Genomic DNA, 54,224 nt, shown 5'->3' on the forward strand with positions numbered 1-54,224 from the left:
GGCGAGGCTGTGAACAGCCTCGCCGGCGTTTGAGGCGACGGGCGCGCCGCGCCCGGGACGGGGTCAGGGGCGGCGCCCCTGGGAACGGGCGAAGGGTGGGCAGGGGACTCGGGCCGCGCAGCGGTTGCCGGCCCCGGGGGGTCAGAGGGTCAGGAGGAGCTTGCCCATGTGGGTGCTGGCCTCCAGGACCCGGTGGGCTTCCGCGGCCTGCGCGACGGGGTAGGCCGCGTGGACCACCGGCTGGACCCGGCCGGCCGCGATCAGCGGCCAGACGTGTTCCCGGACGGCCGCCACGATGGCCGCCTTCTCCTCCAGCGGCCGGGCGCGCAGCGACGTCGCCGTGATGGCCGCCCGCTTGGCCAGCAGTGTGCGCAGGTCCAGTTCCGCCTTCACCCCGCCCTGGAGGCCGATCACCGCGAGCCGGCCGTTCATGGCCAGCGCATCCAGGTTCCGCGCGAGGTACTTCGCGCCCATGATGTCCAGGATCACGTCCGCCCCGGCCCCGCCCGTCGCGGACCGCACCTCCTCGACGAAGTCCTGCTCGCGGTAGTCGATCAGGACGTCCGCGCCCAGCTCCGCGCAGCGAGCCAGCTTCTCCTTGCCGCCCGCGGTCACCGCCACCCGCGCCCCGACGGCCTTGCCCAGCTGGATCGCCATGGTGCCGATGCCGCTGGAGCCGCCGTGCACCAGGAGGGTCTCGGCCGGGCGCAGGCCCGCCACCATGAACACGTTCGACCACACCGTCGCGACGACCTCGGGCAGCGCGGCCGCGGTCACCAGGTCCACGCCCTTCGGGACCGGCAGCAGCTGCCCCGCCGGTACGGCGACCCGCTGCGCGTACCCGCCGCCGGACAGCAGGGCGCACACCTCGTCGCCCACCGCCCAGCCGGACACGCCCGGTCCGAGCGCGACGATGCGGCCGGAGCACTCCAGGCCGGGGTAGGGGGAGGCGCCCGGCGGCGGGTCGTAGAAGCCCTGGCGCTGCAGGACGTCGGCGCGGTTCACGGCGCTCGCCGCGACCTCGACGAGCACCTCCCCCTCGCCCGCCACCGGATCGGGTACTTCGGCCCAGACCAGGGCCTCGGGGCCGCCGGGCTGCTCGATCGTGATCGCATGCATGGCCCGGAATCTACCCGTGCTAGTCGGCCGGGCCCAGGGTGACCTGGGGGCCGGTCGGCGGGACCGCCCGGACGATGGTGATCAGGCGGTCCGTCAGCTGGAGTGGGCTCGCGTGCGGGTCGTCGTACGGGAGGAGCCGGTGCCCGCGCAGGACGCTGACGACGAGGTCGCCGGTGTCGCGCACGCTGCGGCCCACTTCCGACTTGTTGACGGGCCGTTCGATCAGGTCCAGGCCGCTGCCCTGCTGGATCAGGTCCTCCATCACGGTGCCCGCGCTGGGGCTGAGCACCGACAGGCCCAGCAGCCGGCCCGCCGCGCTCGCGCTCGTGATGACCGCGTCCGCGCCGGACTGCTTCAGCAGCGGTGCGTTCTCCTCCTCGCGGACGGCCGTCACGATCTTCGCGCCGCGGTTGAGCTGCCGTGCCGTCAGCGTGACGAGTACGGCCGTGTCGTCGCGCTGGGTGGCGATGATGATCTGACGGGCCTTCTGGAGCTCGGCCCGCAGCAGCACTTCGGAACGGGTGGCGTCGCCGACGACCCCGGTGAACCCCTCCGCGTTGGCGATGTCGATCACCTTGGCACTGGGGTCGACGATGACGACCTGCTCCCTCGGGAGGCCGGTCGCCAACAGCGTCTGCAGGGCGGAGCGGCCCTTGGTGCCGAAGCCGACGACGACCGTGTGCTCACGCAAGTTGTTCCTCCAGCGGTTGAGCCGCCACTCTTCGCGGGTGCGTTCGGTCAGCACCTCCAGGGTGGTGCCGACCAGGATGATCAGGAACAGCACGCGCAGCGGGGTGATCAGCAGGATGTTCATCAGCCGCGCGCTGTCGCTGTAGGGGACGATGTCGCCGTAGCCCGTGGTCGACAGCGTCACGGTGGCGTAGTAGACGCAGTCGAGGAAGTCGACCTTCTCGTTGGCGTTGTCGTGGTAGCCGTCGCGGTCGAGCCAGACGATCAGCACCGTCAGGCACAGCACGAAGAGGGCCATCAGCAGGCGCCGGGTGACCTGCCGCAGCGGCTTCTCGACCACCCGCTTGGGCAGTTTGACGCGTCGTGAGACGAGTTTCTCGTCGGCGCCGCGCGCCATGGCGTCCTGGCCGTGAAGTTTCACGTGAAACATCCCCCCGAAGCCCAGGGCAGGTCCAGGATCTCCAGCTCCTGCCCCGAACGCGCCCCGTGCGGCGGTACGACGGCCAGCGCGTCGGCGCCCGCCACGCCGCGAAGCATCGCCGGACCGTTGTACCGCAGCGGTACGGCGTGTTCGTCGGTCAGCAGTACCGGCACGAGCCGGGTGTCGTACGGGTGGCCGGGCACGTCGCCCTCCACCGGGACCGTGTAGCGGGGCCGCTGGCGGCGGCCGGCGAGGGCGCGCAGCAGCGGCTCGGCGAGGGTCAGCAGCCCGGACACGGCGGCGAGCGGGTTGCCGGGCAGGCCCACCACGTGGCGGGCCCCCTCCCGGTCGCCGATGCGGGCCAGCAGCATCGGGTGCCCGGGGCGCACGGCGACCCCGTCCACGAGCAGCTCGGCCCCGGCGCGCTCCAGCACGGGGTGGACGTGGTCGACGGGGCCGGAGGCGGTGCCGCCGGTGGTGACGACGACGTCGGCGGTGGAGGAGGTGACGGCCTTCAGCAGGGCCTCGGCCCCGGCCGGGTCGTCGCCGAGCCGGCGCGTGCCGATGACCTCGGCGCCGAGCCGGGTGATCCAGGGGCCGAGCATGGGGCTGAGGGCGTCCCGGATCAGGCCGTCGTGCGGGCGGCCCTCGGTGAGCAGCTCGTCCCCGAGGACCAGGATCTCCACGCGGGGCCGGGGCCGGGTGACCAGCTCGTCGTACCCGGCGGCCGCGGCGAGGCCGAGCACGGCCGGGGTGACGAGGGAGCCCACGGGCAGCAGCAGGTCGCCCGAGCGGCACTCCTGGCCGCGGGGGCGGATGTCCTGGCCGGTGTTCACGGGCCGGTCGGAGTGCAGCTGGCTGCTGGACGCGCGGGCGTGCTCGCTGCGGATCACGGCGGTGGTGTCGGCGGGGACGCGGGCGCCGGTGGCGATCCGGACGGCCTCGCCGTCGGCGAGCGGCGCGGGCGGCTCGTCCCCGGCGAGGACCCCGTCCCCGGGGCGGACGCGCCAGGGGCCCGGACCGGCGACGGCCCAGCCGTCCATGGCCGAGGTGTCGAAGGACGGCAGGTCGCTGAGGGCTTCGAGGGGTGCGGTCAGCACCTCGCCGAGGGCGTCCGCGAACGGCACCCGGTGGGTGCGGGCCGGCACGGAGGTGCCGGCTCTGGCCGCGGTCTCGCGGGCGCGCAGCCAGGGGGCGGCACGGTGGCCGCCGGCGCCGCCGGTGTCGGGGGTGCGGCTGACCAGGGCGAGGGCCTCGTCCAGGGCGCCGTCGGCGTCGGTACGGGTCATCCGGAGCCGGTCTCCTCGGGGTGTGGGGGCTGGGCTTCGGCGGCCCAGCGCAGCGCCAGGTCGGCGGCCTTGCGGGAGGCCTCGGCGACGGCCAGGGCGGGATCCGCGCCGGTGGCCTCGGCGCGGGCGGCCGCGTAGCCGACGAGGAACGTCGTCAGCGGCGCCGCGGGCCGGGCCACACCGTGGGCGGCGTCACGGGCGAGGTCGAGCAGGGTCGCGACGTCGACGGGGACATCGTCGATCCCGAGTTCGGTTTTGGCGGCGGTGATCCAATGCTCCAGCACGTTCCCATGCTCCCTGATCCGGGCGCGGGCCGCCGCCAGGTCCTCCCAGGTGTCGCAGTCGAAGGAGGCGAGTGGCTCAGCGGCGCCGATCCTGGCCAGATCCAGCTCCCCGGTGAGGGCGCGCAGGGGGAGGCCGTGCAGGGTGCCGTGCTCGGTGGCGAGCAGGGCGATCTCGCGGCGGAGCGGCTCCGCGCGGTAGGCCGCGACGAGGGGCTGGTCGCGGCCGTCGGCGTCGCGGAGCAGGGCGCCGTCGGGGCCCGTCGCGGCTGCGGTGAGCAGGGTGTGGACGGTGTCCCGGTCGAGGAAGGGCAGGTCGGCGGAGAGCACGAGGACCAGCGGGGCGGTGGTCCGGCGGATCCCGGCGTCCAGTGCGGCCACCGGGCCGCCGCCGGGCGGGTCCTCCCGGGTCCACCGGACGGGGCGGGCGGTTGCCCTGCGGGTGCCGACCACGACGGTCTCGGCGGCGTCGGGGCAGGCCGCCAGGACCCTGTCGAGGAGGGTGCGGCCGCCGACGTGCAGGGTGGGCTTGTCGGCTCCGCCGAGGCGCCGGGCGGCGCCGCCGGCCAGGACGATGGCGTCGTAGCTCATGCCCTTGAGTATGCGCGGGTCATCTCCGCTGCGCGGTCGCCGACTTACTCCGGGCTTATGCCGGGCCGTGCCGTGCCGGGCCGGGGCGTGCGCGGTGCCGACGGGGCGGAGCGGGTCTGGCCGGGGCTGCCGCTGCGCGGGGCGAGGTCCCCTACCCTCCCTTCGCCCGTTCCTCCCCCAGCTACCGCTGGGAGGTGCCCCCAGGGCTGCGCCCGGACCCCCTTCTGGGGGCTCCGCCCCCAGACCCCCGCGCCTCAAACGCCGGCGGGGCTGGATACATCCAGCCCCGCCGCAGTTTGAGCGGACCGGGCGCGGAGCGCCCGGTCCCCCAGCCCGTGAGGAATCAGAGGTACGGGCCCGAGCGGACCGCGCCGTGGGGGCCGTCTTCGTCGTCGTCGTGGGCGCCGCCCGGCGGAAGGGCTCGGCGCATCTGTTCCAGCTGGGCCCGCGCCGCCATCTGCTGCGCGAACAGGGCCGTCTGGATGCCGTGGAAGAGGCCCTCCAGCCACCCCACCAACTGCGCCTGCGCGATCCGCAGTTCGGCCTCGGACGGGACCGCTTCCTCCGTGAAGGGGAGGGAGAGGCGCTCCAGTTCCTCCACCAGCTCCGGCGCGAGGCCGTCTTCGAGTTCCTTCACCGACGCCGCGTGGATGTCCTTCAGACGGACCCGGCTGGCCTCGTCCAGAGGAGCTGCGCGGACTTCTTCCAGAAGTTGCTTGATCATGCTGCCGATGCGCATGACCTTGGCGGGCTGTTCGACCATCTCCGTCACCGGGACCTCGCGCGACTCGTCATCGGTGCCGCCGACCGCCGTCCCGTCCTGGCCCACGATCAGCACGTGCGGGGGGCTGTCCTGCGACCGTTCACTCCTCGGCATCTCCATGCCGTCATTCTCTCGCACACCTGCGTTCTCACACGGTGTGCCCCCGCACGGGCGTGATCCACCCTGTGCGGGGGCGGCAACGTCATCCGGCTGCCCGGCGGGCCATCGCGCCGCTCGACCTGGTGACCAGCGCGGCCAGCAGAGCCGCGCCCAGCGGGACGAGGACCAGCAGGCCGGCCAGCGTGTCCCACGGCACCGCGATCGGGACGTACAGCTCGGCGTCGCGTCCCGTGGCGTAGCCCCTTTCCAGGGCGTACTCGATGAGCCGCCGCTGTTCCCGTTCCTGGGTGAGGCGGAGTCCGACCGCCGGCAGGATGCCCGCCGCCGAGCCGAGGACCACGCCCATCAGGGCCACCACCCCGCACTGGAAGCCGCTGAGGGTGCGCCGTACGCGCGGGGCCGCGCCGACCGCCGCCAGGGTCTTCAGGTCGGCCTCGGAGTCCGCCTGGGCCAGGCCCGTCGCGATGCCGGCGGCGCCGATGGTGACGAGTCCCGCGAAGACGCTCAGGGCGAGCAGGCCCAGGGTGTGCTGCTCCTGGTAGCCCTCCTCGATCTTGACCTGGGCGCCGGCGCCCATCCGGTCGATCTCGCCGTCCAGCCGCTGCCGCTCCGCGGTGCCGGCCTTCCGGTCGAGGCTGAAGTAGGCGCCGGCCGGGGCCGTGGCGATGCCGGCGGCCCGGGCGGCGGCGGGCGGCAGGACCAGGTCGACGCCCCAGGCGGTGCCGGGTGCCTGGTGGACGGCGAGCACCTTGTCCTGGCCGGGCGGGTCGGCGCGCCGCTCGGCGGCCTTGTCGGCGGCGGCCTGGTCGGTGATGACCCGCAGGGTGACCTTGCCGTCCTTGACCTGGTTGCGGTTGAAGGAGACGGACCTGCCCTCCTTCAGCGCGGCGGCCGAGCCCGGGTCGGAGACGGCCAGCACCTGGAGCAGCTTCTCGTCGGCGACGACGACGTCGAGGGGGGTGCCCCAGTGCTTCATGACGCAGCGCGGGTCCTGGCGCAGTGCGCGGGCCTGGTCCGGCGGGAAGGAGGAGGCCCCGTGCTCGGCCTCGAAGAGCGGGCAGCGCTGCTCCTTCGGCACGATGACCTCGACCCGCCCGCAGCCCGGGGCCGAAGAACGCGGTGAGCAGTTCGGGTTGCCGACGACGAGGCGGTCCACATCGGCCCGTACCGACACCGGGAGGTTCTTCGAGAGGGTGTCGCGCAGGGCGGGCACCTCCTTGTGGCCGGCGTTGTCCGTACTCGTCAGGAAGCCCGTGTTGTCGGGGAGTACGGCCTCGTACGCGTGGCGGGACTGGACCTCCTGGCTGTGCTGGTACGTGGAGACCGCCACCGTCCCGGCGACGGCCGCCAGGACGGCGGCCACGGCCGGGGCCGTGCGCCCCCGGTTGCGGACGGCGTCGCGCAGCGCGAGCCGCGGCGACAGCGGGAGCCACCGTCCGAGCCGTCCGAACAGGCCGACCAGCAGCGGGGTGAGGGCGACGACGCCCAGCTCGGCGAGGGCGCTGCCGCCCATCACGAAGGTGGTGTTGACGCGGTAGCGGCTTCCGTAGATGACGATCGCGGCGCCGGCCGCGACGGCGAGGACGCCGATGACGGGCAGCACCCGGTTGGCGCGGCGGACCCCGCGCCGGCCGGTGAGGGAGGACAGCACGCTCTGCCGGGACGAGGTGACGGCGGGGGCGACCGCGGCCAGCAGGCCGGTCGCCACCGCGACCAGGGCGATGCCCAGCAGCTCCAGCGGGCGGACCTCGAAGCCGCCGAAGCGGGCGCCGAGCTGCTCCTCCAGCACGGGCCGCAGCCCGACGGTGAGGGCCATGCCGATCGCCGTGCCGAGGACCGCGGCCGCGGCGCCGAGCACGATGCCGCCGGAGAGGACGACGGCGCGGATGTGCCGCCGGTCGCCGCCGTTGGCGCCGACCAGGCCCAGCTGGCGGCGCGAGCGCCGGGCGCCGACCGCGAAGGCGGGTCCGGCGAGCAGGCAGATCTCCAGCATCGCCAGGCCGATGACGGTGACGAGGATGGCCCGCCGGGTCGCCATGGTGCCGTCCTGCGTGGCGAACTCGTCCTTCGGCTGCTGCTTGAACAGGGGGACGTCGGAGTCGGCCGGCGGGTGCAGGGCGACGGCCCGGGAGAGCACGAGCGCGCCGTGCTTGTTGACCTCCTTGACCATGTTCCACGTGAAACCATCGCCGCCCACGGCGACGAGGTAGTTGGGCCGGGGGTTGAGCCCGGGTGCTCCGGTGGCCCTCAGCGCCTGGTCGAGGGGGTCGAGCACGGCGCCCGGCAGGGCGAGCAGTTCAGTCCGCCCCAGCTGACCGGGCATCTCGTACGCGCCCACGATCCGGTACGAGGCCGCGGCGCCGCGCGGTCTCGCGGAGGAGCCCACGTACAGGCCGGAGGCCTTCAGGAAGGCGGTGGTGGCGACGACCTCGTCCGGTGCCTGGGGCATGCGGCCGCGGTCGAGCGTGAGCAGGCCCTTGGTCAGCGGGTCGCGCACGTCGAGCTCGCGCAGGTCCGTCCCCAGCAGCCCGTGCGCGGTGTGGACCTTGGCGAAGCCGCGGCGGTCCTCGACGGACCGGATCCCGGGCGGCAGCGCGGACTTCAGCGGCCGGCGGTCCTCCTCGGGGCCGGGCCGGTACTTGTCGTAGCCGCCGACCGGCGCGTACTGCTCGCCGTTGGGGTGCTGGTAGATCGGCGCGTCCAGGCCGGCCGGGCTGATCCGGGCGTCCGCCGCGCCGAGTTCGCGCGTCATCCGCTGGCCGGTGGACAGGTCGGCGCTGCGGTAGGTGAGGTCGATGGCGCTCATCCCGATGATGGGCAGGGCGAGCATCGCGAGTACGAGGGCGCTGCGGCCCTTGGCGCGCCACGCGTCGCGGCGGGCGATGCGCAGGGCGGCGATCCAGGAGTGGTACCAGGCGGTGAGCGGGGAGGTCACAGGCCGGCCGCCCGCCCGTGGAGCAGCGAGTCGGCCTGGCTGCGCAGGGTCTCGTCGACGACGCTGCCGTCGCGCAGGAAGACGACCCGGTCCGCCCAGGCGGCGAAGCGGGGTTCGTGCGTGACGAGGACGCCCGCGGCGCCGGCGTCGCAGCGGGCGCGCAGCAGCGCCAGCACGGACTCGCCGGTCTCGGAGTCGAGGGCGCCGGTGGGCTCGTCGGCCAGGACCAGGCGGCGTTCGCCGACCAGCGCGCGGGCGATGGCCACGCGCTGCTGCTGGCCGCCGGACATCTCGTCGGGGAAGCGGTCGGCGAGCTGCGGCAGGCGTATCTCCTCCAGCGCGGCCAGGGCGGCGCGGCGGGCCCTGCGGGCCGAGGTCCCGTCGAGTTCGAGGGGCAGGGCCACGTTCTCGGCGGCGGTGAGGGCCGGGATCAGGTTGTAGTCCTGGAAGACGTAGCCGATGCTGCGCCGGCGCAGCGCGGCCAGCTGCCGGCGGGAGGCGGTGGTGATGTCGACGCCCTCGACCAGGACGCTGCCGCTGGTGGGGGTGTCGAGGCCGCCCGCGAGGGTGAGCAGTGTGGACTTGCCGGAGCCGGACGGGCCCATGACGGCGACGAGTTCGCCGGGGTGGACGCTGAGGTCGACCCCGCGCAGGGCGTGCACTTCGGTGGCGCCGCTGCCGTGGGTGCGGACGAGGCGGTCCAGCCGGAGTACGGGGTTCGTGCGGTGCTGGTCGGGCATGAGGGATCCCCCTGGGGCGTTCGTTCAGCCGCGCCGCGTGCGGGCGGCGGGCCTGTTGGTGCCGGTGGCGGGCGCCGCGTCCGGGCCCGGTGCGTCCGGCGGAGCGGGTGGGTCCGCCGGGCCGAGCGCGGCCAGCCTGACGAGCCGGGACTCGGAGTGGTCGAGCCAGCGGGCCTCGGCCTCGGTCTGGAAGATCAGCTGTTCCAGGACCAGCAGCCAGGCCAGGTCGTCGCGTTCGCGGGACCGGCCGCTCTCGATGGCGGCGAGGGCCCCGGCCTTGAGCCGGGTGTAGTCCTGCATCGCCTTGAGCGTGGCGTGCCGCTGGGCCTGGATGACGGCGCGGATGTCCACGCCGGGCGCGCCCACGGCCATGGCGAGCTTGATGGACAGCTCGTCGCGGGGCGGGCTGGTGCGGTCGACGGGCCGCTCGTACCAGTCGCGCAGTTCGGTGCGGCCGTCGTCGGTGATGGCGTAGAGGGTGTGGCCGGCGTGGTCCTCGCCGCCGGGGGCGACGAGCCCGTCGCGCTCCAGGCGGGCCAGCGTGGTGTACACCTGCCCGACGTTGAGGGGCCAGGTGGAGCCGGTGCGGGATTCGAACTCGGTGCGCAGCTGGGAGCCGTAGCGGGGGCCCCGTTCCAGCAGTGCGAGAAGGCCGTGACGGATCGACATACTCAGTATGTATACCGAGTATGCTCGTCTCCGCAAACACCCCGCCCCCGTCGGCGGGTCCCTACCGGCCCCGGCGCAGCCGCATGCCCATGTAGCCGATGCCCAGCCCCATCAGGGCCAGTCCGGTGCCCAGCGGGAGCAGGTCCGCGGCCAGGTCGGCGGCCCGTTCGTTGGGTGCGGTGCCCAGCGCGGTGACGGGTGCGGTGGCGGGTGCGGTGACGGACGGTGCCGCGCCCGGCGGCGTGCTCGGTACGCCCTCCGGCTGCGGCCGGGCGGGCTCCGGCCGTTCCTGCGCCGGCTGGAGCGGGCGCGCCGGGCGGACCGGGCGCACCGGGCGGGAGGCGGCGGCGAAGGCGGGGTCGGGGAGTGCGTCGGCCGGCCGTCCGGGGTGCTCCCGCGCGACGCCCGCGGCACTGCCGGCGAGCTCCTGGTAAGCCTCTTGTGGCACTTCGGCCGCCCGGCCGGGGAGCGCGGGCGCGGCGACGGCCGGGGCGCGGGCGGGGGTCGCGCTCGCCGGCGCGGCGGCCAGCAGCGCGGCGGCGGCCAGCGCGGCCCCGGCGGTCCGGTGTGGCGGGCGGAGGCGTCGAGTCACGGGGTGCCCCTCCCCTTCCGTGCGGCCCGGGCGTCCGAAGTCGGAGCACCGCACTCAGGTTCACATGATGGGGCAAAGCGGGCATCTCGGGCGGTCCGTCAGGGTGTCGGGCACGCCAGTGCCACCGGTCCGGCCGTACGACGGGCACGGTCACGTCGTCCGGCGGCCGTGACCGCGTCGTTCGGCGGCCGTGACCGCGTCCTCCGGCGGCCGTGACCGCGTCGTCCGGCAACGCGATCCCGCCCTAAGGCGCCCCCGACACGAGCGCCCCCGGCCGGACGGAGCCGGGCCGGGGGCGGATGCCTGCGCGGGCGCCTCCACGGCCGCCCGCGCGGATGCCTACTGGGGGTCGCCGGTGGAGACGACCAGCGTGAACTGCGTGCCCTCCTTGGCCACGTCCGTCCCGGACGCCGGCAGCTGCTCCAGGACGGTGTCCTGGCCGTAGACGGCCTCGTCGCGGTTCTGGATCTCGAACCTCCAGCCCGCGGCCTGGATGCACTCCTTCACCGAGCGCAGGTTCTTGTACCGGAAGTCCGGGGCCACCACCTTGGTGGCGTCCTTGTAGGACTTCGTCGGGCTCTTGCACTTCTCCACGTCGATCGTGCGCGACGGGTCCGGACCCTTGTGGCCGGCCTTCGCCGACCCGGACGCGGACGCGGACGCCGAGGACGAGGTGGCCGGGGAGGCCGTGTCGTCCTTCTTGTCGTCGTCCATGTTCAGGACCGCGATCAGACCGCCGATGGCCAGCAGGGCCACCGCGATGGCGCCGACCACGACCGGGGTGTTCCGCTTCCCGCCGCCCGAGGAGGCCGCGGAGGAGGCCGCCGGGGCGGGCGAGATGGTGAACGGCGGCGGGGTCTGCGGCGCGTACTGCTGCTGCGGCACCGGCGCCGGGGTGTGCGGGTACGCGTAACCGCCCTGCTGGGTCTGCTGCTGCGGCTGCTGGTGCGTCTGCGGCGCGTACGGGGACGGCGGCGGCGTCTGGGCCTGGTACGGCTGCTGGAGCGACTGCGGCGGCGGCGCCTGGAAGCCGGAGTCCACCGGCGGGAAGACGGCCGAGCCCACGCCCGCCCCGCTGCCGCCGGTCGCGGCGCCCGGGACGATGACCGGGGCACCGGTCTGGCCGGCCGACATCACGCGCATGATCTCGTCCCGCATGGCCGCGGCCGTGGGGAAGCGCTCGTTCGGGTTCTTCTTCAGCGCCCGCGCCACGAGCGCGTCCATCGCCGGGGTGATCGACCGGTTGACGGTCGACGGGGCCACCGGCTCCTCCTGGACGTGCGCGTACGCGATGGCCAGCGGGGAGTCCGCGTCGAAGGGGATCCGGCCCGTCAGCAGCTGGAACAGCATGATGCCGACGGAGTACAGGTCGGAACGGGCGTCCACGCCGCGCCCCAGTGCCTGCTCCGGCGACAGGTACTGCGGGGTGCCGACGACCATGCCGGTCTGCGTCATCGAGGTGACCCCCGACTGCATGGCGCGGGCGATGCCGAAGTCCATCACCTTGACCACGCCGCGCTTGGTCATCATCACGTTGCCGGGCTTGATGTCGCGGTGGACCAGGCCCATCTCGTGGCTGGTCTCCAGCGCGGCCAGCACGTCGGCCGTCACCTTCAGCGCCTTGTCCGCCGGCATGGCGCCGTACTGGCGCACGTCCGCGTCGAGCACCGAGCCGAGCGGCTGGCCCTCCACATATTCCATGACGATGTACGGCATGACCGCTTCGTCCCCGCCGCCGGAACCGAAGGTGACGGTTCCCTCGCCGGTGTCGAAGACCGAGACGATGTTGGTGTGCGACAGTTTCGCAACAGCCTGCGCCTCACGCCGGAAGCGCTCGCGGAAGGACGCCTCGCGCCCGAGTTCGCTGTGCAGGGTCTTGATCGCGACCTGGCGGTCGAGCGCGGAGTCGTACGCGAGGTAGACCGAGGCCATGCCCCCCTCGCCCAGCAAATCCCTTAGCTGGTAACGGCCACCGGCCAGGGAGCCGCCTGCGTACCGGCCCTGCGTGCCGTCCTGGCTCATGACTGTTGCTTCCCCTCGGGCTGTTTCCCTACGCGTCTGGCTGAGCGCATGTCGCGCCCAGTCTGCCGGAGGGCAAGCACACGTCAAGCCGGTGCCCGCTGCGTGACCGGGGGCCTACGGGGCGTCTGTAGCCGAACGGTGACGGGTTCCGAGGCTGTAGCGTTCATCGGAGCACCCGATGAGGACCCACCGCTAGAGCGGACGAGAGAGACGACGGCGAGGACTGATGGCACCCGAACCCGAGGGAAACGGCGCCGGGATGGCCGACGGTCCTGAGCACTGGGGCGCCGGCGGCCTCGTGGGGGACGGCCGCTACCGGCTGACGCACCGCCTGGGCCGCGGCGGCATGGCCGAGGTGTTCGCGGCCGAGGACGTCCGGCTGGGCCGCACCGTGGCCGTGAAGCTGCTCCGGGCCGACCTGGCCGAGGACCCGGTGTCCAAGGCCCGCTTCACCCGTGAGGCACAGTCGGTCGCCGGCCTCAACCACCACGCCGTCGTCGCCGTGTACGACTCCGGCGAGGACCGGGTCGGTCCGAACGTGGTCCCGTACATCGTGATGGAGCTGGTCGAGGGCCGCACCATCCGCGAGCTCCTCATCAGCGCCGAGGCCCCGGGGCCCGAGCAGGCGCTCATCATCGTGTCGGGCGTGCTCGAAGCGCTCGCCTACTCGCACCAGCACGGCATCGTGCACCGCGACATCAAGCCCGCCAACGTCATCATCACCAACACCGGCGCGGTGAAGGTGATGGACTTCGGCATCGCCCGCGCCCTGCACGGCGCCCAGTCGACGATGACCCAGACCGGCATGGTCATGGGCACCCCCCAGTACCTGTCGCCCGAGCAGGCCCTCGGCAAGGCCGTGGACCACCGCTCCGACCTGTACGCCACCGGCTGCCTGCTCTACGAACTCCTCGCGCTGCGGCCCCCCTTCACCGGCGAGACCCCGCTGTCGGTGGTCTACCAGCACGTTCAGGACGCGCCGGTGCCGCCCTCGCAGCTGCCCGAGGGCGGCTCCATCCCGCAGGAGCTCGACGGGCTGGTCATGCGCTCCCTCGCCAAGGACCCGGACGACCGGTTCCAGAGCGCCGAGGAGATGCGCGGACTCGTCCAGTACGCGCTCCAGATGCTCCAGGACCAGGGCCCGAACACCGGCACCTGGAACACCGGCCCCGTCACCATGGCGCTCCCGCACGGCCAGCCGGGCGGCGCGCCCACCACGTCGATGGCGCCCGCCCAGAACGGCGGCCCGCGCCCGCAGTACCCCTCGCACGCCACGACCTCGCAGTTCCAGCAGCCGATGGTGCCCCCGCTGAACCCGGACGACGGCACGGCCTTCCCGGGCGGCGGCAACCACGGCGGCGGCCAGGGCGGTCACGGCGGCTACGACCACTACGACCCGTACGACAACGGGCGCCGCCGCGGCGGTGCGTGGAAGGCGTGGCTCTTCGCGGTCCTCGCGGTCCTCGCGATCGCCGGCGGTGCCGCGTACGCCATCAAGTCCGGCAATCTCGGCGGGGGCGGCGGCAACAAGCCGAAGACCAGCACGAGCACGCCCGCTCCCTCGCAGAGCAGCGGCAACACCCCGGAGACCCCGGCGACCGCGCCGAGCACCGAGGGCGGCTCGCACACCGACGAGACGTACCGGCCGACTCCGACCCGCAGCAAGTTCACGCCGAGCACCACTCCGTCGACCCCGTCCACCACGCCTTCGACGCCGAAGACCACCCCGCCGGTGGACCCGACGACGAAGCCGACGCCCCCGACCGACCCGCCGACCAAGCCGACGCCGCCGACCAGCGGCGGGAGCCCCGCGAACGTCGAATAGCGGACCGGCGGAAGGCGCGGCCGAAGGCGCGCGAAAGGCACGGCGAAAGGCCCGGAGGAAGGAATTCCGCCGGGCCTTCCCCGTATCCGCTTCCGGGTATCCGCTTCCGGTCCGCCGGCAGGTCAGAGGGCGTGCAGGTACGGGCGGTCCGGGGCGGCCTCGCGGGTCCGGGCCGCCTGGTCGCCGGGCAGCGTGTGGACGGTGACGAGCTGCGGTTCGATGCGCATGTAGACGGGGTCGAAGACCTCCCCGTCCACGAAATGCGGACCCGGACCGAATAGTTCCAGTTCTGCCGTGGTCGGTTCGACGAGTTCCGCCGTACCGGTGAACTGCACCGTCCACAACGCGGCCTCACCGGAATTGAAGTTGTCCGCCCCGTAGGCGACGACACTGCCGGCGCACGCCTGGTGGTACCCGAAACCGCTGTGCATTCTCAGCACCACCCTGCCGTCCACCACGATGTGGCGGGCGACGGCGAGGAAGGGCAGCGCGCGCATGCTGGTGGCGACCCGGCCGTAGGGCACGCGGCGCAGCAGTTCGATGGCGTGGAGTTCCTCCGGTGACGGTGACATGCAGCCACTCTCCGGCACCGGCGGAGCGCCGGACAGGGGATCCCGCCCCGATGATCGGGGACGTTGGTCCCGAATTGAACCGTGCGCCCCGGGGCACCACACGGCCACGGGGCGTCACGCCGGAGATCCGGTGGAGGAACGCCGGAGCGCGCCGGAGCGCGGCGGGACTAACGCTTCTCGGCCTGCAGGCGGGCCACGTACGCGGCGGCCTGGGAGCGGCGCTCCATGCCCAGCTTGGACAGGAGGCTGGAGACGTAGTTCTTGATGGTCTTCTCGGCCAGGTGCAGCCGCTCGCCGATGACCCGGTTCGTCAGGCCCTCGCCGATCAGGTCGAGGATCTTGCGCTCCTGGTCGGTGAGGTTGGCGAGCCGGTCGTCACCCTTGCCGTTCTTGCCGTCCCGCAGCCGTTCCAGCACGCGCGCGGTGGCCACCGGGTCCAGCAGCGACTTGCCGGCCGCCACGTCGCGCACGGCGCTGAGCAGCTCGTTCCCCCGGATGGCCTTGAGGACGTAGCCGGAGGCACCGGCCATGATCGCGTCGAACAGCGCCTCGTCGTCGGCGAACGAGGTGAGCATCAGGCACTTGATGTCCTCGTCCTGCGAGCGCACCTCGCGGCAGACCTCGACGCCGCTGCCGTCGGGCAGGCGTACGTCGAGCACGGCGACGTCGGGGCGGGTGGCGGGAATGCGGACCAGGGCGTCGGCGGCGGTACCGGCCTCACCGACGATCTCGATGTCCTCTTCGACCGACAAAAGCTCATGGACGCCCCGTCGTACCACTTCGTGGTCGTCCAGGAGAAATACCTTGATTTTTCCGTCTTCGCGCACAAACTCATCTTCACACACTCACCTCTTCCCTGCCGCAGTTACCCGGGATAACGTGCCGTTGTTCCGGCCCCCTGCAAGGCTGTGACCAGTGGATGTTCCCCAGGCGGCCGATTTACTTGGATATCCAAGCAAAATCGCAGGTCAAACGGGGTTTCGCAGTTATGCGTCGCACTGGGTAACGTGCTGTGCGCAGGGCACTCGCCGGGGCACCTGTCACGCCTGGATCCGTTACGCGCCGTGCACCCACCCCGTGCACGGGTACGGAAGCAGGTGAGCCGCACTGGTCCCCGGAGAACCCGGGTGCCGGACCGACGGAGGAGCACACGTGACCGTGGAGAGCACTGCCGCGCGCAAGCCGCGACGCAGCAGCGGCACCAAGCGGGCGGCCGGCGCGGCGAGCGCCCGCAAGACCGCCGCTGCCACCGCACAGCCGCACGACGCCGAGCCTCAGCTCGTACAACTGCTGACGCCCGAGGGTGAAAGGGTCGAGGTCGAGGGCAACCCCGACATCGCGGAATTCGCGCCCTTCGTCGCGGACATCACCACCGAGGACCTGCGGGCGCTGTACCGCGACATGGTCCTCACCCGCCGCTTCGACGGCGAGGCGACCGCGCTCCAGCGCCAGGGCGAGCTGGGCCTGTGGGCCTCGCTGCTGGGCCAGGAGGCCGCGCAGATCGGCTCCGGCCGGGCGCTCCGCGACGACGACTACGTCTTCCCGACCTACCGGGAGCACGGCGTGGCCTGGTGCCGCGGCGTCGACCCGACGAACCTGCTCGGCATGTTCCGCGGTGTGAACCACGGCGGATGGGACCCGAACACCAACAACTTCCACCTGTACACGATCGTCATCGGCTCGCAGACGCTGCACGCCACCGGCTACGCCATGGGCGTGGCCAAGGACGGCGCCGACTCGGCCGTGATCGCGTACTTCGGCGACGGCGCGTCCAGCCAGGGCGACGTCATGGAGGCGTTCAACTTCTCCGCCGTCTACAACTCCCCCGTGGTGTTCTTCTGCCAGAACAACCAGTGGGCGATCTCGGAGCCGACCGAGCGCCAGATGCGCGTGCCGCTGTACCAGCGCGCGCAGGGCTTCGGCTTCCCGGGCATCCGTGTCGACGGCAACGACGTCCTGGCCTGCCTCGCGGTCACCCGCTGGGCGCTGGACCGCGCCCGCCGCGGTGAGGGCCCGGCCCTGATCGAGGCGTTCACGTACCGCATGGGCGCCCACACCACCTCCGACGACCCGACCAAGTACCGGCTCGACGAGGAGACGGCGGCCTGGGAGGCGAAGGACCCGATCCTGCGCCTGAAGGCCCACCTGCTGGCCTCCGGCGGCGCCGACGAGGCGTTCTTCGAGGAGCTGGAGGCCGAGAGCGAGACCATGGGCAAGCGGGTGCGCGAGGTCGTGCGCGCCATGCCCGACCCCGACACCATGGCGATCTTCGAGAACGTCTACGCGGACGGGCACGCGCTCGTCGACGAGGAGCGAGCCCAGTTCGCCGCCTACCTCGCGTCCTTCGAGGAGGGTCACTGATGGCTGTCGAGAAGATGTCGATCGCGAAGGCGCTCAACGAGTCGCTCCGCAAGGCCCTGGAGACGGACCCCAAGGTCCTGATCATGGGTGAGGACGTCGGCAAGCTGGGCGGCGTCTTCCGCATCACCGACGGGCTCCAGAAGGACTTCGGCGAGGAGCGGGTCATCGACACCCCGCTCGCCGAGTCGGGCATCGTCGGCACCGCCATCGGCCTGGCCCTGCGCGGCTACCGGCCGGTCGTGGAGATCCAGTTCGACGGGTTCGTCTTCCCCGCGTACGACCAGATCGTCACGCAGCTCGCGAAGATGCACGCCCGCGCCCTCGGCAAGATCAAGATGCCGGTCGTCGTGCGCATCCCGTACGGCGGCGCGATCGGCGCCGTCGAGCACCACAGCGAGTCCCCCGAGACGCTCTTCGCGCACGTGCCGGGCCTGAAGGTGGTCTCCCCGTCGAACGCCGCCGACGCCTACTGGATGCTCCAGCAGGCGATCCTCAGCGACGACCCGGTGATCTTCTTCGAGCCGAAGCGCCGCTACTGGGACAAGGGCGAGGTCGACACCGACGCCATCCCGGGCGAGCTGCACAAGTCGCGCGTCGTCCGCTCCGGCACCGACCTCACCCTGGCCGCGTACGGCCCGATGGTGAAGGTCTGCCTGGAGGCCGCCGCCGCGGCCGCCGAGGAGGGCAAGTCGGTGGAGGTCCTGGACCTGCGCTCGATGTCGCCGATCGACTTCGACGGGATCCAGGCGTCCGTGGAGAGGACCCGCCGTCTGGTCGTGGTCCACGAGGCCCCGGTCTTCCTCGGTACCGGCTCGGAGATCGCCGCCCGCATCACGGAGCGGTGCTTCTACCACCTGGAGGCCCCGGTGCTGCGCGTCGGCGGCTTCCACGCCCCGTACCCGCCGGCCCGCCTGGAGGACGAGTACCTGCCCGGCCTGGACCGCGTGCTCGACGCCGTCGACCGCTCGCTGGCGTACTGAGGAGATCAGCGCGATGACGATCCGCGAATTCAAGATGCCCGACGTGGGCGAGGGCCTGACCGAGGCCGAGATCCTCAAGTGGTACGTCCAGCCGGGTGACACGGTCACCGACGGGCAGGTCGTCTGCGAGGTGGAGACCGCGAAGGCGGCCGTGGAGCTGCCGATCCCCTTCGACGGGGTGGTGCACGCGCTGCTCTTCGAGGAGGGCGTGACGGTCGACGTCGGCCAGGTCATCATCTCCGTCGAGACCGGTGCCTCCGGCGGTGACGCGGGTGAGGGTGGTTCCGCCGCCCAGGCCCCGGCGGCCGCCGCTGCCGTCCCGGCGGGCTCGGAGGCTGCCGAGGAGCCGGCCGCCGAGGGCCGCCAGCCCGTGCTGGTCGGCTACGGGGTTTCGCAGGCTTCCAGCAAGCGCCGGCCCCGCAAGGCCCCTGCGGTCGCGGTCGCGGCACAGAACGGCACTGCCGCGCCGGCCGTGGTGCCGGCACAGCCGGCTCCGGCTGCTGCGGCGGCCCAGGCCCCGGCCGTCCCCGCCCCCGCCGTCCAGAACGGCACGGCGCAGCCGACCGGTGAGCGCCCGCTGGCCAAGCCGCCGGTGCGCAAGCTCGCCAAGGACCTCGGCATCGACCTGGCCGTGGTGGTCCCCACCGGTGACGGCGGGGTCGTCACGCGGGAGGACGTGCACGCCGCCGCGGCGGCCGCGCTCGCCCCGCAGGCGCCCGTCCAGGCCCCGGCCCCGGCGGCCGTGCCCGTACCGGTGTCCGTGCCGGCCCCGGCGGCCGCGCCGGCGTCCGCGGCGGACGCGCGGGAGACCCGCATCCCGGTCAAGGGCGTCCGCAAGGTCACCGCGCAGGCCATGGTCGGCTCGGCGTTCACCGCGCCGCACGTCACCGAGTTCATCACCCTCGACGTGACCCGCACGATGAAGCTGGTCCAGGAGCTCAAGGAGGACCCGGACTTCGCGGGCCTGCGGATCAACCCGCTCCTCCTGATCGCCAAGGCCGTCCTCATCGCGGTCCGCCGCAACCCGGAGGTCAACGCCTCCTGGGACGAGGCGGCCCAGGAGATCGTGCTCAAGCACTACGTCAACCTGGGGATCGCGGCGGCCACCCCGCGCGGCCTGATCGTCCCGAACATCAAGGACGCCCACGCCAAGAGCCTGGCGGAGCTGTCGACGGGCCTGTCCGAGCTGGTCGCCACGGCCCGCGAGGGCAAGACCTCCCCGGCCGACATGCAGAACGGCACCCTCACCATCACCAACGTCGGCGTCTTCGGCGTCGACACCGGTACGCCCATCCTGAACCCCGGCGAGTCCGCGATCCTCGCGGTCGGCGCGATCAAGCTCCAGCCGTGGGTCCACAAGGGCAAGGTGAAGCCGCGCCAGGTCACCACCCTGGCCCTGTCGTTCGACCACCGCCTCATCGACGGTGAGCTCGGCTCCAAGTTCCTCGCGGACATCGCGGCGGTGCTGGAGCACCCGCGCCGGCTGATCACCTGGTCGTAGCGCACCCCCTCCCGGGGCAAGAACCCCCGATGGCCGGTCCCTCCTCCGCGGGACCGGCCATCGGGCGTTTCCCCCAGGGCCCGTCCCGTGGGCAAATCCCCTGGTGAAGGGCGGGTGGCGGGTGTGATCATCGGTGTGATGAGATTTCGCGCTGCCACCGCAGACCCCGCAGACCTCGACCGCGCCCTGGCCTACCCGGCCGACGGCCCCGTCGCCGCCCTGACCCCCGACCGGATCCGCGAGGAGTTCGCGGAGAACCGGATGCGCCCCGAGTGGACCTGGTTCGCCGAGGACGCCGACGGGCGGGTGCTGGCCCGCGCCCTGTGGTGGGGGCGCGGCGACAGCGTGCGGCCCGTCGCCCTCGACTGCCTCCAGGTCCGCGACGGGGTCGCCGACCCGGCGGCCCTGGCCGCCGCCCTGCTGCAGGCGGGACACACCGCCTTCGGCGGGCGCCCGGGCTACAACGTCTGTCTGCCCCGCGACTGGCGGGCCCGCCCCGACCTCGCCGGGGCGGTGGCCTGGCGGCAGGAGGCCGCGTACCGGGCCGGTCTGACGCGGGAGATCGAGCGGCTGCGCTACGAGTGGACGCCGACCGCCGGGACGGCGGAGCCGAGCGGGAGGCTCGTCTTCCGCGAGGGCACCGACGAGGAGTTCCTCGATGCCTTCGCCCGGCTCTCGCGCGGCAGCCTCGACCTGGCGACCCAGCACGAACTCGCGGACCTGACCGAGGAGGAACTGGCCCGCGAGGACTTCGCGTTCTACCGCGACTGCCCCGGTGAGCGCTCCTGGTGGCGCCTGGCGGACCTGCCCGACGGCACCCTCGCCGGGCTCGCGATCCCCTCCGCGACGCCCTACCACCGCAACGTCGGCTACCTGGGCGTCGTCCCCGAACAGCGCGGCAAGGGCCTGATCGACGAGGTCCTCGCGGAGATCACCCGCTTCCACGCGGGCGAGGGCGCCGAGCGGATCACGGCGACCACCGACACGGTGAACCTGCCCATGGCCGCCGCCTTCGACCGGGCCGGGTACGAGGTCACCGAGATCCGTCTCGTCCTGGAGGCCCCGCCCGGCAACTGAACGGGTAGCCTCCCGGCCATGCCGTTCGCCGAGTTGCAGGTGTATTGCGTGGAGCAGGCCGACGTCGCCGGCGGGGTGTGCCTGGTGCGGTGCGTCGGCGGCGTGGCGCGGCCCGGACAGGTGTACGCGGCCGGGGAGTCGAGGCTCTGGCTGCGCGGGATAGAGCGCCACGGCCGCCGCGCCGAGTCCTTCGGCGCCGGCCACACGGCGCGGGTCCGCCTCGCGGGCGCCGTCGTCGCGCTGCTGAGCCGGGGTCAGGTGCTGACCTGCGTACCCCCGGACGGGCACGGCCTGGCGGAACTGGAGGCCTGGCTGGCCACCGGGCCGCCGCTGACGGACGAGCCGCGTCCGCGCACCCTGCGCAGCCTCGCGGTGGGCGGGATGCAGGACGACCGGCTGCCGGACGCGACGCGGCTGCGCTGGGGCCGGCTGGCGGTGGCGGCGGCGTACCGCTGCGCGGTGGCGGAGGGCGCGTCCGACCTGGTGCGGGGGATCGAGCTGGCCTTCGTACGCGGATACCTGCTGCGGGAGTTCGGGCCCGGGCGCGGCGGCGACCCGGCCGCCGTGTGCCGGGAGACGCTCGCGCTGGTGGACCTCACCCCGGCGGAGGCGGCGGCGCGGGCCCGTGTCTGGCGGGAGCTGCCGCGCGCCGAGATCGTGCACCTGCGCCGCCTCAAGAACCTGCTGCGCTGGACGGGCGCCGCCCGGCCGCACCTGGTGGACGGCGACCCGCTGGCGGTGGCGCTGGACGCCTGGTCGCGGGTGCGTCCAGGGCTGCCGTAGGCGCGGTCCGGGGCGGGGTCGTCATCCGGCCCGGTAGGCGCGCGTGAATGCGGCCACCCCGCCGTTCAGGAGCCGTTCGGTCTCCTCCTCGGGCAGGGGCAGCAGGCCGTAGTGGGACTGCTGCACGATCTGGTGCGCGGTCAGGGCGGTGAAGTGGGTGCCCGCCAGTTCCGCGTCCCCGTGCACGTCGATGAGCCCGGCGGCGGCGAGGCCCTCCATCGCCTCGGCGAGGGCGCGGGCGACGGGGCGCGGCCCGGCCTCCTTCCACGCCTCCAGCACCTCGGCCGGCACGTGGTTGACCTCGGCGTGGATGTGCCGGACCAGCGCGAAGTGGTCGGAGTGCTCGAACATCACGCGGACCAGCGCGCGGGCGAGGGCCGTCAGGTCGCGTTCCAGGTTGTCCGGGTGGGGCGGGCGCTCCGGGTCGAACAGGGCGCGCACCTTGGCGATGTGGGTGTCGCGCACCTCTCCCGACGTCCAGGTGACGACGGTGGCGAAGAGCTCCGCCTTGCCGCCCGGGAAGTGGTTGTAGAGCGTCCGGGTGGAGACGCCGGCGGCCTCCGCGAGCGCGTCGACGGAGGCGCGCGCGTACCCCTCGCGGCCGAAGACCGCGCAGGCCGCTTTCGCCATGGCGATCCGCTTGGCCAGCTTCCGCGGCGGGATCCCGGGCTGTACCTCTGCTGCGCGGGCGTCCGATGCCCGGGGGGCGTTGCTGTCGGCCACACCAGCCTCCTCAATTTTTTACAACGAGCGTTGCAGTTTCTACAACGGCCGTTGTAGTTTACCGGAGCGGGGGCCGCACAGGGCGGCCGGCCCGCTGTCCAAGGGGGATCATCATGTCCGTCAGCGAAACAGTCCTGGACGAGCCGCTGCGCGTGGCCGTCGTCATCGGCAGCGTCCGCGAGGGCCGCCGGGGCCCCGCCGTCACCGACTGGTTCCTGAGCGCCGCGGCCGCCCACCACACCGGCCTGGAGTTCGACGTCATCGACCTCGCCGACGTACCGCTCCCGCTGGCCATGCCCGACTGGGGCGGCACCCCGGACCCGGCGGCCGCCGCCGCGCTCGCGGACGTCAGCCCGCGCCTGGCCGCCGCCGACGCGTTCGTCTTCGTCACCCCCGAGTACAACCACAGCTTCCCGGCCGTGCTGAAGAACCTCATCGACTGGCACCGGCCGCAGTGGCAGGCCAAGCCCGTCGGCTTCGTCTCGTACGGGGGCGTCGGCGGCGGCCTGCGCGCCGTGGAGCAGCTCCGGCTGGTCTTCGCCGAGCTGCACGCCGTGACCGTACGCGACTCCGTGAGCCTGCACGGCCCGTGGTCCGGGCTCGGGCAGGACGGCGCCCCGCGCGACGGGGCCGTCACCGAGAGCGCCGCCAAGAACATGCTCGGCCAGCTGGAATGGTGGGGACGGGCGCTGCGGACCGCGCGCACGACCCGCCCCTACGAGGGCTGAGGAGCCGGACGCCATGACCACCGCACCCGCCTCCGCCTCCCCTTCCGCGGCACCCCGCGCGGCGGCACCCGCCGGCTCCGGGGCCCTGGGGAGGACGATCGCCGTCGTCATCACCGGCTCGGTGATGGCCGTCCTCGACATGACGATCGTCAACGTGGCCCTCGGCCGGCTCTCCGACGCCTTCCACGCCCCGCTGGAGACCATCCAGTGGACCGCCACCGCCTACACGCTCGCGCTCGCCGCCGTCATCCCGGCGGCGGCCTGGGCCATGGGCCGGATCGGCGCCAAGCGGACCTACCTGACCGCCCTCGTCCTCTTCACCCTGGGCTCCCTGCTCGCCGCCTGCGCCTGGAACGCGAGCAGCCTGATCGCCTTCCGGGCCGTCCAGGGGCTGGGCGGCGGCCTGCTGATGCCGGTCGGCATGACCATGGTCATGCGCAGCGCCGACCGGGCCCGCATGGGACGGGCGATGGCCCTGCTGGGCCTGCCGATCCTGGTCGGCCCGGTCGCCGGCCCGATGCTCGGCGGCTGGCTCGTCGACTCCGCCTCCTGGCAGTGGATCTTCCTGGTCAACCTGCCCGTCGGGGCGGCCGCCCTGGTGCTCGCGGCGAAGCTCCTCGCACCCGACGCCCCCGCCGACCCGGCGTCGGCACCCCGGCTGGACGTCCCCGGGCTGCTGATGCTCTCCCCGGGCCTGGCCCTGCTGCTGTTCGGGCTGTCCCGCGGCGGCGAGGGCGGCGACTTCACCGCCCCCGGCGCGCTGCTGCCCACGCTGGCCGGAGCGGCCCTCGCCGCCGCCTTCGTACGGCGCGCCCTCAGGGTGCGCGAACCGCTGCTGGACCTGCGGCTGCTGCGCGACCGTACCTTCGCCGCCGGCATCGCCACCCTCGCCTTCTTCACCTGCGGCTACTTCGGGTCGATGCTGCTGAGCCCGATGTACCTCCAGCAGGCGCGCGGCCTGAGCGCGAGCGCGGCCGGCCTCCTCGTCGCCCCCGTCGGGCTCGCCGTCGGGATCACCATGCAGATCGCCTCGCGGCGCGTCGACAAGGTCTCGCCGCGCCGGATGATCCCGGCCGGGGCGGTCGTGGCGGCCCTCGGCATGGCGGCCTCCGCCCTGCTGACCGGCACCGAGGGGGTACCGGTCTGGCAGGTCGTCGCCGCGGGCCTGGTCATGGGCGTCGGCGCCGGGATCGTGCTGATGCCGACGATGACCACCGCGAGCCGCGACCTGCCCGGCGAGCGCATGGCCGCGGCGAGCACCGCCCTGAGCATCAACTCCCAGCTGTGGGCCTCGGTCGGCACGGCACTGCTGTCCGTCCTCCTCGGCGGCACGGGCCTCGGCCCGGCCGGCTTCCGCCTCGCCTACGGAGCCGCGGCGGTGCTGCTGGCCCTGTCCGTGATCCCGGCGCTGCGGCTGCCGGGGCGGCGGCCCTAGACCTCGGCGGCCCTAGCCCTTCGCGGCGTTGCCGAGCACCTTGGACGGGGTGATGCGCACGACCACGCGCACCGCCCCGTCGGCGGCGTCCCCGTACTCCTTGCCGGCGCCCGGCCCGAGGTACTCCTCGGCGATGCGGACGGCGACGGCCCGGCCGGTGTCCTCGGTGAGGGTGGCCGTACCGCGGATCTCCGCGTAGACGTAGGGGTTGGCGAGGTCGAAGACGGTGAGGCCGACCCGCTCGTCGCGGGCGATGTTCCGCTCCTTGCGGCGGCCGCGCTCGGTGGACACGAGCAGCTCGTCGCCGTCCCGGGACACCCAGACCACGGAACTCTGCGGGCTGCCGTCGGGGTTGAGGGTGGAGAGCACCGCGGGGTGGGGGGAGTCGAGCAGCCGGCGTACGGCGTCGTTCAGCGCGATAGTCATACGGGCGACGGTAGTTGGCGCGGGCGCGCTCTCCCGGGGATTTTCCGGGGCCGGGCCGGACTACCCGAAGTCGTCGCCCGCCGTCACTCCCAGGGGATGTTCCGGTACGGGCTGGCCGGATCGGTGGTGAGGGTCAGGTGGGTGGCCAGCGAGGAGCCGTACCAGCGCCCGAACTCCTCCTCGTCGAAGTGCAGGCAGCGCCCCAGCGAGTACCCGGCGGAGAACTCCTCCCACGACCGGTACGCCCCCCGGGCCGCCGCACCCGCGCGGAGCACGGCCCGCTCGGCGTCCTCCACCGTCCCGTAGCGGGCGGCGACCCCCCAGCGGGCCATCTGGGAGCCCCGGCCGAGGTCCCAGCCGTGCACCGAGCGCACCCAGCCGTCCTCGGGGAGCAGCCCGTCGGCGCGGAACCGCTGCTCGTAGCGGGCTATCCGGCCGATCAGCCGCCGCACCCCGGCGATCTCCCCCTCGACCTCCGCGACGGGGCGCGGCGCGGCGACGGTCACCCCGTCGGGGGTGAGCTGGGGCTCGGCGGCCTTCAGGGCGCCGTGGCGCAGGCTGGCCTCGGCGGCGTCGCGCCAGTGCTCGACGTCGACGGGCCCGGCGAAGTCGGAGGCCAGCAGCCGGCGCACGCGCAGCGCGTACTCCCAGACGGGGCTGACGATCTCGGCGTCCAGCATCCGCTGGAGCACGTCGAACCAGCCGGCGGGGTCCGTGACGCCCCAGGACTTGCGCAGCCGGTCGCGTTCGTGGGTGTAGCCGTTGCCGTGGTGGGCGAGGGCGTTCCAGAACTCCCCGTTGGAGACGGCGAGGTGCGCCCCGACGGCCAGCCCGTGCGCGACGGGCCCGTGCAGCGGACCGCCGGTGTGCAGGGCGTGCAGCGCGCCGGGGGTCGGGCCCCAGGAGGGCGCGGCGTCCCAGTGCGCGCGCCAGCGGGCGCGGTCGGCGGGGGTGGTGGTCAGGTACGCCTCGGCGGGCGTTCCGGGGTTCACGGCGAGGTGCGCGGGGTCCCGGTGGTCCCAGGCGTTCGCGAACCAGGCGAGGCTCTGGCGCAGGAACACGGTGTCCGGGTCGGGGGCCGGGAGCATGCCCCGGGTGTAGACGGCGAGGCCGGCGGGGCCGGGGTGGAAGCGGGCCGCGCGGGGGTCGGCGTCGACGTCGGCGCGGGCCTGGGGCAGGAACAGCTCGGCGCGCGCCAGGGCGTCGAGGTAGCCCGGCCAGTCGCCGCGCCGCTTGGCCTCGTACAACTCCCTCTCGATCGCACTCGGCGCCGTCCAGCCATCCATACGGGGGACCTTATACGGGCCCCGGGAGCGCGCACTCGGCCCACACGGTCTTCCCGACCACGCGCTGTGACGCCCCCCACCGCTGGGCGACGGCCTCCACGATCGCGAGGCCCCGCCCGTACTGCTCCTCGTCGGACACCACCGCTCGCGGCTCGGGCCACCGCTCGCCCTTCGGATCGGTGACCGCGATGCGGAGCACTGCTCCGTCGAGCTGCACCTCGACCCGGATGTACCGGTCCCGGACCGCCCCGTGCAGCAGCGCGTTCGTGACGAGCTCGCTGGTCAGCAGCGCCACGTCCGAAGCCACCCGGGGCTCCCCCCACGCCACGGCCAGCCACGCGGCCCATCGCCTGGCGGCGGGTACGGAGTCCTGGCGGGGCGGGTAGTTGCGCACGCCGTAGCGGGTGGGGGTGTGGGTGTGCTCGGTGTTCATGGCACCTCCTGTGCGGGCGGTGGCTTGTCGGGGCCCGTGGGCAGCCCGGTGCACTTCCGCCGACTCATGTCGCTGCGTAAGCGGCTGTGGACATACCGTAGCGAGAGATTTTCTCGGCCAGCAATCGAACGGGCCAGAAATTTCTACCGAGTTGAGTTGGTGGCCGGTCGTACGGGCGAGCAGACTGTGCGCAGTAGGGAGGGAGAACGGGATGCCGAGCAGGGACCCGGACCGTGGAACCTCGGTTTCCACAGTCCTCGCAAGGCGGTTGGGAGGCGAGCTGCTCCGTCTGCGCGAGGGCCTGGGGCTTCGCCAGTCGCATGCTGCCGAAGCGCTCACCGCTTCGGTCGCCAAGGTGGCGAAGATGGAGCGAGGGCTCGTTCCGGTGCGCGATCCGGACATCCGCGCTCTGTGCCACCTCTACGGCGTGGACGACGAAGACGTCATCGGAGGGCTGATCCGGCTGGCACGGTTGGATCGCGAGCGGCGCAAGGCCAGAGGGTGGTGGCGCCACGATCCCGAGGTTGGCAGCCTCGCCGAGTACATCGCCATGGAGGACGCGGCCACGCACATTCGCACGTGGCAGACGGCGCTCATTCCCGGCTTGCTCCAGACCGCCGACTACGTACGGTCGATGTGTGTGGTCTCCGAGACGTGGCGCGAGCCGGACGAGATCGAGCCGATCGTCACAGTGCGGATCAAGCGGCAGGCCAGACTCCGGGGAGAAACGCCCCTGCGCTTCCATGCGGTGATTTCGGAGGCCGCCCTGCGGCAGGAGATCGGTGGGCCGGCGGTAATGCGCGGACAGCTCGACCATCTGATCGAGTCGGCTGAACTCTCCAACGTCCACATCCAGGTGCTGCCCTTCCGGACCGGTGCGCATCCAGGACTCTCGGGTGCGTTCAGTGTTATCTCGTTCGCCGAACCCGGGGCAGTCGACGTCGGCTACAACGAAAGCATCTCGTCTACCGTGTGGGTGGAGAGCAAGAGCGGGAGCGAGGTCTACACCCGCACCTTCGACCGGCTTGCGCGCCTGAGTCTCGCGCCGCGTGACTCCGTGAACTTGATCGCCAGCATCAGCAAGGGGTGGTAGACATGCCCGAGTTCGACTTCGTGAAGTCCACATACAGCGGCCAGGACATGAACGAGTGCGTCGAGGTGGCCATGAACGTGCCCGGGATGGTCGCGGTCCGGGACAGCAAGCGGGCGGGCGGCCCCGTCATCGAGGTCGCCCCCACCGCCTGGGCGGCCTTCGCGGGGTCGCGTTGAGCTCCGGGATAACCGTCTACTGGCGGCCCGGCTGCGTCTTCTGCATCAAGCTCTGGACCCAGCTCCGGCTGACCGGCACCCCGTACCGGCCCGTGAACATCTGGCGGGACGCCGACGCGGCGGCGTTCGTCCGCAGCGTGAACGACGGCAACGAGACCGTCCCGACGGTCCGCGTCGTCTCCGCCTCGGGGGAGGAGTCGGTCATGACGAACCCCTCGCTCGCCCAGGTCAAGCAGGCCCTCACCGCCTGACGGCACTCACTTCGCCGCCCCAGAAGGTGAGGGCCTTCCTCAGGATCTGCTCGGCCTCCTCGCCGTACGCCGCCGCACCGCTCAGTACGGCGAAGGCCTTGCGGTGCAGTTCGACCTCGGCCGGCTCCTCAATGTCCAGGGAGGAGGAGACGAGCTCGATGTGGACCCGGTCTCCCCGGCCCTGGATGTGGAAGCCGTGGACGGGAAACAGGTCCATCCGTGCCGTGGCCGGGAGGATCCCGAGGGTGAGGGACGGCAGGGCGAAGTCCCGCAGGAGGCGCTCGATCTGCCCTCGCATGACGTCCGGGCCGCCGATGTTCGTGTAGAGGGCCTGCTCGCCGAGGACGACGGCGTAGTGATGCCGGCCGTCGTGCAGGACCTGCTGCCGCTGCATGCGCTTGGCGACGCCCGCCGGAACGTCGTTCGGTACCCCGAGGAAGTCCACGACCTGCGTGAGGATGACGGTGGCGTACGCCTCGGTCTGGAGCGTGCCCCAGATCATGCCGGGTACGTACGCCTGTCCCTCCGGCGTTTCCTGGTACCAGCGGATCACTTCGTCCTGCACCGCCTCTGTACCGGTCGAAAGCCGCTGCTGCCACGGGATCGCGCTGGACATCGAACCTCCTGGGATCTGCTGCCGGGTAGCGAGCATCCAAGCGGTGGCGACGCCGCCGGGCAAGGGGGCATGGCAGGCCTGGCCGGTGATCGTCTACCCGACAACGCGGATATTGGCGTTGCGGCATAGACGGAGTCTGAGTGACCGGCCTAGCGTCGTCCTGGCCGCGGGGATCAGCCCTGCGCAGGGAGGGACGTCATGGCGCGAGCCCATCTGACCCGACTCACCGGCAATGCCGGTGGGCCCAACTGCGACGACGACGATTGCCCGAACGTTTACCGGGACACGACGGATGGCGGCATCGTCGTCCAGGGCGACCTGTGCACGGCGTTCCGGCCTCCGGCCGGTGAGGGGCTGGTGAAGATCCCCGAGCAGGTGCTGAGGGAGGCTGTTCGTGCTCTTGGATGGTGATGGCTGGCGCGCGTTCTTCGACGCCTTCGAGCGTGAAGCATGGCGGTTCGAGGCGCAGCCCACGTACACGATGCCCAAGGAGCAGGAGAACGTTGCCAGGTTCCTGCGCGGTGAGGCCAAACCCGCCAACCACAATGCGAGCTGGCATGAACGAGTGAGGTCGTATGTCGATTCAGGCCGCAGCATCGCTCGTGTTCGCATTGTGCGGCAGCCACTCACCGACTACCAGTCGTACCAATTCGCATGGGGCATTCCCGGCAACATCAACGCCGGCGAGGACATTCGAGTACTGGATGTAACGCGCGACGATTATGGTTTGCCGCTCACCGGTCAGGACTGGTGGATGTTCGACGAGAACCGTATCGCTCATCTCAACTTCCGGGCGGACGGGACGCAGATCAACCGAGAAGTACACGAAGGGGACCCCGCACCTTATCGGGAATGGAAGCGGGTCGCCCTGGAGTACGCCGTGCCCTTCAAGGAGTACGTGAAGGGCCTTGACCTTTGACCCGGGACAGCTAGGCCAGTCCAAGGCTGACCTGGCCGAAGCTCTCCGTACACTGCGCAGGCGAGCCAATCGAACTCAAGTTTGGCTCGCTCTGCGTTGCAACATATCGCAGACCAAGCTCAGTAATATCGAGACCGGGCGGATCGCCCCGAGTGTTATCGACGTTGAACTCATTGTCAGAGCACTTGATGCTCCCCCAAGCCTCGTTGCAGAAGTGGTTGCCCTTGCCAGGCTTGCCCATACGGAGTGGCAGGGCAAACGGGCATTGTGGCGTAGGGGGCTGGACAAGCGGCAGGCCGAGCTGGCCGGCCTTGAAGCAGAGGCAAGGAAGCTTCGGTACTTTCTGCCCGCAATGATGACCGGCCTCCTGGCGACGCCCGAGTACATCAGAGCCAGCCTCGGCCATTCGCCAGGCGACATCTCCAAGACGGTGACGAAAAAGCTGGAGCGGCAGACGGTTCTCTACGACACCACCAAGCAGTTCACCTTCCTATTGACGGAGCAAGCCGTCAGGTGGGCCGTAGTTCCCGGAGCTGCGATGGCGGTACAAATCGACCGCCTTGTTTCGCTCTCTCACTTGCCGCACGTGCGTATCGGCGTGATCCCCTTGGGGGCGTCCGTAAGCCGTGGCCCCATGAACACCTTCACAATCTATGACCAGCGCCTTGCAACAGTCGAGACCTTCACAGGTCGCATAGTGTTCCAAGATGCCAGGGACATCGAGGAGCACCTCAAGGTGTTTGAGCTGTACGAACGGCATGCGCATTTTGGGCCGGAGGCGAGGGGCCTGCTTGGGGACTGGGCTGATCTCTTCCGTTCGTGATGAGGGCGCGTGCAGGGCGTGAAGCGATATAGGTGAGGGTGGGGGTGTGGGATTTTATGGCAGGAGCCAACATGAATCGTGAATGGCAAGACCACTTAACTTCTCGGCGAAGGGGGCTGGAGAAGAAGCAGAACGAGTTGGCGGGGCTTGAGGCCTCCTGCACGGAGTTCCGCTACTTCCTCCTTTCCATGGTGACGGGTCTGCTGGCCACCCCGGACTATGTCCGAGCGAGCATCGCCGATGTCCCCGGGGATCAGAGCAAGACCATCGCGAAGAAGCTCGAGCGGCAGAACGTCCTCTACGACTCGTCGAAGTCGTTCACGTTCGTCCTCACGGAACAGGCGGTCAGATGGCCTCTGCTTCCCCCTTTGGCGATGGCCATGCAGCTGGACCGACTGGCTTCCGTATCCCGGATCCCGAATGTGCGGCTGGGCGTCATTCCGCTGGCCGGCTGCATACCGGAAAGGCCGCTGAACACCTTCACCGTCTACGACGACCGCCTCGCCACGGTCGAGACGGGAACCGGGGTCATGATATTTCGTGACCACCGTGATGTCTCGGCCTACCGGAATGAGTTCGCGGCCTACGAGCGGTACGCACTGTTCGGGGAGAAGGCGCGGAAGCTATTGTCGGACTGGTCCTTGATCTTTACCCGGCAACGCTAATATCCCTCGGTTTTCGCGGCTCTCCGCTGGATGATTGCTCCCATGTCGAGGGCGACGGGTCTGCGTGCCGTGGCCACGCCGACGAATGCCCGGCGCTCCCGTCCCCTCAGTGATTCGCGACCGAGAGGAGCAGCACCATGACGTCGATGCTCGAAAGGCCCGTCGCCTTACGGCACGGAAGGGACCTCGTCAGTCCCGAGCTGTTCGAGAAGGTGTCCGAGTTCTGTGCCGAAGAGTATGGACACGAGCTGTCGACCGCTCGACGGATCGTGGACCAGGCCCTTGCCTTCCTCAAGGTCATGGGCGACGCCCGCGCGTTCGACATGACCCCCTCGACCACCGTCGATCCGGGCTGGCACTCGTTCGCCCTGCACACGACCGCGTACCGCACGTGGTGCCTGGAGCAGTTCGGGTACTTCGTGGACCACGAGCCCAAGGCCACCGTCCGTACCCGCCCCCTGATCGGCTCCGTCGTGGACCGGGTGAAGGAGGCCGGGTTCCACGTCGACGACCAGCTGTGGGGTGCCGCGAAGGACTGCAACCCGCCCGCCTGCTGCGGCGACGGCGACGGTTGCTGAATCACTGCGGACGCAAGCGGTCCGGACGTGGCCAAGCCGTCCGGGCCGCCACAGCCAGAGGTTCCGAGGATGAGAAGCAGTGACGAGGGCCTGGCCGGACGAGGCCGGGTCACCGTGTTCGCCATGTTCGGTACGGTCTTCGGCTACGCCACCCATCACCTTGACGAACGACGGATCGGGGAGGTCGCGGTGATCGGCCCCCTGACCCCTGGTGTCGAGTGGCCCAGGTTGTGGCAAATGGCCCGCACCTGCGGCAGGCCGGCCGCCAAGGACACCGAACTCGCCCAGTGGATCCTGATCCAGGCGACGCGTGCGTTCGTATGCGGCAGCGACCGCATCGTCCAGCTCGAAGACAAGGGCTGGAAGCTCGAACCAGGCGGCAAGCGTGTCGCCTTCGAGGCGACCTACGCCAACCGCGACCACCTCCTGACGGGGAACCTGACCGTGGAAGGTCTCACCCCCGGTCAGGTGGCCGAACGGGCCTCGATCTACACGGCGTAGTCATCGGCTAGCACTCGTAGCCGTGGGGGCTGCCCATGGCCGTGACGAAGAGCCACACCATCGCCGCCGAGCCAGCCAGGCCTGTCAGCAGGGCGGCGGGCACGTTGCGCGGGCCCACGTAGCCGAGCGCCGCGCCCCACCACGCCAGGGCGAGGAGGACGAGGAAGGCTCCGTAGAGCAGCAGCGCGAGGCCGTTCGCCGAGGCGTTGACGCCCGCGTCGCAGGCGCGCCAGGCGGCCGCCAGCAGTTTGATGCCGATCAGGCCCGTGGTCAGACCGGCCACGGGTATGAGTACGCAGCCGCCCCACTGTCCCCGCGTCATCGCGGTCCCCCCCGTTGTCAGTGGCCCCTGCTAGCTTGCCCGTTGGGAATAGAGGCCGGTCAGAGAACCCTAGAGGTCCGCGGTCAAGGGGGGTGGGCATACAAGTCCCCGGCAGCCGGCTCGGGACTCTGGAGGCGGTCCGTGAACCCACCCCCCTCCCCTCCCGGACGGGTCAGCCGTGTCTCGGAGGGGTCGGTTTGTGGCCCGGGTAGACATGGTCCGGGGTGACGATCTCCGTGATGGCCTCGCCGAAGAGGGTGCTGGGCTCCTGGCCGTCGTGCAGGGCGTCGGTGTTCAGGATGACCACCAGGGTCGCCTTCTCCTCCGGCAGGTACACGCCGAGGCTTTCGTAGCCCGGGAGGGAGCCGTTGTGGCCGATCCAGCCCTGGACGTCGAACAGGCCCAGGCCGTAGCCGGCGCCGGGGATGCCGACCGAGGTGGTCTTCAGGCGTTCCGCCTGCGTCGCGGGAGTCAGGAGGGTGCCCGTCGCCAGGGTCTTGGCCCAGCTGCGCAGGTCCTCCAGGTCCGAGATCATCGCGCCGGCCGCCCACGCCCACGAGGGGTTCCAGTCGGTGGCGTTCACGATGCCGCCGGACGCCGACTGGTCGGTGTAGCCCTGGGCGTGCGGGGAGGGGAAGGCCGCGTCGGTGGGGAAGAGGGTGTGGTGCAGCCCGGCCGGGTCGATGACCTGCTGCTTCAGGACCTGCTGGAGGGGCTGTCCGGTGACCTTCTCGATGACCAGGCCCAGCAGGATCAGGTTGGTGTTGGAGTACTCGAACTCGGCGTTCGGCTCGAAGTTCACCGGGTGCTTGAACGAGTAGGCGAGGAGCTGCTGCGGGGTGAAGGGCTTCGTACCGGTGGTGGTGAGGGCCTTGTTGAAGGCGTCGTCCTCGCTGTAGTTGAACAGGCCGCTGCGCATCCCGGCCAGTTCGCGCAGGGTGATGCGGTCGCCGTTCGGGACGCCGGAGACGTATTTCGCTATGGGGTCGTCCAGGCCCGCCTTGCCCTGGTCGACGAGCCGCAGCAGGGCGGTGACCGTGAAGGTCTTGGTCTGGCTGCCGATGCGGGTGTAGAAGTCCGTCCGCATCCGGGCACCGGTCTCCTTGTCGGCCACCCCGAACGTCTTCACGTAGCTGCCCTTGCCCGGCGCCCACAGCCCCACGATCACGCCCGGCACCTTCGCCTCGCGCAGGGTGTCCCGGACGGCCTTGTCGAGCTTCGCGGCGACGGCCGGGGTCAGCTCCGGGAAGTCCGCTGACGGAGACGGGGACGGTGACGGGCCGGGCGCCCCGTACGCGGGGCCGGCGGCGGCCGGCGCGAGGAGTGCTCCGGCGGCCGCCAGGGCCACGCAGGCCCGGCGCAGCCGGATACGGGCGGTCGGCGTCATGGCGCGGCCTCCTGCCGTCCAGGGAACCCGGGACCCCGAGGAACCTCAGCGTAGGCCCGGGGTCCCCGGCCCGCCCGGCGGGCCTCAGGGGCCGGCCGTGCGGGCGGCGTCGCGGAGCCTGCGCCAGGTGCGGCCGACGGGGGTCAGGCCACCGGGCCGGGCGGCGGCGTCCCAGGTCCGGGCCGTCTCCGCGAGCGGCGGCGCGGGCTCGGCGGGCCGTCGCGCGCGGGCGGCGCGGGCGGCGAGCCGCAGGTCGTCCGGTCCGGCCGTGTCGAGCACCGTCCGGGCGCGCCCCAGCAGGGCGGCGCAGGCGTCGAGGATCGCGGACTCGCCCAGCGGGCGGGCCGGCAGGTCCAGGCCGTCGGTCAGCAGCTTCTCCAGAGCGGTCCGCAGGTCCTGGAGGCAGACGTCGCGGATGGTCAGCGACAGGTGCGCCGACAGCCCGGCGGCGCCCACCGCCCGGTGTGCGAAGCCGCGCGGGACGTAGAGCACGCCCCCGGGTTCGAGGACGGTGTGCAGCAGCCGCGGGGAGTGCTCGTCGTCCGGGAGCTCCCCCGGCTGCCAGTCCGCCACCGCCGGCGCGTCGTGGACGTACCAGGCCTTGCTGCCCGCGACCTGGAGGACGAAGACGTCGGCGTCGTCGCGGTGCACCGCGAGGCCCTGGCCGCCGACGGGCGTGACGAAGAAGAACGCCTCCACGCGCCGGTCGAGCTCCTCGGACAGCCGCGCCACCAGCTCGCCCGTCGGGCGGTGCCACTGGTCGACGCAGCGCAGCAGCAGCGTCGCCCCGGCGCGCAGCTGGGCGACGACCTTCTCGCGGTCGGCGAAGCCGCTGTGGGTGACGCCGTTGACGACGCGGGCGGTGGTGTAGGCGTCGGGCGGGACGACGACCTTGTTGGAGCGGACCATCTCCAGGTACGGGGTGCGCAGCAGGCCCGAGTCGAAGGCGGTGTCCAGTTCGTCGAGGTCGAACGGCGGGGCGGACGACGGCGGGGTGAAGACGGCAGGCTCGCGCTGCCACCGGCGCTCCGCGAAGCCCGTGACGTCGCCGACCCAGCGGGCCAGCGTGGGCGATTCCATGAGGTGTCCCCCGTCGGTGTCGGCGGTCATGCCCCGGTCTCCGCGTCGAAGCGGACGGAGAGCAGCGAGCGCAGCGGGACGTGGGTCTGTCCGCCCTCCGTGCGCAGGGTGATCCGGTTCTCGAAGGCGACCTCCAGCAGGCGTTCGGCCAGCGGCACGACCAGGTGCTTGGCCCAGCAGCGGGCGCCGTCGAAGCCGAACGGCATGAACGCGGGGGTCTTCTCCGGGTCCGCGACGCCCGCCCACCGCTCCGGCTGGAACTCCAGCGGGTCGGACCAGAAATCGGGGTGGCGGTGCATCAGCAGCGGGAACAGCGCGACGTCGTCCTCGGGCCGGATCTCCGGGTGCAGGGCGGTGTACGCGTCCCCGCCCTTGCGCCACAGCATCCAGGCGGGCGGGAGCAGCCGCAGCGTCTCCCACAGGAACGGCGCCAGGTCGGGGCGGGCCGCCCGCTGCTCCCGGGCCGGTCCCATGAGCCACAGGGCGTTGCCGGCCAGTGCGGCCACGCCGTCGCAGAGGGTGGCGCTCGCCCGCCGGTACAGGGCGACGGCCTGCTTCCGTTCGAGGGTGCCGGACGCGTCGCGGATCTGCCCGGCCAGCGCGCCGGCCGTGCCCTGCGGGTCGGCGCCCGGCCAGAGGGTGACGGCGCGGTCGACGAGCCGGGAGAGGGCGTCGGAGCCGGTGACGGCGCGCTTCGACAGCAGGGACACCGGCAGGGGGTCGGAGGCGAAGAGCCACCGGCGCAGGTAGGAGGTGGCCGCGTACGGCCAGGCGCCCGACAGTCCGCGCGCGGGCGGCGGCGGGGCCGCGATGGCGGCCGTGACGTCCTGGCCCAGGGCGCGGATCGTCCGCGTCGCGCTGTCGTGCGGGATGTCGGTGCCAGCGGCGGGCTTGTAGACGGAACGTTCCGCCGACAGGACGGGGCGGGCCGCGACGACCTCGGCCATCAGGGCGGGGTCCGAGACGCCGACTGTGGCCGCGTCGATCCGGAAGACCGTTTCCCTCCTGGCCAGCAGGTCCTGGATGCGCGGGGCGTAGACGACGCTGTGGCCGCCGGCCGCCTTAGGGGCCGTTTCTGGCATGGGCTCCTGCCTCCGGGGTGAAGGACGTGGGGCGCCGGAGCGCGGGACGCGACAGGGGGATGCCGCGTCCCGCGCCGACTGGGGTGGGTCAGATGACGTGCAGGACCCACGCGTGGTTGGCGAGCTCCTCGTCCTTCTTGAACTTCTTCACCAGCGCCTTGATCATCTTCAGCCGGTTGACCTGCGGCGACGGGATCCATGCTGGTCGGCGCCGCTGACGTTCGACTCACGCGTCGCTAACGCCCGCCTGCGGGCGGTCCGCCCAGTACGGTGGTCGTCCCAGGGCAACGCGGCTTCGGCAGGGGGCGGTTATGCGGGGCGGAACGGTAGCGGTGGTCGGCGGGAGCATCGCGGGGTGCGCGTTCGCCTCCGCCGCGGTACGGGCCGGGGCCGACGGTGTCGTCGTACTGGAGCGCACGCGCGGGCGGCTCGCGGACCGCGGGGTCGGGCTGTGCGTGCACGACGAGCGGGCCGCCGAACTGGCCGCCGCCGGGGCGCTGCCCGGCGGGATCCCCGCGCACCGGCTGCTGCGCCGGCGGTGGGTGGTGCGGGACGGCGGGGCCGGGCCGGGCGGGCGGATGATCTGGGAGCAGCCGTTCCCGTTCCACTCGTACCACTGGGGGCTGCTGTGGCGCGGGCTGCGCGAGGCCACGCCGGAGGAGGTCGTGTACCGGCAGGGCGTGGCCGTCGCCGGGGTCGCCGGGGACGGGGGCGCGGCCGAGGTGCGGCTCGGGGACGGCTCCGTCGAGCGGTACGACCTGGCGGTCGGCGCGGACGGGTACCGGTCGGTGGTGCGGGAGGCGGTGGCGCCGGGGGCGCGGCCGCACTACGCCGGGTACGTGTGCTGGCGGGGGAACTTCGACGCGGGGCGGCTGGAGGAGTCGGCGGAGGCGGGGGCGGAGTCCTTCCCGGAGGCGGTGACCACCGTGTGCTTCCCCGGCGGGAGCTGCGTGATCTACCGGATCCCCGGGCCGGACGGGCCGCGCGTCAACTGGGTGCTGTACGCGCCGCCCCCGCCGGACGGGCGGCTGCGCTTCGACGACCCCACCAGCTTCCCGCCGGGCGCGCTGACCCCCGAACTGCTGGACCACCTGCGGGCGTTGCTGGAGCGGGAGTTCCCGCCCCACTGGGGCCGGGCGCTGGGTCTCACCGACCCGGCGGACACCTTCGTACAGCCCATCTACGACCTGGAGACCGCGAGCACGACCGCCGGCCGGCTCCTCCTCGCCGGGGACGCCGCCACGGTGGTCCGGCCGCACAACACCAGCGGCGCCGCGAAGGCGCTCCAGGACGCCACCGCGTTCGGGGCCGCGTGGGCCGGGGCGGGCACGTGGGAGGAACTGCTGCGGGACTACCAGGCGGCCAGGGGCGCGGCCGGGCGGGAACTGGTCGCGCTGGCGCGGCGGCTGGGGCGGGCGCAGGTGGAACGGACCCCGGAGTGGGGGCGGATGAGCGGGGCCGAGGCCGAGGCGTGGTGGCAGGCGCAGCTGGGTGGCGCCGCCGGTATCGGGGGGCGGGCCATGACCCCGTAGGGACCGTTGCCCTGGCCGGGCGGGGGTGAGGTGCCGCTGCGCGGGCTGCTCCCCGCCCCGCCCTTTCTCCGTTTCCCGGGGCTGTGCCCCGGACCCCCTTCTGGGGGCTCCGCCCCCGGGCCCCCGCGCCTCAAGCGCCGGCGGGGCTGGATTTGGCCGGGCTGGTCGTACGCCTGCGGACCGTAGCCCCGTGGCTCCGCCCCCGGACCCCCGCGCCTCAAACGCCGGCGGGGCCGAACTCGGCTGAGGCCGTACGACCCCCCGTGCCACCGAGCGACCGCGCGGCGCCCCTTGACGGGGGCGGGTGGTGGGGAGACGCTCCCCGGGCTCACGACCGAGGGTTGCAGCTGGGGGGCCGGGGATGCCGGAGGAGTCTGTCCAGACGGTGGGGGAGCTGCGGGCGCAGCTCGTGGAGTGCGGGGCGCGCTGGACCGTCAGCGAGCACCTGGCGGACGGGGAGCCGGTGCCGAGGCCCGCCCTGGGGCTGGAGCCGGGGGTGAACCTGACGCCCGCCGCGGAGGCGGGCTCCGTGGACCTGCGGGCGCTCGTGGGGCGGGCGAGCGGCAACCCGCACCTGACCCGGCGGCGCGCCGCCAACGGGCTGTTGGCGGACACCGGCGCGCCGCCCGGGCGGCCCGCCGCCGTCGACTGGCGCAGCCGCTGGGGCTGGCCCTGGCTGACGAAGGTCAAGGACCAGAACCCCTGCGGCTCCTGCTGGGCCTTCGGCGCGGCCGGGCTCGTCGAGTCGATGGCCCGGATCGAGCACGACGTGTGGGCGAAGCGCTCCGAGGGCGACGTCCACGACGGGCTGAAGTTCACCTGCGGGCAGGGCAGCAACCCGGAGACCGCCCTCGACTGGATCAAGGACAACGGCGGCCTCGCCGACCCCGGCTGCTGGCCGTACAGCACCCCGCCCCCGGGCCTGCCGGCCGAGCGGCGCGACGCCTGGCGCGCCGAGTACACGCCCAGCTGGGACCGCTCGGGCCGGACCGTCCGCATCACCGACTACGTGCGCCTCGGCGACGTCGAGCAGCAGAAGGTGTGGCTGGACACGGTCGGGCCGCTGACCGCCTGCTTCGACGTCTACGACGACTTCTTCGGGCTGGGGTCGGGGGTGTACCACCGCACCAGCGACCGGCTGGCCGGCGGGCACTGCGTGCTGGTCGTCGGCTACGACGACGCGGCCGGCTGCTGGCTGTTCAAGAACTCCTGGGGGACCGGCTACCACGTCGGCGGCTACGGCCGGATCGCGTACGGCGAGGTCAACATCGACTACTGGGCCAAGTGCGGCCTGCGCGGCACCAACATCGACCCCTGGAGCAAGCGCCGGCTGCACGCGGGCAGCACCTACGAGAGCGGCAACGGCCGCGCCCACCGCAACTTCGAGATGGCGGCGACCGCCGGCGGCGGCCGGCTGCAGCACTGGTGGCGCGAGGGCGACGCCCCCTTCGCCTGGGCCCGGGGCCTGACCTACGCCTCCGACGCCTCGGGCCAGCCCGCGTTCACCGGCACCACCTACAACCGGAACATGGAGTCCCTGCACGTCACCACCGGCGGCCGGCTGCGGCACTGGTACTACGAGCAGGCCGTCGGCGTGTGGCGCGACGGCGGCGCCTTCGGCCCGGGCGACGCGGCCGTCGGTTCGACCCCGGCCTTCATCCAGAGCGACTACGGCAAGCCCGGCAACTTCGAGGTGGTCGTCCGCACCGCCGACGGCCGCCTGGGCCACTGGTGGCGGATCAACGGCGCCCCCTGGACCTGGAACGACGGCGGCCGCTTCGCCTCCGGCATCGCCCACTACGGCCCCGCCCTAGTCCAGACCCGGTCCCGCACCCTGGACCTGGTCGCCGCCCGCACCGACGGCCGGATGCAGCTGTGGTGGCGCGACGACCCCAATGGCTTCGTCTGGCGGGCCGGAGAGGTCTTCGGCAGCCGGATCAGCTCCGCGCCCTGCCTGATCGAGGGCCAGTACGGGGCCGCCGACGAGGACACCGCCGGGAACTACGAGCTGTGCGTGGCGGTCGCCGACGGCCGGATCGAGCACTGGTGGCGGGGGAACGCGGCCGGCGCGCCCTGGGCCCGCAGCGCGGTCTTCGGGCACGACGCGGTCGCCGTCACCGGGATGCTCCAGGGCAGCTTCGGGTTCAACCTGGAAGTCCTCGTCCTGCGCACCGACCGGCTGCTCCAGCACTACTGGCGCGACGGCGCGGGCTGGCACGAGGGGGCGGTGATCGGCCCGGCGTGAACCACGAGGAGGCGCTGGTGGAGGTACGCGGGATCGCGCTGCGCGCCGGGGAGTCGTACGAGCTGCGGCTCACCGGGCGCGGGGCGCGCGGGTACGTGTGGACCTGGCAGGTCAGCGGGGACGCCGACGCCGTCTCCGTGGCGGAGACGGCGGCGGCGGCGCCGGGCTCCGCTCCCCCGTCGGCGGAGCCCGGCGCCCCGCTGGCCCGGACGTACGTGGTGCGGGGCCGCCGCCCCGGCGGGCGGGCCCGGATCCGCTTCGCGCAGGTCCGGCCGCCCTACCCGCAGGAGGCCCCGTACGACGAGTTCGTGCTGGACGTGGAGGTCACCGGCGGGGCCTGAGCGCCCAGTGCTGGACGGCCTCCAGCGGGCCCCGGCCGAAGTACCGCAGCCACAGCCGGGACCCGGCGACCAGGACCAGGCTCACCGCCGCCCACAGGCCCATCACCCACCACGGCCCGCTCCCCTCGAACCGGGCGGCCAGCCCGAGCCCGAAGCCGTAGCAGAGCAGGACGCACAGCAGGTTCTGGCCGACGTAGCAGGACAGGGCGGTGCGCCCGACGGAGCCGAGCGCCGCCGCGCCGGGGACGGCGAACCGGTCGAGGGCCCACCCGATGAGGCCGATGTAGCCGACGGCGACGAGCGGGGCGATGCCGTAGCGGCCCAGGACGAACCAGTCGGGGCCGGCCAGCTCGGCGGCGATGCCCAGGGGCAGCCCGAGGCCGAGTCCCCAGGCGGCCATCCGGCCGCGGATGCGGCGCCCGGCGGCGGTCGGGCCGAAGGCGCCGGCCCGGTGGAGGCGGACGCCGAGGAGGAAGAGGAACACCAGCAGCCCGAAGGTGAAGACGGGTTCGATGCGCAGGGCGAGGGCGTTGTCGAGCCGGAAGCCGATCTGCTCGGCCCAGCTGCCGTGCGCGTAGAGCCGTACGGCCTCCGGGTCCACGGCCTTGGGGGAGTCGGGGGTGACGGCGTCGCCGAGGGTCACCAGGGAGACCAGGGTCAGGTGGACGCCGGCCGCGACCCACATGGCGATCCGCCGCACCTTTTCCGAGCGGGCCAGCAGCCAGGCCACCAGCAGCGCGGTGACGGCGTACCCCATGAGCACGTCCCAGGCGAAGACCAGGACGAAGTGGACGGTGCCCTCCAGGAAGAGGAACGCGGCCCGCCGCGGGTAGCGCCCGGGCCACGGCTCGCCCCGGCGGGCGGCGGAGTCGTACTGGATGGCCAGGCCCACGCCGAACAGGATCGTCAGCAGCGAGAGGAACTTGCCGTCGGCCAGGAACCGGAAGGCGGTCTCGGCGATGGTGGCGGCGGACGGGTCGGCGACCGGGTCCGGCAGGCTCAGGCCGCCCTGCAGGACGCTCCACTCGGAGCCGGGCGAGGCGAAGATCCAGACGTTGGTCATGAGCGTGCCGAGGATCGCGGCGCCGCGCAGGACGTCGAGCAGGGGCAGCCGGGCCGCGGTCGTGTCCGCCCGGGCTGTGAGGAGGGTGTCGGCCATGACTCCAGAGTCCCGGCGGGGACGGCCCGCCTCTTCCTGCCGGTGGAGGAACGCGGGCTACATCCTTCGATGCAGTCGCGGGCGCCCGGCGTCCACATCGCGGACGGGCCGATCAATGCATCCCTCATGTATCTATCCTGTGCGCATGCCGCCAGCCACCCGTGCCACCACCGCCGCCGAACGCGTCTACCACCACGTCAAGCAGGGCGTACTGGACCGCCGCTACGAGGGCGGGACCCTGCTCACCGAAGGGGAGCTCGCCGGGGCCGTCGGGGTCTCCCGCACCCCGGTCCGCGAGGCACTGCTGCGGCTGGAGACCGAGGGCCTGCTGCGGCTCTACCCGAAGAAGGGCGCGCTGGTGCTGCCGGTCTCCGCGCAGGAGATCGCCGACGTGGTCGAGACCCGGCTGCTGGTCGAGGAGTTCACCGTGCGCAGGGCCGTGCCGGCCCCGCCCGCGCTGCTGGAGCGGCTCACGGAACTGCTGGCGGAGCTGCGGCTGCACGCGGACCGGGGCGACCTCGCCGCGATGACCACCGCCGACCGGTGCTTCCACGCCGAGATCGTCCGCCACGCCGGGAACGAGATCCTCAGCCGGCTCTACGACCAGCTCCGCGACCGGCAGCTGCGGATGGGCGCGGCCCTGCTGCACGCCCATCCCGAGCGGGTGGAGCGCACCCTCGACGAGCACGCCGAGATCCTGGACGCCCTGCGCGCCGGGGACGCGGAGGCGGCCGCCGCGGCCGTACGCGGCCACGTGGGCCGGGTCGGCGCGCTGGTGCTGGGCGGCGGCGGTGCCGGATCCCGCGACGGCCGCGACGCCCACGGCGCCCGCGGCGCCCGCGACGGCGGTGGGGCCCGATGAACGCCGAGCCGCCCGGCGGGCGGGGGGCCGTCGCCGTCTGGTGCATCGGCGTCGCCGTCTACTTCGTCGCCGTCATCTTCCGCACCAGCCTGGGCGTCGCCGGCCTGGAGGCGGCGGACCGCTTCCACGTCAACGCCTCCGCCCTGTCCGCCTTCTCCCTCCTCCAGCTGCTGGTCTACGCCGGCATGCAGGTCCCCGTCGGCCTGATGGTCGACCGGCTCGGCACCAAGAAGGTGCTCACGCTGGGCGCCGTCCTCTTCACCGCCGGGCAGGTCGGCTTCGCCCTCGCCCCCTCGTACGGCATGGCACTGGCCGCCCGGGCCCTGCTGGGCTGCGGCGACGCGATGACCTTCATATCCGTGCTCCGGCTCGGCACCCGCTGGTTCCCCGCCCGGCGCGGGCCGCTGATGGCGCAGCTGGCCGGGCTCGTGGGGATGGCGGGCAACCTGGTCTCCACCCTGGTGCTGGCGCCCGTGCTGCACGGCCTCGGCTGGGTGCCGGCCTTCGCGGGCAGCGCGGTCGCGGGGCTCGTCGTCCTCGTCCCGCTCGTGCTGTTCCTGCGCGACCACCCCGAGGGGCACGAGCCGGCGCCCGTGGCGCGGGGCGCGGGGGGCTTCGTACGCCGTCAGATCCGGGACTCCTGGCGCGAGCCCGGCACCCGGCTCGGCCTGTGGGTGCACTTCACCACCCAGTTCCCCGCGATGGTCTTCCTGCTGCTGTGGGGGATGCCGTTCCTGGTCGAGGCGCAGGGGCTGCCGCGGACCACCGCGGGCGGGCTGCTCACCCTGGTGGTCGCCGCGAACATGGGCTTCGGCCTGGTCTACGGGCAGCTCATCGGCCGCCGCCCGGGCGCCCGGCTCCCGCTCGCGCTGGGCACGGTCGGCGTCACCGCGCTGCTGTGGGCCTCCGTCCTCGTGTACCCCGGCGACCGGGCCCCGATGTGGCTGCTGGTCACGCTGTGCGTGGTGCTCGGCACCTGCGGGCCCGCCTCGATGATCGGTTTCGACTTCGCCCGGCCCGCGAACCCGGCCGAACGGCAGGGCACCGCGTCCGGCATCACCAACATGGGCGGCTTCCTCGCCTCCATGACCACCCTGCTGGCGGTCGGCGTCCTGCTCGACGCCACCGGGGACGACTACCGGATCGCCTTCTCGTCGGTGTTCGCGGTGGAGCTGCTGGGCCTGACCCAGGTCCTGCGGCTGGCGCCCCGCACCCTGGCCCGCGAACGCGAGGCGCTCCCCGTCACCGCGGCGGCCGGGGGGAGCCCCCGGAAGGCCGCGCGCCCCGCGCCCCGCTGATCCCGCGCGCCGGGTCCTGCCGCGCCGACCCCTTCCGCGCGGCCTCCTGCCGGTACTCGGTGGGGCTCACCCCGTACGCGTCGCGGAACGCCCGGCTGAACACCGACGGGTTGGTGAACCCCCACCGCCCCGCCACCTCGTGCACCGGCCGGCCGAGGAGCACCGGGTCGGCCAGTTCGGTCCGGCACCGCTCCAGCCGGCGCCGGCGGATCCGCGCCGCCGGACTCTCGCCCCGCCCGCGGAAGAGGAGCTGGAGCCGGCGCAGCGAGATCCCGTGCCGGGCGGCCACGGCGGCCGGGGTCAGCCCGGGGTCGCCGAGGTTGTGGTCGACGAACGCGTCGATCCGGGCCAGCAGTGCCGTCTCCCGGGCCTCGGCGGTCAGCGCCCCCTCGGCGCCGAGCCGCGCCGCCAGGCAGCTGCCCACCAGGTCGAGGGCGACCGCCCCGAGCCCCTCCAGCTCCGTCGGCCCGCAGTCCGGGGCGTGCGCGGTCAGCGAGCGCAGGTACTGGGCCAGGATCGCCCCCATGCCGTACCCGCCGGGGACGCGCTGCGCGAGCAGCCGCTCCACCCGGGCCCCGCGCAGCGGCATCGCGGCCTTCGGGAAGGACAGGGTCACCGCCCGGATCAGGCCGTCGGCGCCGGGCAGGGCGTCCGACCACATGGGCCGCGAGGTGTCCCAGAGCACCATGTCGCCACTGAACATGCCGCTGTCGGAGCGGTTCTGGGCCAGCGACATCGAGCCGTGGGTGACCAGCCCCAGCTGGTACTGCTCGGGATCGCTGCGCCGGACGTGCGCGGCCGTGCGCGAGGAGTGCAGCGCCGAGAACTCGAACGTCGACACCTGGACGCCGCCGAGGTCCAGCACCCCGGCCTCCGCCCAGAAGCTGCCCGGGCTCTCACTGCGGATCGCCGTCGTCACCAGCTGGCTGGAGACGAGGTCGGCGAACCAATCCATCCGCTCGGCCGCCGGCACGGCGGCGGCCGACAATCTGGACCACACGTTCGGAACTCCCCTCGGACACCGCGCGTTCGCGCCGTGAAGAGGGGACGCCCGGGCAGGAGCGCCGGTTCTACGGGGTCACGGCGAACGCGCCGAGGATGGCGGCGGCCAGCTCGGTGTCGCCCTCCACCCCGACCCGGTCGGCGACCGTGCGCGGCCGGACCCGGCCCGCGGCGAGCCGTACGTACGTCTCCCAGTCCATGGCCAGCGACACGTCCGGGCCCAGCGAGGGCGTCTTGTCGAGGGTGGCCCGGCCCGCCGCGTCCACGCGTACCGTGCGCAGGAACTCCACCGGCCCGTGCACGTCGATGACGACGGCCGTGTTCGGCGGGGCGCCCGCGCCCTTCGCGACCGCCTTCGGCAGTCCGGCGAGGAGGATGTCCCGCGCCACGAACGCGCCCGGCGAGTCCCAGTTCCCCGGGACGCCGAGCGCCGCCCGCAGGTCCTGCTCGTGGATCCAGGTGTCGAAGGCGCGCAGCCGCAGCGCGAACTCCAGGGTGATCTGGTTGCCCTGCGGTCCGCGCACCATCGTGGTGGCCGGATCCCGCTTCTCGTTGCGCAGCTGGCGCTGCCTGCGGATGACCGTGTACTCCAGCTCCGAGGTCATCTCCGGGGCGGTGTGGTGGCGGCGGACGTCAACCGGCACCTCCATGTAGCGGGTGAACTCGTCCACCACGTGCCGCAGGTCGCGCGGGAGGGTGTGGATCGGCCGCGGGTCGCCGAGCTGTTCCAGCTCAAGGCCGATGAGGTGGGAGACGATGTCGCGCACCGACCACCCGGGGCAGGGGGTCGGCAGGTTCCACTGGCCCTCCGGGAGGGGGAGGACCAGCTCGGTTATCGCCTCGATGGAGTGGGTCCACGCGTCGGCATAGGGCTCAAGGCTGGGATGGACGGTCAACGGGACCCCTCGCTGGCTGTTCAGTGGCGCGTTGTGGACTATTCCCAAAACTACGCTGCCGGTGAGCACCCCGACAGCGCTTTCGTGTGACGATCGTAGGCCTTGAGTTGACCGGCTGACATGCCAGGACGGTGGTAGCGTGCGCGCCTCTCTGATCCAAATCGCGGTGAACGACGGGGAGTCGGTGGCTTCCCGGCGGCAGCGGGCCGCCGAACTCGTCAGGGAGCAGAACGGCTCCGATCTGGTCGTGCTGCCCGAACTGTGGACGGTGGGCGCCTTCGCCTACGAGCAGTTCGAGACGGAGGCCGAACCGCTGGACGGCCCGACCTTCGAGGTCATGTCCAAGGCGGCCTCCGACGCCGGGGTCTGGCTGCACGCGGGCTCGGTCGTGGAGCGCGCCGGCGACGGCTCGCTCTACAACACGGCCCTCGTGCTCTCCCCGTCCGGGGAGCTCGCCGCGACCTACCGCAAGATCCACCGCTTCGGCTTCGACCAGGGCGAGGCGGTGCTGATGTCCGCCGGCGACTCCCTGACCACGGTGGTCCTGCCGGAGCAGACCCTCGGCCTCGCCACCTGCTACGACCTGCGCTTCCCCGAGCTGTTCCGCGGGCTCGTCGACGCCGGCGCCACCACGATGGTCGTCTCCGCGGGCTGGCCGGCCCGGCGGCGCGAGCACTGGACGCTGCTGAACCGGGCGCGGGCGGTGGAGGACCAGTCGTACGTACTGGCCTGCGCGACGGCCGGTACGCACGCGGGCGTCGAACAGGCCGGGCACAGCCTGGTGGTGGACCCGTGGGGCGAGGTCCTCGCGGAGGCGGGCCCGGGCGAGGCCGTCCTGACGGTGGACCTGGACCCGGCGAAGGTCGCCGACACCCGCGAACAGTTCCCGGCCCTCAAGGACCGCACCCTGGGCCGCCCGTAGCCGTCCGGGGGCTCCGTCCTCACCCGCCGGAGCCCCCGTCCTCCCCGTCCTCCCGCTCCTTTTCGGCCATTCTGATCACGCAGACGGCGAGCGCCACCAGCAGCGCCGCGTCCGCGTCCTCCCGGACCACGTCGACGGCGTACGTCTCGCGGATCCGGTACCACTGCCGGGAGACGAGCGCGAGCAGCTCGCCCTCGTACTCGACCTTGAACTCGCGGTCCAGGATCCGCCCGCTGACGTCGAGTTCCGTGCCCTCCGCCATGGTCACGCGGAAGTGGTTGCGCAGCAGCGAGAGCCGCTTGCGCCGGACCACCGCGAGCCGGACCCCGTCCCGCTCCAGGGTCATCGCGTCCCGCAGGGTGAAGAGCTTCTCCCGCAGCGTCAGCAGCACCCGCCCCTCGGGATCCTCCAGTTCCAGGGTGTCGCGGAAGCGGAGCGCCTTCCCGTCGACGAGGAAGGCGTGCCGGCCGTCCTCGTCCTCGATCCAGTAGTCGTCCCCGATGGCCAGCAGTTTGTCCCGAACGAGGTATTTCATGCGCTGATCGTTGCCCGGGATAGCTTGGCCCCATGCCCACGAAGCCCCGCACCCGCCTGCTCTACGTGACCGACCTCGCCTACCCGGCGCGCGGCCGCCGGTACTGCGACGAGGACATATTCCTCACGGCCCGCCTGCGCGAGCACTTCAACCTGGCCCTGTGCCATCCGCTGGACGCGCGGGCCCTCATGCCCGGCTTCGACGCCGTCGTCGTCCGCAACAGCGGCCCGGTCCTCGGCTACCAGGAGGCCTACGAGGAGTTCCGCGCGGCCGCCCTCGCCGCCGGGACCCCCGTCTACAACCCGCTCACCGGCCGCGCCGACATGGCCGGCAAGCAGTACCTCCTCGACCTCGCGGCCGCCGGGTACCCGGTGATCCCGACCGTGGACGACCCGGCCGACCTGCACCTGCTGCCGGCCGCCGGCACGTACGCGGTCAAGCCCAAGCAGGGCGCCGACTCCATCGGCCTCACCTTCACCGCCACCCCGTCCGGCCCGGCGGGGGAGATCCTGATCCAGCCGCGGATCGACTTCGCGTACGAGGTGTCCTTCTACTTCGTCGACGACGCCTTCCAGTACGCCCTCCACGCCCCGGACCCGGCCCGCCGCTGGGAGCTCACCCCGTACGAGCCGACCGCCGGGGACCTGGCCTTCGCCCGCCGCTTCGTCGACTGGAACACCCTCGACCACGGCATCCAGCGCGTGGACGCCTGCCGCGCCCCGTCGGGGGAGCTCCTGCTGGTCGAACTGGAGGACCTCAACCCGTACCTCTCCCTGGACCTCCTGCCGGACCGCACCCGGGACGCCTTCGTGGACGCCCTGGTCCGCTCCCTGCGGGCGTTCACCGCCGGGGTCTGAGTCCACGGGCGTGTGATCCGGTTTTCACGACCGGATGGCAAGCTTGAAGGATGAACGATGCTGCCCCGGCGCCCACCCCCGCGCCCGAGCCCCGCCGCCGTGCCCGTGTCCGTGCCCCCGAGCTGATCGGCAAGGGGGGCTGGCTGAACACCGGTGGTAAGGAACTCACCCTCGCTGATCTGCGAGGACGTGTAGTGATCTTGGACTTCTGGACGTTCTGCTGCATCAACTGCCTGCACGTCCTCGACGAGCTGCGGGAGCTGGAGGAGAAGCACCGGGACACCGTGGTGATCATCGGCGTGCACTCGCCGAAGTTCGTCCACGAGGCCGAGCACGCCGCCGTCGTCGACGCCGTCGAGCGGTACGAGGTGCACCACCCCGTGCTCGACGACCCCGAGCTCGCGACGTGGAAGCAGTACGCCGTGCGGGCCTGGCCCACGCTCGTGGTGATCGACCCCGAGGGGTACGTCGTCGCGCAGCACGCCGGCGAGGGGCACGCGCACGCCATCGCGCGGCTCGTCGAGGAGCTGGAGGCCGAGCACGAGGCCAAGGGGACCCTGCGGCGCGGGGACGGGCCCTACGTGGCGCCCGAGCCCGTCGCGACCGACCTGCGCTTCCCCGGGAAGGCGCTCGTGCTGCCCTCCGGGAACCTGCTGGTGAGCGATTCCACCCGGCACCAGCTGGTGGAGCTGGAGGCCGACGGGGAAACCGTCGTACGGCGGATCGGCAGCGGGGAGCGCGGCTTCGGGCCGGACGCCTTCAGCGAGCCGCAGGGGCTGGCGCTGCTGCCCGACGGGCGGGTCGTGGTCGCCGACACCGTCAACCACGCGCTGCGGGTCCTCGACCCGGAGACGGGCGCCGTCGAGACCGTCGCCGGGACCGGGCGGCAGTGGTGGCAGGGGTCCCCGACCTCCGGGCCGGCGCTGGAGGTGGACCTGTCCTCGCCGTGGGACGTCGCCTGGTGGCAGGGCCGGGTGTGGATCGCCATGGCCGGCGTGCACCAGCTGTGGGCCTGGGACCCGGAGTCGGGGACCGTCGGCGTCGCCGCCGGCACGACCAACGAGGGGCTCGTCGACGGGCCCGCCGCCGAGGCCTGGTTCGCCCAGCCGTCCGGGCTCGCCGCCGCCGGGGACCGGCTGTGGATCGCCGACTCCGAGACCAGCGCCCTGCGGTGGGTGGAGTCCGGCGAGGACGGCTGCGTGGTCCGCTCCGCCGTCGGCACCGGGCTGTTCGACTTCGGCCACCGGGACGGCGACGCCGCCCAGGCGCTGCTGCAGCACCCGCTCGGGGTGACCGCGCTGCCCGACGGCTCGGTCGCGGTCTGCGACACGTACAACCACGCCCTGCGCCGCTACGACCCGGCCACCGGCCAGGTCTCCACCCTCGCCACCGACCTGCGCGAGCCCAGCGCCGCCGTGCTGGCCGGCGAGGACATCGTGGTGGTGGAGTCCGCCCGGCACCGGCTGACCCGGCTGCGGCTCCCGGAGGAGGCCGTACGCGTGGACGCGGTCGCCCACCGCACCCAGCGGGCGGCCACCGAGGTGGCCCCCGGCACGCTCCGCCTGGACGTGGTCTTCCAGGCCCCGGCCGGCCAGAAGCTGGACACCCGCTACGGGCCGTCCACCCGGCTGCTGGTCTCCTCGACCCCGCCGGAGCTGCTGGCGGAGGGCGAGGGGGCCGGCTCGGACCTGTTCCGGGACCTGGTGCTGAACCCGGCCGTCACCGAAGGGGTGCTGCACGTCTCGGCGATGGCCGCGTCCTGCGACGACGACCCCGCCAACGAGTACCCGGCCTGCCACGTCCACCAGCAGGACTGGGGCGTCCCGGTCGTCGTCACGGCCGCCGGCGCCGCACGCCTGCCGCTGGTGCTGGCGGGCATGGACGCCTGACGGGCGGCCGTCGCGGGTGTTCCCGGAGGGCTGGGCCTCAGCCCTCCAGGAACGCCAGCAGGGAGTTCGCGAGGAGGAACGGGTCGTCGGAGCCGCAGAGTTCGCGGGCCGAGTGCATCGACAGGATCGCCACGCCGATGTCGACGGTCTGGATGCCGTGGCGGGCGGCGGTGATCGGGCCGATCGTCGTGCCGCACGGCATGGAGTTGTTGGAGACGAAGGTCTGCCACGGCACCCCGGCCCGCTCGCAGGCCGCGGCGAACACCGCGCGGCCGCTTCCGTCGGTGGCGTAGCGCTGGTTGACGTTGACCTTAAGGATGGGTCCGCCGTTGACGCGCGGGTGGTGCGAAGGGTCGTGCCGCTCCGCGTAGTTGGGGTGGACCGCGTGCCCGGTGTCCGAGGACAGGCAGATGGTGGCGGCGAAGGCGCGGGCCTTGTCCTCGTACGTGCCGCCGCGCGAGAAGACTGAACGTTCCAGCACGTTGCCCAGCAGGGGGCCGTCGGCGCCGGTGTCCGACTGGGAGCCGTTCTCCTCGTGGTCGAAGGCCGCCAGCACCGGGATGTGGTCCAGGCCCTCGGAGGCGGACACCGCGGCGAGGGCGGCGACACCCGCGTGCACCGACAGCAGGTTGTCCATGCGCGGGCCGGCCAGCAGCTCGCGGTCGCGGCCCAGGTAGGCGGGCGGCTCGATCGAGTGGACCATCAGGTCCCAGCCGGCCACCGAGCCCTGCGGCAGGCCCTCTTCCTCCTCCAGGAAGGCGATCAGGTCGCCCTCGCGGGCCTCGCCCAGGCCCCAGATCGGCTGCATGTGCCGCTGCTTGTCGAGCTTGAGGCCGTCGGTGTTGACGGAGCGGTCCAGGTGCACGGCGAGCTGCGGGACGCGCAGCAGGGCGCGGTCCACGTTCACCAGGCGCTCGGTGCCGTCGCGCAGGGTCAGCCGCCCGGCGAGGCCGAGGTCGCGGTCGAGCCAGGTGTTGAGCAGGGTCCCGCCGTAGATCTCCACGGCGACCTGGCGCCAGCCCTGCGAGCCGGTGTCCGGCACGGGCTTGACCCGCAGGTTGGGCGAGTCGGTGTGGGCGCCGATGATCCGGAAGGGGGTGTGCGCGGCCGCGCCCTCGGGCACGTACCAGGCGATGAGCGCGCCGCCGCGCAGGACGAACCTGCCCCCCGTGCCCGAGTCCCAGGCGTCCGATTCCGACAGCTGCCTGAAGCCCGCCTTCTCCAGCCGCTCCGCCGCGTTCGCCACTGCGTGGTACGGCGACGGACTGGCCGTCAGGTAGGTCATCAGATCGTCGGTGTGGCCGCGGTCGAAGCGGGCGGGAGAGCTCATGTGGTTCACCTTAACGACGGTCGTGTTCGCCATGGCCGGACTGCGGCGGATAGCCGAGAGGCAGGGGACAGCAGGGGGTTTGCCCCGCGGCCCCGCCGCTCTCAGCCCGGCGGACGCTCGAATCTGCGCTGCAGTTGTCTGCGCTCGCCCCGGCGGATGCGCGGGAGCATCTCGGGGGTCTGCGGCGGGCGCTGCGCGCGTCTCTTGCGTCCGGCGCAGAAGATACAGGCCTCACCCGGAGGGGCATCGGGGTCGATCGGCGCGCCGGGGTGCTCGGAGCATCCCGACGCGTTGCGCGGCCGCGACAGCTCCCGGGCCACGATGAAGGCCCGGTGGAGGTCGTCCGCGATGCGCACGAAGTCCTGGTCGGCGGAGCCGAGCGTGAGGTGGAAGCGCTGCTCGTCGATCACGCGCAGGTAGTGGCGCAGGACGTCGAGGGTGTACGGCGGGTCGGGCACGGGGTACCCGAGACGCCGCTGCTCGCCCGCGGGGGCGGGGCCCGCGGCCCGGCCGCCCTGCAGGCGCCGGCCGAGGCGGCGGCGGTCGTTGCAGATGAGGCAGCGGCCCCAGCCCTCGGGCGCCTCGGGGTCGAGGGCGCCGTTGGGGTGCTCGGGGCAGCCGGTGTAGCTCTTGGCGGGGGCCAGGCCCGCCGCCGTCTGGAAGGCCACGTACAGGGCGTCGGCCACCGGTTCGTACTCGGCGGGGTGGGCGCCGTCGTAGAGGTCCTTGATCCGGTCGCCGAGCGCGCCCACGTTGGCCTGGAGCTCCTTGAGGGCGTACGGGCGCCCCGTGGGGACCGAGTACCCCCTGCTGCCGTGCTGCTCCTGTGGACTCATGTCTACGAGCGTGCCACGAACCACCGACAACGGCCGAAACGGCCCGACAGCAGTGGCCGGACCCCCGACAGGGAGGGTCCGGCCACTGTGCGTACGTACACCGCGTACGTTTTTGATCGGCGAGGCGGGCGTGCCTTAGAAGGCGGCCTCGTCGAGGTCCATCAGGGAGTTGTCGACGGCCTCGGCCAGCGCGCGCTGGACCGAGACGCCCGGCAGGACCTGGCCGGCGAAGAACTTCGCGGCGGCGATCTTGCCGGTGTAGAAGGCGGCGTCCTTGGCGGAGGCGCCCTCCAGCTTCCCGGCGGCCACGGCCGCGCCCTTGAGCAGCAGGTATCCGACGACGACGTCACCGGAGGCCATCAGCAGGCGGGTGGTGTTCTGGCCGACCTTGTAGATGTTCTTGACGTCCTCGCCGGTGGCGGTGAGGTCGACGATCATCTGGCCGACGATGCCCTCCAGGTCCACGGCGGCCTTGGCGAGGGCGTCGCGGGCGGGGGCGAGGTCCTCGCCGCCGGGGCCCTCGGCGAGGAACTTCTTGATCGTCTCGGAGAGGATGTTCAGCGAGGCGCCCTGGTCGCGGACGATCTTCCGGAAGAAGAAGTCCTGGCCCTGGATGGCCGTGGTGCCCTCGTAGAGGGTGTCGATCTTGGCGTCGCGGATGTACTGCTCGATCGGGTATTCCTGGAGGTAACCGGAACCGCCGAAGGTCTGCAGCGACTGGGCGAGCTGCTCGTAGGACTTCTCCGAGCCGTAGCCCTTGACGATCGGCAGGAGCAGGTCGTTGAGGCCGATCTCGGCGGAGGCGTCCTCGCCGGCGGCCTGCTTGAGGGCGATCTCGTCCTGGACGGAGGCCGTGTAGAGCACCAGGGCGCGCATGCCCTCGGCGTAGGCCTTCTGCGTCATGAGCGAGCGGCGTACGTCGGGGTGGTGCGTGATGGTGACCTTGGGCGCGCTCTTGTCCATGAAGTTCGCGAGGTCGGGGCCCTGCACGCGCTCCTTGGCGTACTCCAGGGCGTTCAGGTAGCCCGTCGAGAGCGTCGCGATGGCCTTCGTGCCGACCATCATGCGGGCGAACTCGATGATCATGAACATCTGGCGGATGCCGTCGTGCTTGTCGCCGATCAGCCAGCCCTTGGCGGGGTGCTGGTCGCCGAAGGTCATCTCGCACGTGTTGGAGGCCTTGAGGCCCATCTTGTGCTCGACGTTGGTGGCGTAGACGCCGTTGCGCTCGCCCAGCTCGCCGGTCTCCCAGTCGAAGTGGAACTTCGGGACGAGGAAGAGGGACAGGCCCTTGGTGCCCGGGCCGTGGCCCTCGGGGCGGGCGAGGACGTAGTGGAGGATGTTCTCCTCCATGTCGTGCTCACCGGAGGTGATGAAGCGCTTCACGCCCTCGATGTGCCAGGAGCCGTCCTCCTGCTGGACGGCCTTGGTGCGGCCGGCGCCCACGTCCGAGCCGGCGTCCGGCTCGGTGAGGACCATGGTGGAGCCCCAGCGCTTCTCGACGGCGATCTGCGCGATGCGCTTCTGGGCCTCGTTGCCCTCCTCGTGGAGGACGCCCGCGAAGGCCGGGCCGGAGGAGTACATCCAGATGGCCGGGTTGGAGCCGAGGAGCAGCTCCGCGTACGCCCAGATGAGGGAGCGGGGCGAGGTGGTGCCGCCGATCTCCTCGGGCAGGCCCAGGCGCCAGTACTCCGAGTCCATGAAGGCCTCGTAGGACTTCTTGAAGGAGGCCGGGACCGGGGCGGTGTTGGTGGCCGGGTCGAAGACCGGCGGGTTGCGGTCGGCGTCCGCGAAGGACTCCGCGAGCTCGTTCTCCGCGAGGCGGGCGATCTCGGACAGGATGCTCTTGGCGGTCTCGGTGTCCATCTCGCCGAACGGGCCGGTGCCGTACAGCTTGTCGCGGCCGAGCACCTCGAAGAGGTTGAACTCGATGTCGCGGAGATTCGACTTGTAGTGCCCCATGGCGACGGCTCCGTTAAGGCTCGGGGAGACAGGTTCCTCGTACATACCAATCGGTAACGTCATGATGCTACCCACCAGTAATAAGAAGCAACCCTTCGTCGGCCACTGTGACCAGCATCAAGCGGGAATCCCTGGAGGGTGCCTGGGGGCGGGGCCCGCTCGGTAGGCTTCGGTCCATGTACGGCTACGACCAGAACGTGAGCGCGGGGCAGCAGCAGTACGCCGCCCCGCAGCAGATGGCCGGCGGGTACGGCGAGCAGCCGCTCTACCCCGAGCCCTCTCCGCCGTCGCTCGCCGACGCGGTACGGGCCTTCACCACCGGGTCGCTGTCCGCCGAGGACTTCCAGCAGATCTTCGCGACGTCGAAGGTCTACTGCCCGCGCGGCGACACCCCGGGGTTCCTGGCCCTGCACAACACGCAGCAGCCGGTCATCCCGATGTTCACCACGCTCAAGGAGCTCCGCCGGTACGCCGGCAAGGAGTCCAAGTACTTCGTCATCACCGGCGCCGAGGTGATCGACCTGCTGCCCACCGGGTACGGCTTCGTCCTCGACATGGAGGGCGACCACCGGATGGTGTTCGACGCGAAGGCCGTCGAGCAGATGGTCGACTTCGCGATGCGCCGCATGTACGGCTGACCTGTCGTAGTGGCGCCGGCGCCGGGGGTGGTCGGACCTTGCTGAGGGTGCACTTCACGGCCGAG

Annotated in this window: 55 protein-coding genes (1 of these 55 running past the window's edge); 27 read left to right on the forward strand and 28 right to left on the reverse strand. The window is 72.6% G+C overall.

Annotated features, from left to right (window positions below):
- Window positions 1-141 precede the first annotated feature (141 nt).
- The 10 genes from ACQKM2_RS30475 to ACQKM2_RS30520 all read right to left on the reverse strand — a co-directional run bounded on the left by ACQKM2_RS30475 (window position 142) and on the right by ACQKM2_RS30520 (window position 12,232).
- Entirely contained in the window at window positions 142-1,119 is a 978-nt protein-coding gene (locus ACQKM2_RS30475; protein WP_427715325.1) for an NAD(P)H-quinone oxidoreductase, read from the reverse strand.
- 19 nt (window positions 1,120-1,138) lie between these two features.
- Window positions 1,139-2,239, reverse strand: coding sequence for a potassium channel family protein (locus tag ACQKM2_RS30480; protein ID WP_427715327.1), 1,101 nt, complete (start codon window positions 2,237-2,239; stop codon window positions 1,139-1,141).
- On the reverse strand, window positions 2,227-3,519 hold the full coding sequence (locus ACQKM2_RS30485; RefSeq protein WP_427715330.1) for a molybdopterin molybdotransferase MoeA: 1,293 nt from the start codon (window positions 3,517-3,519) through the stop codon (window positions 2,227-2,229). Before ACQKM2_RS30485 ends, ACQKM2_RS30480 begins: the two co-directional genes overlap by 13 nt.
- Window positions 3,516-4,391, reverse strand: coding sequence for an NTP transferase domain-containing protein (locus ACQKM2_RS30490; protein ID WP_427715332.1), 876 nt, complete (start codon window positions 4,389-4,391; stop codon window positions 3,516-3,518). Before ACQKM2_RS30490 ends, ACQKM2_RS30485 begins: the two co-directional genes overlap by 4 nt.
- A gap of 343 nt (window positions 4,392-4,734) precedes the next feature.
- A complete protein-coding gene (locus ACQKM2_RS30495; protein ID WP_427715334.1) occupies window positions 4,735-5,274 on the reverse strand; it encodes a bacterial proteasome activator family protein in 540 nt (179 codons plus the stop codon).
- Window positions 5,275-5,356: 82 nt separating this feature from the next.
- A complete protein-coding gene (locus ACQKM2_RS30500) occupies window positions 5,357-8,104 on the reverse strand; it encodes an FtsX-like permease family protein (RefSeq protein WP_427715458.1) in 2,748 nt (915 codons plus the stop codon).
- Between the two features lie 101 nt (window positions 8,105-8,205).
- The gene (locus ACQKM2_RS30505) at window positions 8,206-8,949 is read right to left on the reverse strand and encodes an ABC transporter ATP-binding protein (protein ID WP_427715337.1); all 744 of its coding nucleotides are present in this window, start codon (window positions 8,947-8,949) and stop codon (window positions 8,206-8,208) included.
- Between the two features lie 24 nt (window positions 8,950-8,973).
- Complete coding sequence (locus tag ACQKM2_RS30510; RefSeq protein ID WP_427715339.1) at window positions 8,974-9,618, reverse strand: PadR family transcriptional regulator; 645 nt, start codon at window positions 9,616-9,618, stop codon at window positions 8,974-8,976.
- Between the two features lie 61 nt (window positions 9,619-9,679).
- Entirely contained in the window at window positions 9,680-10,210 is a 531-nt protein-coding gene (locus ACQKM2_RS30515; RefSeq protein WP_427715342.1) for a hypothetical protein, read from the reverse strand.
- A gap of 339 nt (window positions 10,211-10,549) precedes the next feature.
- Window positions 10,550-12,232, reverse strand: a complete 1,683-nt coding sequence (locus tag ACQKM2_RS30520) for a protein kinase domain-containing protein (RefSeq protein ID WP_427715343.1) — start codon at window positions 12,230-12,232, stop codon at window positions 10,550-10,552.
- A gap of 226 nt (window positions 12,233-12,458) precedes the next feature.
- Between ACQKM2_RS30520 and ACQKM2_RS30525 the strand changes: the two genes are divergently transcribed.
- A complete protein-coding gene (locus ACQKM2_RS30525; RefSeq protein ID WP_427715345.1) occupies window positions 12,459-14,057 on the forward strand; it encodes a protein kinase domain-containing protein in 1,599 nt (532 codons plus the stop codon).
- A 122-nt stretch (window positions 14,058-14,179) separates the two neighbouring features.
- On the opposite strand, the gene ACQKM2_RS30530 is transcribed toward ACQKM2_RS30525, so the two are convergent.
- Together ACQKM2_RS30530 and ACQKM2_RS30535 are read right to left on the reverse strand one after the other, a co-directional pair.
- Window positions 14,180-14,629, reverse strand: a complete 450-nt coding sequence (locus tag ACQKM2_RS30530) for a pyridoxamine 5'-phosphate oxidase family protein (RefSeq protein WP_427715348.1) — start codon at window positions 14,627-14,629, stop codon at window positions 14,180-14,182.
- Between the two features lie 167 nt (window positions 14,630-14,796).
- Window positions 14,797-15,456: a response regulator transcription factor gene (locus ACQKM2_RS30535; RefSeq protein WP_362460883.1), complete on the reverse strand. Its 660-nt coding sequence runs from the start codon at window positions 15,454-15,456 to the stop codon at window positions 14,797-14,799.
- Window positions 15,457-15,781: 325 nt separating this feature from the next.
- On the opposite strand from ACQKM2_RS30535, the gene pdhA reads away from it, so the two are divergent.
- From pdhA to ACQKM2_RS30560, 5 genes are all read left to right on the forward strand, one after another.
- Window positions 15,782-16,990 carry a pyruvate dehydrogenase (acetyl-transferring) E1 component subunit alpha gene (gene pdhA, locus ACQKM2_RS30540; protein WP_007265161.1) on the forward strand — a complete coding sequence of 403 codons (1,209 nt, stop codon included), beginning with the start codon at window positions 15,782-15,784 and terminating at the stop codon, window positions 16,988-16,990.
- The gene (locus ACQKM2_RS30545; RefSeq protein ID WP_427715351.1) at window positions 16,990-17,970 is read left to right on the forward strand and encodes an alpha-ketoacid dehydrogenase subunit beta; all 981 of its coding nucleotides are present in this window, start codon (window positions 16,990-16,992) and stop codon (window positions 17,968-17,970) included. Before pdhA ends, ACQKM2_RS30545 begins: the two co-directional genes overlap by 1 nt.
- Window positions 17,971-17,983: 13 nt before the next feature.
- The gene (locus tag ACQKM2_RS30550) at window positions 17,984-19,471 is read left to right on the forward strand and encodes a dihydrolipoamide acetyltransferase family protein (RefSeq protein ID WP_427715354.1); all 1,488 of its coding nucleotides are present in this window, start codon (window positions 17,984-17,986) and stop codon (window positions 19,469-19,471) included.
- A gap of 138 nt (window positions 19,472-19,609) precedes the next feature.
- Window positions 19,610-20,548, forward strand: coding sequence for a GNAT family N-acetyltransferase (locus ACQKM2_RS30555; protein ID WP_427715356.1), 939 nt, complete (start codon window positions 19,610-19,612; stop codon window positions 20,546-20,548).
- An 18-nt stretch (window positions 20,549-20,566) separates the two neighbouring features.
- Entirely contained in the window at window positions 20,567-21,331 is a 765-nt protein-coding gene (locus ACQKM2_RS30560; protein WP_427715358.1) for a hypothetical protein, read from the forward strand.
- 21 nt (window positions 21,332-21,352) lie between these two features.
- On the opposite strand, the gene ACQKM2_RS30565 is transcribed toward ACQKM2_RS30560, so the two are convergent.
- A complete protein-coding gene (locus ACQKM2_RS30565) occupies window positions 21,353-22,054 on the reverse strand; it encodes a TetR/AcrR family transcriptional regulator (protein ID WP_427715360.1) in 702 nt (233 codons plus the stop codon).
- Window positions 22,055-22,167: 113 nt separating this feature from the next.
- Here ACQKM2_RS30565 and ACQKM2_RS30570 point away from each other — a divergent pair, with 113 nt between their 5' ends.
- Entirely contained in the window at window positions 22,168-22,782 is a 615-nt protein-coding gene (locus ACQKM2_RS30570) for an NADPH-dependent FMN reductase (protein ID WP_427715362.1), read from the forward strand.
- Between the two features lie 13 nt (window positions 22,783-22,795).
- A complete protein-coding gene (locus ACQKM2_RS30575) occupies window positions 22,796-24,217 on the forward strand; it encodes a DHA2 family efflux MFS transporter permease subunit (protein ID WP_427715364.1) in 1,422 nt (473 codons plus the stop codon).
- A gap of 12 nt (window positions 24,218-24,229) precedes the next feature.
- Here the strand turns inward: ACQKM2_RS30575 and ACQKM2_RS30580 are convergent, their stop codons facing one another.
- From ACQKM2_RS30580 to ACQKM2_RS30590, 3 genes are all read right to left on the reverse strand, one after another.
- Window positions 24,230-24,643, reverse strand: coding sequence for a PPOX class F420-dependent oxidoreductase (locus ACQKM2_RS30580; protein ID WP_427715367.1), 414 nt, complete (start codon window positions 24,641-24,643; stop codon window positions 24,230-24,232).
- Between the two features lie 83 nt (window positions 24,644-24,726).
- Window positions 24,727-25,929 carry a DUF1266 domain-containing protein gene (locus ACQKM2_RS30585; protein ID WP_427715369.1) on the reverse strand — a complete coding sequence of 401 codons (1,203 nt, stop codon included), beginning with the start codon at window positions 25,927-25,929 and terminating at the stop codon, window positions 24,727-24,729.
- A 10-nt stretch (window positions 25,930-25,939) separates the two neighbouring features.
- Window positions 25,940-26,362, reverse strand: a complete 423-nt coding sequence (locus ACQKM2_RS30590) for an ATP-binding protein (protein ID WP_427715372.1) — start codon at window positions 26,360-26,362, stop codon at window positions 25,940-25,942.
- Window positions 26,363-26,573: 211 nt separating this feature from the next.
- Here ACQKM2_RS30590 and ACQKM2_RS30595 point away from each other — a divergent pair, with 211 nt between their 5' ends.
- Genes ACQKM2_RS30595 through ACQKM2_RS30605 form a run of 3 tightly spaced genes read left to right on the forward strand, consistent with a single transcriptional unit; the run spans window position 26,574 to window position 27,882 of the window.
- Window positions 26,574-27,455: a DUF5753 domain-containing protein gene (locus tag ACQKM2_RS30595; protein ID WP_427715374.1), complete on the forward strand. Its 882-nt coding sequence runs from the start codon at window positions 26,574-26,576 to the stop codon at window positions 27,453-27,455.
- Window positions 27,456-27,457: 2 nt separating this feature from the next.
- Complete coding sequence (locus ACQKM2_RS30600; RefSeq protein WP_427715376.1) at window positions 27,458-27,631, forward strand: DUF397 domain-containing protein; 174 nt, start codon at window positions 27,458-27,460, stop codon at window positions 27,629-27,631.
- Window positions 27,628-27,882 carry a mycoredoxin gene (locus ACQKM2_RS30605; RefSeq protein ID WP_427715378.1) on the forward strand — a complete coding sequence of 85 codons (255 nt, stop codon included), beginning with the start codon at window positions 27,628-27,630 and terminating at the stop codon, window positions 27,880-27,882. Before ACQKM2_RS30600 ends, ACQKM2_RS30605 begins: the two co-directional genes overlap by 4 nt.
- On the opposite strand, the gene ACQKM2_RS30610 is transcribed toward ACQKM2_RS30605, so the two are convergent.
- Entirely contained in the window at window positions 27,872-28,498 is a 627-nt protein-coding gene (locus ACQKM2_RS30610) for a DUF5753 domain-containing protein (protein ID WP_427715379.1), read from the reverse strand. The two genes, ACQKM2_RS30605 and ACQKM2_RS30610, sit on opposite strands and share 11 nt — an antisense overlap.
- A gap of 198 nt (window positions 28,499-28,696) precedes the next feature.
- On the opposite strand from ACQKM2_RS30610, the gene ACQKM2_RS30615 reads away from it, so the two are divergent.
- The 6 genes from ACQKM2_RS30615 to ACQKM2_RS30640 all read left to right on the forward strand — a co-directional run bounded on the left by ACQKM2_RS30615 (window position 28,697) and on the right by ACQKM2_RS30640 (window position 31,984).
- A complete protein-coding gene (locus ACQKM2_RS30615; protein WP_427715382.1) occupies window positions 28,697-28,909 on the forward strand; it encodes a hypothetical protein in 213 nt (70 codons plus the stop codon).
- Window positions 28,893-29,417 carry a DUF6879 family protein gene (locus ACQKM2_RS30620; protein ID WP_427715384.1) on the forward strand — a complete coding sequence of 175 codons (525 nt, stop codon included), beginning with the start codon at window positions 28,893-28,895 and terminating at the stop codon, window positions 29,415-29,417. The genes ACQKM2_RS30615 and ACQKM2_RS30620 overlap by 17 nt, the downstream gene beginning before the upstream one ends.
- Window positions 29,407-30,240, forward strand: a complete 834-nt coding sequence (locus ACQKM2_RS30625) for a helix-turn-helix domain-containing protein (RefSeq protein WP_427715385.1) — start codon at window positions 29,407-29,409, stop codon at window positions 30,238-30,240. Before ACQKM2_RS30620 ends, ACQKM2_RS30625 begins: the two co-directional genes overlap by 11 nt.
- A 56-nt stretch (window positions 30,241-30,296) precedes the next feature.
- Window positions 30,297-30,905, forward strand: coding sequence for a DUF5753 domain-containing protein (locus tag ACQKM2_RS30630; RefSeq protein WP_427715387.1), 609 nt, complete (start codon window positions 30,297-30,299; stop codon window positions 30,903-30,905).
- Between the two features lie 137 nt (window positions 30,906-31,042).
- Window positions 31,043-31,483, forward strand: a complete 441-nt coding sequence (locus tag ACQKM2_RS30635; RefSeq protein WP_427715388.1) for a hypothetical protein — start codon at window positions 31,043-31,045, stop codon at window positions 31,481-31,483.
- A 69-nt stretch (window positions 31,484-31,552) separates the two neighbouring features.
- Window positions 31,553-31,984, forward strand: coding sequence for a hypothetical protein (locus ACQKM2_RS30640; RefSeq protein WP_427715390.1), 432 nt, complete (start codon window positions 31,553-31,555; stop codon window positions 31,982-31,984).
- Window positions 31,985-31,991: 7 nt separating this feature from the next.
- On the opposite strand, the gene ACQKM2_RS30645 is transcribed toward ACQKM2_RS30640, so the two are convergent.
- The 4 genes from ACQKM2_RS30645 to ACQKM2_RS30660 form a co-directional block, all read right to left on the reverse strand.
- Window positions 31,992-32,306, reverse strand: coding sequence for a hypothetical protein (locus tag ACQKM2_RS30645; RefSeq protein WP_427715392.1), 315 nt, complete (start codon window positions 32,304-32,306; stop codon window positions 31,992-31,994).
- 172 nt (window positions 32,307-32,478) lie between these two features.
- Entirely contained in the window at window positions 32,479-33,693 is a 1,215-nt protein-coding gene (locus ACQKM2_RS30650; RefSeq protein ID WP_427715394.1) for a serine hydrolase domain-containing protein, read from the reverse strand.
- A gap of 84 nt (window positions 33,694-33,777) precedes the next feature.
- Window positions 33,778-34,803 carry a JmjC domain-containing protein gene (locus tag ACQKM2_RS30655; RefSeq protein ID WP_427715395.1) on the reverse strand — a complete coding sequence of 342 codons (1,026 nt, stop codon included), beginning with the start codon at window positions 34,801-34,803 and terminating at the stop codon, window positions 33,778-33,780.
- The gene (locus tag ACQKM2_RS30660; RefSeq protein WP_427715396.1) at window positions 34,800-35,855 is read right to left on the reverse strand and encodes a cytochrome P450; all 1,056 of its coding nucleotides are present in this window, start codon (window positions 35,853-35,855) and stop codon (window positions 34,800-34,802) included. The genes ACQKM2_RS30655 and ACQKM2_RS30660 overlap by 4 nt, the downstream gene beginning before the upstream one ends.
- A 311-nt stretch (window positions 35,856-36,166) precedes the next feature.
- On the opposite strand from ACQKM2_RS30660, the gene ACQKM2_RS30665 reads away from it, so the two are divergent.
- The 3 genes from ACQKM2_RS30665 (at window position 36,167) to ACQKM2_RS30675 (ending at window position 39,973) form a co-directional block, all read left to right on the forward strand.
- Entirely contained in the window at window positions 36,167-37,387 is a 1,221-nt protein-coding gene (locus ACQKM2_RS30665; protein ID WP_427715398.1) for an FAD-dependent monooxygenase, read from the forward strand.
- Between the two features lie 361 nt (window positions 37,388-37,748).
- Window positions 37,749-39,632, forward strand: a complete 1,884-nt coding sequence (locus ACQKM2_RS30670; RefSeq protein ID WP_427715401.1) for a C1 family peptidase — start codon at window positions 37,749-37,751, stop codon at window positions 39,630-39,632.
- Entirely contained in the window at window positions 39,629-39,973 is a 345-nt protein-coding gene (locus ACQKM2_RS30675) for a protease inhibitor I42 family protein (protein WP_427715402.1), read from the forward strand. The genes ACQKM2_RS30670 and ACQKM2_RS30675 overlap by 4 nt, the downstream gene beginning before the upstream one ends.
- Here the strand turns inward: ACQKM2_RS30675 and ACQKM2_RS30680 are convergent.
- Window positions 39,957-41,132 (reverse strand): DUF418 domain-containing protein, encoded by a 1,176-nt coding sequence (locus tag ACQKM2_RS30680; RefSeq protein ID WP_427715403.1) that lies wholly within the window; start codon window positions 41,130-41,132, stop codon window positions 39,957-39,959. The genes ACQKM2_RS30675 and ACQKM2_RS30680 overlap by 17 nt on opposite strands.
- A gap of 145 nt (window positions 41,133-41,277) precedes the next feature.
- Here ACQKM2_RS30680 and ACQKM2_RS30685 point away from each other — a divergent pair, with 145 nt between their 5' ends.
- Together ACQKM2_RS30685 and ACQKM2_RS30690 are read left to right on the forward strand one after the other, a co-directional pair.
- Window positions 41,278-41,994 (forward strand): GntR family transcriptional regulator, encoded by a 717-nt coding sequence (locus ACQKM2_RS30685; RefSeq protein WP_427715404.1) that lies wholly within the window; start codon window positions 41,278-41,280, stop codon window positions 41,992-41,994.
- Entirely contained in the window at window positions 41,991-43,292 is a 1,302-nt protein-coding gene (locus ACQKM2_RS30690) for an MFS transporter (protein WP_427715406.1), read from the forward strand. Before ACQKM2_RS30685 ends, ACQKM2_RS30690 begins: the two co-directional genes overlap by 4 nt.
- Here ACQKM2_RS30690 and ACQKM2_RS30695 read toward each other — a convergent pair.
- Together ACQKM2_RS30695 and ACQKM2_RS30700 are read right to left on the reverse strand one after the other, a co-directional pair.
- Complete coding sequence (locus ACQKM2_RS30695) at window positions 43,237-44,292, reverse strand: helix-turn-helix domain-containing protein (RefSeq protein ID WP_427715408.1); 1,056 nt, start codon at window positions 44,290-44,292, stop codon at window positions 43,237-43,239. The two genes, ACQKM2_RS30690 and ACQKM2_RS30695, sit on opposite strands and share 56 nt — an antisense overlap.
- 70 nt (window positions 44,293-44,362) lie before the next feature.
- Complete coding sequence (locus ACQKM2_RS30700) at window positions 44,363-45,190, reverse strand: maleylpyruvate isomerase family mycothiol-dependent enzyme (protein WP_427715410.1); 828 nt, start codon at window positions 45,188-45,190, stop codon at window positions 44,363-44,365.
- 139 nt (window positions 45,191-45,329) lie between these two features.
- On the opposite strand from ACQKM2_RS30700, the gene ACQKM2_RS30705 reads away from it, so the two are divergent.
- Window positions 45,330-46,112, forward strand: a complete 783-nt coding sequence (locus ACQKM2_RS30705; protein WP_427715413.1) for a carbon-nitrogen family hydrolase — start codon at window positions 45,330-45,332, stop codon at window positions 46,110-46,112.
- A 19-nt stretch (window positions 46,113-46,131) separates the two neighbouring features.
- On the opposite strand, the gene ACQKM2_RS30710 is transcribed toward ACQKM2_RS30705, so the two are convergent.
- Window positions 46,132-46,647, reverse strand: a complete 516-nt coding sequence (locus ACQKM2_RS30710) for an LURP-one-related/scramblase family protein (RefSeq protein WP_427715415.1) — start codon at window positions 46,645-46,647, stop codon at window positions 46,132-46,134.
- A gap of 32 nt (window positions 46,648-46,679) precedes the next feature.
- Between ACQKM2_RS30710 and ACQKM2_RS30715 the strand changes: the two genes are divergently transcribed.
- Both ACQKM2_RS30715 and ACQKM2_RS30720 read left to right on the forward strand, forming a co-directional pair.
- Window positions 46,680-47,504: a hypothetical protein gene (locus ACQKM2_RS30715; protein ID WP_427715417.1), complete on the forward strand. Its 825-nt coding sequence runs from the start codon at window positions 46,680-46,682 to the stop codon at window positions 47,502-47,504.
- A 50-nt stretch (window positions 47,505-47,554) separates the two neighbouring features.
- Window positions 47,555-49,393, forward strand: a complete 1,839-nt coding sequence (locus ACQKM2_RS30720) for an NHL domain-containing thioredoxin family protein (RefSeq protein ID WP_427715419.1) — start codon at window positions 47,555-47,557, stop codon at window positions 49,391-49,393.
- A gap of 37 nt (window positions 49,394-49,430) precedes the next feature.
- On the opposite strand, the gene ACQKM2_RS30725 is transcribed toward ACQKM2_RS30720, so the two are convergent.
- The 3 genes from ACQKM2_RS30725 to ACQKM2_RS30735 all read right to left on the reverse strand — a co-directional run bounded on the left by ACQKM2_RS30725 (window position 49,431) and on the right by ACQKM2_RS30735 (window position 53,521).
- A complete protein-coding gene (locus ACQKM2_RS30725) occupies window positions 49,431-50,723 on the reverse strand; it encodes a M18 family aminopeptidase (protein WP_427715421.1) in 1,293 nt (430 codons plus the stop codon).
- 101 nt (window positions 50,724-50,824) lie between these two features.
- Complete coding sequence (locus tag ACQKM2_RS30730) at window positions 50,825-51,559, reverse strand: hypothetical protein (RefSeq protein ID WP_386272977.1); 735 nt, start codon at window positions 51,557-51,559, stop codon at window positions 50,825-50,827.
- Between the two features lie 135 nt (window positions 51,560-51,694).
- On the reverse strand, window positions 51,695-53,521 hold the full coding sequence (locus ACQKM2_RS30735; RefSeq protein WP_427715425.1) for an acyl-CoA dehydrogenase: 1,827 nt from the start codon (window positions 53,519-53,521) through the stop codon (window positions 51,695-51,697).
- A gap of 176 nt (window positions 53,522-53,697) precedes the next feature.
- Here ACQKM2_RS30735 and ACQKM2_RS30740 point away from each other — a divergent pair, with 176 nt between their 5' ends.
- Both ACQKM2_RS30740 and ACQKM2_RS30745 read left to right on the forward strand, forming a co-directional pair.
- The gene (locus ACQKM2_RS30740; protein ID WP_007265129.1) at window positions 53,698-54,159 is read left to right on the forward strand and encodes an SseB family protein; all 462 of its coding nucleotides are present in this window, start codon (window positions 53,698-53,700) and stop codon (window positions 54,157-54,159) included.
- A gap of 47 nt (window positions 54,160-54,206) precedes the next feature.
- On the forward strand, window positions 54,207-54,224 hold the 5' end (the start) of the coding sequence (locus tag ACQKM2_RS30745; protein ID WP_427715428.1) for a helix-turn-helix domain-containing protein. 960 nt of this gene lie beyond the right edge of the window; only the first 18 of its 978 coding nucleotides appear in the window; it begins with the start codon at window positions 54,207-54,209; its stop codon lies beyond the right edge, outside the window.

The organism is Streptomyces sp. NPDC004126, from assembly GCF_050275515.1.
Lineage (GTDB): Bacteria > Actinomycetota > Actinomycetes > Streptomycetales > Streptomycetaceae > Streptomyces.

Excerpts from the sequence above, each read along its gene's own strand:
- ACQKM2_RS30475 (WP_427715325.1), bottom strand. The coding sequence starts at position 1,119 with ATGCATGCGATCACGATCGAGCAGCCCGGCGGCCCCGAGGCCCTGGTC.
- ACQKM2_RS30480 (WP_427715327.1), bottom strand. The coding sequence starts at position 2,239 with ATGTTTCACGTGAAACTTCACGGCCAGGACGCCATGGCGCGCGGCGCC.
- ACQKM2_RS30485 (WP_427715330.1), bottom strand. The coding sequence starts at position 3,519 with ATGACCCGTACCGACGCCGACGGCGCCCTGGACGAGGCCCTCGCCCTG.
- ACQKM2_RS30490 (WP_427715332.1), bottom strand. The coding sequence starts at position 4,391 with ATGAGCTACGACGCCATCGTCCTGGCCGGCGGCGCCGCCCGGCGCCTC.
- ACQKM2_RS30495 (WP_427715334.1), bottom strand. The coding sequence starts at position 5,274 with ATGGAGATGCCGAGGAGTGAACGGTCGCAGGACAGCCCCCCGCACGTG.
- ACQKM2_RS30500 (WP_427715458.1), bottom strand. The coding sequence starts at position 8,104 with ATGCTCGCCCTGCCCATCATCGGGATGAGCGCCATCGACCTCACCTAC.
- ACQKM2_RS30505 (WP_427715337.1), bottom strand. The coding sequence starts at position 8,949 with ATGCCCGACCAGCACCGCACGAACCCCGTACTCCGGCTGGACCGCCTC.
- ACQKM2_RS30510 (WP_427715339.1), bottom strand. The coding sequence starts at position 9,618 with ATGTCGATCCGTCACGGCCTTCTCGCACTGCTGGAACGGGGCCCCCGC.
- ACQKM2_RS30520 (WP_427715343.1), bottom strand. The coding sequence starts at position 12,232 with ATGAGCCAGGACGGCACGCAGGGCCGGTACGCAGGCGGCTCCCTGGCC.
- ACQKM2_RS30525 (WP_427715345.1), top strand. The coding sequence starts at position 12,459 with ATGGCACCCGAACCCGAGGGAAACGGCGCCGGGATGGCCGACGGTCCT.
- ACQKM2_RS30530 (WP_427715348.1), bottom strand. The coding sequence starts at position 14,629 with ATGTCACCGTCACCGGAGGAACTCCACGCCATCGAACTGCTGCGCCGC.
- ACQKM2_RS30545 (WP_427715351.1), top strand. The coding sequence starts at position 16,990 with ATGGCTGTCGAGAAGATGTCGATCGCGAAGGCGCTCAACGAGTCGCTC.
- ACQKM2_RS30550 (WP_427715354.1), top strand. The coding sequence starts at position 17,984 with ATGACGATCCGCGAATTCAAGATGCCCGACGTGGGCGAGGGCCTGACC.
- ACQKM2_RS30555 (WP_427715356.1), top strand. The coding sequence starts at position 19,610 with ATGAGATTTCGCGCTGCCACCGCAGACCCCGCAGACCTCGACCGCGCC.
- ACQKM2_RS30560 (WP_427715358.1), top strand. The coding sequence starts at position 20,567 with ATGCCGTTCGCCGAGTTGCAGGTGTATTGCGTGGAGCAGGCCGACGTC.
- ACQKM2_RS30570 (WP_427715362.1), top strand. The coding sequence starts at position 22,168 with ATGTCCGTCAGCGAAACAGTCCTGGACGAGCCGCTGCGCGTGGCCGTC.
- ACQKM2_RS30575 (WP_427715364.1), top strand. The coding sequence starts at position 22,796 with ATGACCACCGCACCCGCCTCCGCCTCCCCTTCCGCGGCACCCCGCGCG.
- ACQKM2_RS30580 (WP_427715367.1), bottom strand. The coding sequence starts at position 24,643 with ATGACTATCGCGCTGAACGACGCCGTACGCCGGCTGCTCGACTCCCCC.
- ACQKM2_RS30585 (WP_427715369.1), bottom strand. The coding sequence starts at position 25,929 with ATGGATGGCTGGACGGCGCCGAGTGCGATCGAGAGGGAGTTGTACGAG.
- ACQKM2_RS30590 (WP_427715372.1), bottom strand. The coding sequence starts at position 26,362 with ATGAACACCGAGCACACCCACACCCCCACCCGCTACGGCGTGCGCAAC.
- ACQKM2_RS30595 (WP_427715374.1), top strand. The coding sequence starts at position 26,574 with ATGCCGAGCAGGGACCCGGACCGTGGAACCTCGGTTTCCACAGTCCTC.
- ACQKM2_RS30600 (WP_427715376.1), top strand. The coding sequence starts at position 27,458 with ATGCCCGAGTTCGACTTCGTGAAGTCCACATACAGCGGCCAGGACATG.
- ACQKM2_RS30610 (WP_427715379.1), bottom strand. The coding sequence starts at position 28,498 with ATGTCCAGCGCGATCCCGTGGCAGCAGCGGCTTTCGACCGGTACAGAG.
- ACQKM2_RS30615 (WP_427715382.1), top strand. The coding sequence starts at position 28,697 with ATGGCGCGAGCCCATCTGACCCGACTCACCGGCAATGCCGGTGGGCCC.
- ACQKM2_RS30630 (WP_427715387.1), top strand. The coding sequence starts at position 30,297 with ATGGCAGGAGCCAACATGAATCGTGAATGGCAAGACCACTTAACTTCT.
- ACQKM2_RS30635 (WP_427715388.1), top strand. The coding sequence starts at position 31,043 with ATGACGTCGATGCTCGAAAGGCCCGTCGCCTTACGGCACGGAAGGGAC.
- ACQKM2_RS30640 (WP_427715390.1), top strand. The coding sequence starts at position 31,553 with ATGAGAAGCAGTGACGAGGGCCTGGCCGGACGAGGCCGGGTCACCGTG.
- ACQKM2_RS30645 (WP_427715392.1), bottom strand. The coding sequence starts at position 32,306 with ATGACGCGGGGACAGTGGGGCGGCTGCGTACTCATACCCGTGGCCGGT.
- ACQKM2_RS30650 (WP_427715394.1), bottom strand. The coding sequence starts at position 33,693 with ATGACGCCGACCGCCCGTATCCGGCTGCGCCGGGCCTGCGTGGCCCTG.
- ACQKM2_RS30655 (WP_427715395.1), bottom strand. The coding sequence starts at position 34,803 with ATGACCGCCGACACCGACGGGGGACACCTCATGGAATCGCCCACGCTG.
- ACQKM2_RS30660 (WP_427715396.1), bottom strand. The coding sequence starts at position 35,855 with ATGCCAGAAACGGCCCCTAAGGCGGCCGGCGGCCACAGCGTCGTCTAC.
- ACQKM2_RS30665 (WP_427715398.1), top strand. The coding sequence starts at position 36,167 with ATGCGGGGCGGAACGGTAGCGGTGGTCGGCGGGAGCATCGCGGGGTGC.
- ACQKM2_RS30670 (WP_427715401.1), top strand. The coding sequence starts at position 37,749 with ATGCCGGAGGAGTCTGTCCAGACGGTGGGGGAGCTGCGGGCGCAGCTC.
- ACQKM2_RS30680 (WP_427715403.1), bottom strand. The coding sequence starts at position 41,132 with ATGGCCGACACCCTCCTCACAGCCCGGGCGGACACGACCGCGGCCCGG.
- ACQKM2_RS30685 (WP_427715404.1), top strand. The coding sequence starts at position 41,278 with ATGCCGCCAGCCACCCGTGCCACCACCGCCGCCGAACGCGTCTACCAC.
- ACQKM2_RS30690 (WP_427715406.1), top strand. The coding sequence starts at position 41,991 with ATGAACGCCGAGCCGCCCGGCGGGCGGGGGGCCGTCGCCGTCTGGTGC.
- ACQKM2_RS30710 (WP_427715415.1), bottom strand. The coding sequence starts at position 46,647 with ATGAAATACCTCGTTCGGGACAAACTGCTGGCCATCGGGGACGACTAC.
- ACQKM2_RS30715 (WP_427715417.1), top strand. The coding sequence starts at position 46,680 with ATGCCCACGAAGCCCCGCACCCGCCTGCTCTACGTGACCGACCTCGCC.
- ACQKM2_RS30720 (WP_427715419.1), top strand. The coding sequence starts at position 47,555 with ATGAACGATGCTGCCCCGGCGCCCACCCCCGCGCCCGAGCCCCGCCGC.
- ACQKM2_RS30725 (WP_427715421.1), bottom strand. The coding sequence starts at position 50,723 with ATGAGCTCTCCCGCCCGCTTCGACCGCGGCCACACCGACGATCTGATG.
- ACQKM2_RS30730 (WP_386272977.1), bottom strand. The coding sequence starts at position 51,559 with ATGAGTCCACAGGAGCAGCACGGCAGCAGGGGGTACTCGGTCCCCACG.
- ACQKM2_RS30735 (WP_427715425.1), bottom strand. The coding sequence starts at position 53,521 with ATGGGGCACTACAAGTCGAATCTCCGCGACATCGAGTTCAACCTCTTC.
- ACQKM2_RS30740 (WP_007265129.1), top strand. The coding sequence starts at position 53,698 with ATGTACGGCTACGACCAGAACGTGAGCGCGGGGCAGCAGCAGTACGCC.